This window comes from Streptomyces sp. NPDC005141, from assembly GCF_053599975.1.
Genome location: NZ_JBSFYW010000009.1, coordinates 112791 through 169972 on the forward strand (window position 1 = coordinate 112791; position 57182 = coordinate 169972).

General features: G+C 71.8%; 48 protein-coding genes (1 of these 48 only partly in view). 17 read left to right on the plus strand and 31 right to left on the minus strand.

Annotated features, from left to right (window positions below; translation table 11 throughout):
* Positions 1-164: 164 nt before the first annotated feature.
* The 8 genes from ACWD68_RS09940 to infC form a co-directional block, all read right to left on the minus strand.
* A complete protein-coding gene (locus ACWD68_RS09940) occupies positions 165-1412 on the minus strand; it encodes a PP2C family protein-serine/threonine phosphatase (RefSeq protein WP_451805961.1) in 1248 nt (415 codons plus the stop codon).
* 267 nt (positions 1413-1679) lie between these two features.
* A complete protein-coding gene (gene pheT, locus ACWD68_RS09945; RefSeq protein WP_451805962.1) occupies positions 1680-4262 on the minus strand; it encodes a phenylalanine--tRNA ligase subunit beta in 2583 nt (860 codons plus the stop codon).
* Complete coding sequence (gene pheS / locus ACWD68_RS09950) at positions 4262-5389, minus strand: phenylalanine--tRNA ligase subunit alpha (protein WP_451805963.1); 1128 nt, start codon at positions 5387-5389, stop codon at positions 4262-4264. Before pheS ends, pheT begins: the two co-directional genes overlap by 1 nt.
* A 182-nt stretch (positions 5390-5571) precedes the next feature.
* Positions 5572-6753, minus strand: coding sequence for an ATP-binding protein (locus tag ACWD68_RS09955; RefSeq protein ID WP_451805964.1), 1182 nt, complete (start codon positions 6751-6753; stop codon positions 5572-5574).
* 53 nt (positions 6754-6806) lie between these two features.
* Positions 6807-7667 (minus strand): TrmH family RNA methyltransferase, encoded by an 861-nt coding sequence (locus ACWD68_RS09960; RefSeq protein ID WP_451805965.1) that lies wholly within the window; start codon positions 7665-7667, stop codon positions 6807-6809.
* A gap of 224 nt (positions 7668-7891) precedes the next feature.
* Complete coding sequence (rplT, locus tag ACWD68_RS09965) at positions 7892-8275, minus strand: 50S ribosomal protein L20 (protein WP_024494113.1); 384 nt, start codon at positions 8273-8275, stop codon at positions 7892-7894.
* 92 nt (positions 8276-8367) lie between these two features.
* A complete protein-coding gene (gene rpmI, locus ACWD68_RS09970) occupies positions 8368-8562 on the minus strand; it encodes a 50S ribosomal protein L35 (protein ID WP_073499621.1) in 195 nt (64 codons plus the stop codon).
* 106 nt (positions 8563-8668) lie between these two features.
* Positions 8669-9382, minus strand: a complete 714-nt coding sequence (gene infC / locus ACWD68_RS09975) for a translation initiation factor IF-3 (protein WP_451806023.1) — start codon at positions 9380-9382, stop codon at positions 8669-8671.
* Between the two features lie 390 nt (positions 9383-9772).
* Between infC and ACWD68_RS09980 the strand changes: the two genes are divergently transcribed.
* On the plus strand, positions 9773-10129 hold the full coding sequence (locus ACWD68_RS09980) for a DUF1844 domain-containing protein (protein ID WP_451805966.1): 357 nt from the start codon (positions 9773-9775) through the stop codon (positions 10127-10129).
* 30 nt (positions 10130-10159) lie between these two features.
* Here ACWD68_RS09980 and ACWD68_RS09985 read toward each other — a convergent pair whose 3' ends face one another.
* Positions 10160-10891 (minus strand): SseB family protein, encoded by a 732-nt coding sequence (locus ACWD68_RS09985; protein WP_451805967.1) that lies wholly within the window; start codon positions 10889-10891, stop codon positions 10160-10162.
* Between the two features lie 149 nt (positions 10892-11040).
* Between ACWD68_RS09985 and ACWD68_RS09990 the strand changes: the two genes are divergently transcribed.
* A complete protein-coding gene (locus ACWD68_RS09990; protein ID WP_451805968.1) occupies positions 11041-12006 on the plus strand; it encodes a serine hydrolase in 966 nt (321 codons plus the stop codon).
* A 148-nt stretch (positions 12007-12154) separates the two neighbouring features.
* Here ACWD68_RS09990 and mycP read toward each other — a convergent pair whose 3' ends face one another.
* Together mycP and ACWD68_RS10000 are read right to left on the minus strand one after the other, a co-directional pair.
* Entirely contained in the window at positions 12155-13375 is a 1221-nt protein-coding gene (gene mycP / locus ACWD68_RS09995; protein WP_451806024.1) for a type VII secretion-associated serine protease mycosin, read from the minus strand.
* Between the two features lie 86 nt (positions 13376-13461).
* Positions 13462-14412 carry a hypothetical protein gene (locus tag ACWD68_RS10000; RefSeq protein WP_451805969.1) on the minus strand — a complete coding sequence of 317 codons (951 nt, stop codon included), beginning with the start codon at positions 14410-14412 and terminating at the stop codon, positions 13462-13464.
* Positions 14413-16537: 2125 nt separating this feature from the next.
* On the opposite strand from ACWD68_RS10000, the gene ACWD68_RS10005 reads away from it, so the two are divergent.
* The gene (locus tag ACWD68_RS10005) at positions 16538-17740 is read left to right on the plus strand and encodes an amino acid deaminase/aldolase (protein ID WP_451805970.1); all 1203 of its coding nucleotides are present in this window, start codon (positions 16538-16540) and stop codon (positions 17738-17740) included.
* Between the two features lie 18 nt (positions 17741-17758).
* Here the strand turns inward: ACWD68_RS10005 and ACWD68_RS10010 are convergent, their stop codons facing one another.
* From ACWD68_RS10010 to ACWD68_RS10030, 5 genes are all read right to left on the minus strand, one after another.
* Complete coding sequence (locus tag ACWD68_RS10010; protein ID WP_451805971.1) at positions 17759-18676, minus strand: DUF2510 domain-containing protein; 918 nt, start codon at positions 18674-18676, stop codon at positions 17759-17761.
* A 100-nt stretch (positions 18677-18776) separates the two neighbouring features.
* Entirely contained in the window at positions 18777-20054 is a 1278-nt protein-coding gene (locus tag ACWD68_RS10015) for a haloacid dehalogenase-like hydrolase (protein ID WP_451805972.1), read from the minus strand.
* Between the two features lie 27 nt (positions 20055-20081).
* Positions 20082-20873: a 3-oxoacyl-ACP reductase gene (locus ACWD68_RS10020; RefSeq protein ID WP_451805973.1), complete on the minus strand. Its 792-nt coding sequence runs from the start codon at positions 20871-20873 to the stop codon at positions 20082-20084.
* Positions 20870-22261, minus strand: a complete 1392-nt coding sequence (locus ACWD68_RS10025; RefSeq protein ID WP_451805974.1) for an aldehyde dehydrogenase family protein — start codon at positions 22259-22261, stop codon at positions 20870-20872. Before ACWD68_RS10025 ends, ACWD68_RS10020 begins: the two co-directional genes overlap by 4 nt.
* 7 nt (positions 22262-22268) lie before the next feature.
* On the minus strand, positions 22269-23639 hold the full coding sequence (locus ACWD68_RS10030; protein WP_451805975.1) for a glutamine synthetase family protein: 1371 nt from the start codon (positions 23637-23639) through the stop codon (positions 22269-22271).
* Between the two features lie 77 nt (positions 23640-23716).
* Here ACWD68_RS10030 and ACWD68_RS10035 point away from each other — a divergent pair, with 77 nt between their 5' ends.
* A complete protein-coding gene (locus tag ACWD68_RS10035) occupies positions 23717-24454 on the plus strand; it encodes a FadR/GntR family transcriptional regulator (RefSeq protein ID WP_451805976.1) in 738 nt (245 codons plus the stop codon).
* Between the two features lie 114 nt (positions 24455-24568).
* Complete coding sequence (locus tag ACWD68_RS10040; protein WP_451805977.1) at positions 24569-25249, plus strand: gamma-glutamyl-gamma-aminobutyrate hydrolase family protein; 681 nt, start codon at positions 24569-24571, stop codon at positions 25247-25249.
* A 174-nt stretch (positions 25250-25423) separates the two neighbouring features.
* Here ACWD68_RS10040 and ACWD68_RS10045 read toward each other — a convergent pair whose 3' ends face one another.
* On the minus strand, positions 25424-26350 hold the full coding sequence (locus ACWD68_RS10045) for a LysR family transcriptional regulator (protein WP_451805978.1): 927 nt from the start codon (positions 26348-26350) through the stop codon (positions 25424-25426).
* 70 nt (positions 26351-26420) lie between these two features.
* Between ACWD68_RS10045 and ACWD68_RS10050 the strand changes: the two genes are divergently transcribed.
* From ACWD68_RS10050 to ACWD68_RS10065, 4 genes are all read left to right on the plus strand, one after another.
* Complete coding sequence (locus ACWD68_RS10050; RefSeq protein ID WP_451805979.1) at positions 26421-27569, plus strand: TDT family transporter; 1149 nt, start codon at positions 26421-26423, stop codon at positions 27567-27569.
* A gap of 346 nt (positions 27570-27915) precedes the next feature.
* Positions 27916-28785, plus strand: a complete 870-nt coding sequence (locus ACWD68_RS10055; RefSeq protein WP_451805980.1) for a HalD/BesD family halogenase — start codon at positions 27916-27918, stop codon at positions 28783-28785.
* 66 nt (positions 28786-28851) lie between these two features.
* Entirely contained in the window at positions 28852-29697 is an 846-nt protein-coding gene (locus ACWD68_RS10060; protein ID WP_451805981.1) for a class I SAM-dependent methyltransferase, read from the plus strand.
* 59 nt (positions 29698-29756) lie between these two features.
* A complete protein-coding gene (locus tag ACWD68_RS10065) occupies positions 29757-31517 on the plus strand; it encodes a choline/carnitine O-acyltransferase (protein ID WP_451805982.1) in 1761 nt (586 codons plus the stop codon).
* Between the two features lie 243 nt (positions 31518-31760).
* On the opposite strand, the gene ACWD68_RS10070 is transcribed toward ACWD68_RS10065, so the two are convergent.
* The 5 genes from ACWD68_RS10070 to ACWD68_RS10090 form a co-directional block, all read right to left on the minus strand.
* A complete protein-coding gene (locus tag ACWD68_RS10070; protein ID WP_451806025.1) occupies positions 31761-32498 on the minus strand; it encodes a helical backbone metal receptor in 738 nt (245 codons plus the stop codon).
* A gap of 53 nt (positions 32499-32551) precedes the next feature.
* Positions 32552-33133: a helix-turn-helix domain-containing protein gene (locus tag ACWD68_RS10075; protein WP_451805983.1), complete on the minus strand. Its 582-nt coding sequence runs from the start codon at positions 33131-33133 to the stop codon at positions 32552-32554.
* A 384-nt stretch (positions 33134-33517) separates the two neighbouring features.
* Complete coding sequence (locus tag ACWD68_RS10080; RefSeq protein ID WP_451805984.1) at positions 33518-33652, minus strand: hypothetical protein; 135 nt, start codon at positions 33650-33652, stop codon at positions 33518-33520.
* 541 nt (positions 33653-34193) lie between these two features.
* Entirely contained in the window at positions 34194-36809 is a 2616-nt protein-coding gene (locus ACWD68_RS10085; RefSeq protein WP_451805985.1) for an ABC transporter permease/substrate binding protein, read from the minus strand.
* Positions 36802-37881 carry a quaternary amine ABC transporter ATP-binding protein gene (locus ACWD68_RS10090; RefSeq protein WP_451805986.1) on the minus strand — a complete coding sequence of 360 codons (1080 nt, stop codon included), beginning with the start codon at positions 37879-37881 and terminating at the stop codon, positions 36802-36804. Before ACWD68_RS10090 ends, ACWD68_RS10085 begins: the two co-directional genes overlap by 8 nt.
* 171 nt (positions 37882-38052) lie before the next feature.
* Between ACWD68_RS10090 and ACWD68_RS10095 the strand changes: the two genes are divergently transcribed.
* The gene (locus ACWD68_RS10095) at positions 38053-38991 is read left to right on the plus strand and encodes a 5'-3' exonuclease (RefSeq protein ID WP_451806026.1); all 939 of its coding nucleotides are present in this window, start codon (positions 38053-38055) and stop codon (positions 38989-38991) included.
* A gap of 101 nt (positions 38992-39092) precedes the next feature.
* Positions 39093-39929: a siderophore-interacting protein gene (locus ACWD68_RS10100; protein WP_451805987.1), complete on the plus strand. Its 837-nt coding sequence runs from the start codon at positions 39093-39095 to the stop codon at positions 39927-39929.
* A 167-nt stretch (positions 39930-40096) separates the two neighbouring features.
* Here ACWD68_RS10100 and ACWD68_RS10105 read toward each other — a convergent pair whose 3' ends face one another.
* The 3 genes from ACWD68_RS10105 to ACWD68_RS10115 all read right to left on the minus strand — a co-directional run bounded on the left by ACWD68_RS10105 (position 40097) and on the right by ACWD68_RS10115 (position 42761).
* Positions 40097-40873 carry an ABC transporter permease gene (locus ACWD68_RS10105; protein ID WP_451805988.1) on the minus strand — a complete coding sequence of 259 codons (777 nt, stop codon included), beginning with the start codon at positions 40871-40873 and terminating at the stop codon, positions 40097-40099.
* Positions 40870-41886: an ATP-binding cassette domain-containing protein gene (locus tag ACWD68_RS10110; RefSeq protein WP_451805989.1), complete on the minus strand. Its 1017-nt coding sequence runs from the start codon at positions 41884-41886 to the stop codon at positions 40870-40872. The genes ACWD68_RS10105 and ACWD68_RS10110 overlap by 4 nt, the downstream gene beginning before the upstream one ends.
* A 227-nt stretch (positions 41887-42113) precedes the next feature.
* On the minus strand, positions 42114-42761 hold the full coding sequence (locus ACWD68_RS10115) for a PadR family transcriptional regulator (RefSeq protein WP_451805990.1): 648 nt from the start codon (positions 42759-42761) through the stop codon (positions 42114-42116).
* Positions 42762-42984: 223 nt separating this feature from the next.
* Here ACWD68_RS10115 and ACWD68_RS10120 point away from each other — a divergent pair, with 223 nt between their 5' ends.
* Entirely contained in the window at positions 42985-44535 is a 1551-nt protein-coding gene (locus ACWD68_RS10120) for an amino acid permease (protein WP_451805991.1), read from the plus strand.
* A gap of 4 nt (positions 44536-44539) precedes the next feature.
* Entirely contained in the window at positions 44540-45499 is a 960-nt protein-coding gene (locus ACWD68_RS10125) for an RluA family pseudouridine synthase (RefSeq protein ID WP_451805992.1), read from the plus strand.
* Here ACWD68_RS10125 and ACWD68_RS10130 read toward each other — a convergent pair.
* The 6 genes from ACWD68_RS10130 to ACWD68_RS10155 all read right to left on the minus strand — a co-directional run bounded on the left by ACWD68_RS10130 (position 45493) and on the right by ACWD68_RS10155 (position 51038).
* Positions 45493-46983 (minus strand): cytochrome P450, encoded by a 1491-nt coding sequence (locus ACWD68_RS10130; RefSeq protein ID WP_451805993.1) that lies wholly within the window; start codon positions 46981-46983, stop codon positions 45493-45495. The two genes, ACWD68_RS10125 and ACWD68_RS10130, sit on opposite strands and share 7 nt — an antisense overlap.
* A 74-nt stretch (positions 46984-47057) precedes the next feature.
* On the minus strand, positions 47058-47678 hold the full coding sequence (locus tag ACWD68_RS10135; RefSeq protein ID WP_451805994.1) for a GTP-binding protein: 621 nt from the start codon (positions 47676-47678) through the stop codon (positions 47058-47060).
* The gene (locus tag ACWD68_RS10140; RefSeq protein WP_451805995.1) at positions 47659-48108 is read right to left on the minus strand and encodes a DUF742 domain-containing protein; all 450 of its coding nucleotides are present in this window, start codon (positions 48106-48108) and stop codon (positions 47659-47661) included. Before ACWD68_RS10140 ends, ACWD68_RS10135 begins: the two co-directional genes overlap by 20 nt.
* The gene (locus ACWD68_RS10145; RefSeq protein ID WP_266756789.1) at positions 48105-48512 is read right to left on the minus strand and encodes a roadblock/LC7 domain-containing protein; all 408 of its coding nucleotides are present in this window, start codon (positions 48510-48512) and stop codon (positions 48105-48107) included. Before ACWD68_RS10145 ends, ACWD68_RS10140 begins: the two co-directional genes overlap by 4 nt.
* Positions 48509-50095: a sensor histidine kinase gene (locus ACWD68_RS10150; RefSeq protein ID WP_451805996.1), complete on the minus strand. Its 1587-nt coding sequence runs from the start codon at positions 50093-50095 to the stop codon at positions 48509-48511. Before ACWD68_RS10150 ends, ACWD68_RS10145 begins: the two co-directional genes overlap by 4 nt.
* Before the next feature lie 316 nt (positions 50096-50411).
* Positions 50412-51038 (minus strand): TetR/AcrR family transcriptional regulator, encoded by a 627-nt coding sequence (locus ACWD68_RS10155; protein ID WP_351547047.1) that lies wholly within the window; start codon positions 51036-51038, stop codon positions 50412-50414.
* 222 nt (positions 51039-51260) lie between these two features.
* On the opposite strand from ACWD68_RS10155, the gene ACWD68_RS10160 reads away from it, so the two are divergent.
* From ACWD68_RS10160 to atzF, 4 genes are all read left to right on the plus strand, one after another.
* Complete coding sequence (locus tag ACWD68_RS10160; protein ID WP_451805997.1) at positions 51261-52085, plus strand: urea amidolyase associated protein UAAP1; 825 nt, start codon at positions 51261-51263, stop codon at positions 52083-52085.
* A complete protein-coding gene (locus ACWD68_RS10165; RefSeq protein WP_451805998.1) occupies positions 52082-52681 on the plus strand; it encodes an urea amidolyase associated protein UAAP2 in 600 nt (199 codons plus the stop codon). The genes ACWD68_RS10160 and ACWD68_RS10165 overlap by 4 nt, the downstream gene beginning before the upstream one ends.
* The gene (locus ACWD68_RS10170; RefSeq protein WP_451805999.1) at positions 52678-56196 is read left to right on the plus strand and encodes a 5-oxoprolinase/urea amidolyase family protein; all 3519 of its coding nucleotides are present in this window, start codon (positions 52678-52680) and stop codon (positions 56194-56196) included. Before ACWD68_RS10165 ends, ACWD68_RS10170 begins: the two co-directional genes overlap by 4 nt.
* Positions 56197-56315: 119 nt before the next feature.
* Positions 56316-57182, plus strand: partial view of an allophanate hydrolase gene (gene atzF, locus ACWD68_RS10175; RefSeq protein ID WP_451806000.1) — the 5' portion only. Its footprint extends 798 nt past the window's final position; only the first 867 of its 1665 coding nucleotides appear in the window; the start codon lies at positions 56316-56318; the stop codon falls past the right edge of the window.

Genomic DNA, 57182 nt, shown 5'->3' on the forward strand with positions numbered 1-57182 from the left:
GCCGGGGCGACCGCGGGACTCCGGTCGTCCGGGCGGGTCCCGTGGCCGGTCGCGTCCGGGGCGGCGGAACCGCATGCCGCCGCCCCTAGACGCGGCCGTTCGGAGCGCGCCGCGGACGCGGGGTCCGGCACGCACGTCCGCGACCCGCATCCGGACAACAGCCCCTAGCGCGGCACATGATGGGACACGCGGCTCTGTTTCAGGGGAACGCGTCGACGGTCGTTGCGCAGCACCAGGAGGGCCACGTCGTCGGCGGGCCGGCCGCCGGTGTGGCGCAGCACTCCGGCGAAGACCGTGCGCAGCACGGCCTGCGGCACGACGGGCCGGTCACGGACGGCCTCCGCGAGCGCCGGGAGCAGCGGAAAGAACCGCCCCTGGGTGTCCCGGGCATCCTCGACACCGTCCGTGTGCAGGAAGAGTCCGTCGCCGGGCAGGAGTCGTCCGCAGGGCTCGGCCACGAGGGCGGCCGGGAGCGGGAACGGCCCGAGCGGGGGCAGTGGTTCGGCTCGGACGAGTGGGAGGACACGGCCCCTGCCGAGCAGATAGGGCCAGGGATGGCCGCAGTTGAGGGCGTGTACCTCGCCGTCGCGGCGGATCTCCAGCAGCAGGACGGTGACGAACTCCTCGGCGGCCGCACTGTCGGGGTCGAACCCGGTCGAGGCGTGATCGGCCCGGTCCCCCTGGCGCAGGTGCCGGGCCAGCGCCCGCTCGAGTCTTCTGAGAACGCCGCCGAGTTCGGGTTCGTCGTGCGCGGCCTCGCGGAAGCTGCCCAGGACGGCGGCGACGGTTCCGATGGCGCCGAGTCCGTGCCCACGGACATCGCCCATCACGACCCGCACTCCGTGTTCGGTGGCGATCGCCTCGTACAGATCGCCACCGACGCCCGCGCCCCGGTCCGCGGAGAGCTGGGCCGCGGCGATGTTCAGCCCGTCGATGGACGGCGGCAGCGGGCGGAGCAGGGCGTCCTGCGCGGCCCCCGCGACCTTGCGGACCTGCCGCAGCTCACGCAGCAGCGCCCCTCTGACGTGGAGTATCAGACCGGCACCGACCACGAAGAAGACGGCGCTGGTGACGATGCGGGCCCCGATGCCGTTCTGCTGCGCGAGCGGACAGGCCATCTTGTACGAGATCGCCAGCGCGCCCCAGACCGCGGGCAGCCCGAGGCTCAGCGCCCGGCGCAGTGGCGGCCGGTCGGCGGAGCGGCGGACCCGATGGCCTAGGTCGCCGCGTCGGTCGGGTCCGCAGTCCCCACGACCGACCCCGATCCGGGGCCTGCCGCCGCGCACCGCACGGGCGAATCCGGCTCTCAGCCGGCCACCCCGGTGCCGACGCCCGGGCACCGCCCCGGCCGGGTCCCGCGAATGCGTCCGGAGCGTCGCCCTGCGGGGAGCCCCGGCCTTGATACGGATCATGCCGATTGGCCCCCCAATAGGCACTGACTGCACTGACAGCGCGGACGGCCTCGGAGAGACCGGTCCGATTCTGTCGACCGCCCGGCCCGGCCGGGCGGGATCGCCCGGCCATGTCACCCGAATGAGTGAGGTGTCTTCGGACATGCGCATTTATGCAGGCAGGAGCCACGGAAGGCCTGGAAACGGGAGCGGGGAACTGCGCGCCCGGCCACGGACATCCGCGGCCACCCATCGGCGCACAGCTCCCCGGCACAACCGGTGGAGCCCCTAGGCTCCGCGCAGCACGGCCCCCGTGCGCTCGGCGGCCAGCGCCACCGCCGCGTCGCGCGCCGCGGACGCCTCGTCGACGGTCAGCGTGCGATCGGCGGCACGGAACCGCAGCGCGTAGGCGAGGGACTTCTTGTCCTCGCCGAGCTGCTCGCTCTCGTACTCGTCGAACAGCCGGATGGACTCGAGGAGTTCACCCGCGCCGTCGCGCAGCGCCGCCTCGACGTCCGTGTGCGGGACCGTCCTGGCGACGACCAGCGCGACATCCTGCGTGGCGACCGGGAAGGTCGAGATCTTCGGGCCCTTGGGGTGACCCGAGCTCGCCCGCTCCAGCACGTCCAGGTCCAGCTCCATCGCGCAGGTGCGCGCGGGCAGGCCCAGCGTCTTCAGTACACCGGGGTGCAGCTCACCGGCGTACCCGATGATCTGCTCCGCACCGTCCACGACGACCGCGAGCTCGGCGCAGCGGCCCGGGTGCCACGGCCCGTACTGGCCGGAGCGGACGAGGAGTTCGGTCCCCGACTCGCGGGCCAGGGTGCGCGCGGCCTCGACCGCGTCGGCCCAGTCGGCCGGACGGCCCTTGCCCCACCAGCCGGCCTGCTCGCGGGCGCCCGCGAGGACGACGGCGGCGTACCGGGGCTGGACGGGAAGCGCGGCGGTCAGGGACGCGACCTCCTCGTCGGTGGGACGGCGGTCGACGGGCAGCCGCCCGGCGACGCGCAGTTCCTCCTGCGGGTGGAAGACCAGGCCCGTCTCGAAGAGCGCCAGGTCGTGGCTGCCTCGGCCGTCGTTGCGGCGCAGGCTCTGGAGCAGACCCGGCAGCAGCGTCGTACGAAGCGCGGGCTCCTCGTCGGAGAGCGGGTTGACCAGCTTGACGACCTTGCGCTTCGGGTCGTCGTCGGCCAGGCCGAACTGGTCGAAGACGTGCTCGCCGATGAACGGGTAGTTCAGCGCCTCCACGTATCCGGCACCGGCCAGCGCGCGGCCGATCCGGCGGTGCAGCCGCTGCCGGCCGGTGAGGCCGAGGCCCGCCGGGGGCTTGGGCAGCGTGGAGGGCAGGTTCTCGTAGCCCTCGAGCCGGATGACCTCCTCCGCGAGGTCGTTCGGGTCCGTCAGGTCGGGCCGCCAGGACGGCACGGTGACGATCAGCTCGTCCTGCCCGCCCGCCGCCCGACCACCGCCCCCCAACGACGCGTTCCACGCGGCAGAATTTCCAAAGACGTCGCAGCCGACCTCCTGGAGGCGGCGGACGACGGTCTCGCGGCCGTAGTCGACTCCGGCCACCTTGTCCGGGTGGTTCGCCGGGATGGTGATGGTGTGCGGCGCGGAGGGCGCGATCACCTCGGTGACCCCGGCGTCGGCGGTGCCGCCCGCGAGGAGCACGAGCAGGTCGACGGTCCGCTGGGCCGCGGCGGACGCGGCCTGCGGGTCGACGCCGCGCTCGAAGCGCTTGGACGCCTCGGAGGCCAGCTTGTGACGGCGGGCCGTGCGCGCGATCGAGATCGCGTCGAAGTGCGCGGCCTCGATGACGACCTCGGTCGTGGTGCCCTCGGTGTCGTCGATCTCGGTGTGGGCGCCGCCCATGACGCCCGCGAGGCCGATGGGGCCGCGGTCGTCGGTGATCACCAGGTCTCCGGCGTCCAGCGTGCGCTTGACGCCGTCGAGGGTGGTGAGCTTCTCGCCCTGCTCGGCCCGGCGCACACCGATCGTGCCCTGGACACGGCCGCGGTCGTAGGCGTGCAGGGGCTGGCCGAGCTCCAGCATCACGTAGTTGGTGACGTCGACGGCCAGCGAGATCGGGCGCATCCCGGCCTTCTGCAGACGGCGCCGCAGCCAGATCGGAGAGTGCGCGTCGGGGTCGAGGCCGGTCACCGTACGCGCGGTGAAGCGGTCGCAGCCCATCGGGTCGGAGACCTGCACCGGGTAGCCGAACGCGTTCGGGGCCGGTACGTCGAGCAGCGCGGGGTCGCGCAGCGGCAGGCCGTACGCGATGGCGGCCTCGCGGGCCACGCCGCGCAGCGACAGGGCGTAGCCGCGGTCGGGCGTGACGGCGATGTCGAGGACCTCGTCGACGAGCTGGAGCAGCTCGATCGCGTCGGTCCCGACCTCGACCTCTGGCGGCAGCACGATGATGCCTCCCCCAGACTCCGTCCGGGGGGACCCCCAGCCGTCGTCGCCCATGCCCAGCTCGTCGCCGGAGCAGATCATGCCGTGCGAGGTCTTGCCGTACGTCTTGCGCGCGGCGATCGCGAAGTTGCCGGGCAGGACGGCGCCGGGCAGCACCACGACGACCTTGTCGCCGACGGCGAAGTTGCGGGCGCCGCAGACGATCTCCTGGGGCTCACCGGTGCCGTTGGCGGTGCCGACGTCGACGGTGCAGAAGCGGATGGGCTTCTTGAACTCCGTCAGTTCCTCGATGGTGAGCACCTGGCCGACGACCAGGGGACCCTTGAGGTCGGCGCCGAGCGGCTCGACGGTCTCGACCTCGAGCCCGGCCGAAATGAGCTTGGCCTGGACGTCGCGCCCGGTCTCCGTCGCCGGCAGGTCGACGTACTCCCGCAGCCAAGAAAGCGGGACCCGCATCAGATCTCCATCCCGAACGGCCGGGTGAACCGGACGTCACCCTCGACCATGTCTCGCATGTCTTCCACGTTGTGACGGAACATCAGCATCCGCTCGATGCCGAACCCGAACGCGAATCCGCTGTACTTCTCCGGGTCCACACCGCAGGCGACCAGCACCCGCGGGTTGACCATGCCGCAGCCGCCGAGCTCGATCCAGCCCTCGGAGGAGCAGGTCCGGCAGGGGCGGTCGGGGTTGCCGACGGACTCGCCCTTGCAGACGTAGCAGAGCATGTCCATCTCGGCGGACGGCTCGGTGAAGGGGAAGTAGTTCGGGCGCAGCCGGGTCTTCATGTCCGAGCCGAAGAGCGACTGGACCATGTGGTCCAGGGTGCCCTTGAGGTCGGCCATGGTCAGGCCCTCGTCGACGGCCAGCAGCTCGATCTGGTGGAAGACCGGGGTGTGCGTGGCGTCGAGTTCGTCCGTGCGGTAGACGCGGCCGGGGCACACGACGTAGACGGGCGGCTCCCGGTCGAGCAGGGCGCGGGCCTGCACCGGCGAGGTGTGGGTGCGCAGCACGACACCGGACTCGTCGCCCTCAGTGCCCTTGGGGCCCTGGACGAAGAAGGTGTCCTGCATCTGCCGGGCCGGGTGGTCGGGCGTGAAGTTGAGGGCGTCGAAGTTGAACCACTCCGCCTCGACCTCGGGGCCCTCGGCGACCTCGTATCCCATGGACACGAAGACGTCCGCGACCCGCTCCATCATGGTGGTCAGCGGATGCCGGGCGCCGGCCGGTACACGGTCGTACGGCAGCGTGACGTCCACCGCCTCCTCGACGAGTACGCGGGCGTCGCGCTCGGCCTCCAGCTCGGTCTGGCGGGCGGCGAGGGCCTTGTTCACGGCGCCGCGGGCCTGGCCGACGAGCTTTCCGGCCGCTGCCTTGGCCTGCGGGGGCAGTGCGCCGATCTCGCGGTTGGCGAGGGCCAGCGGCGAGGTGCCGCCGGTGTGGGCGACCTTGGCCTCCTGGAGCGCGTCGAGGTCACCGGCGGCCGCGAAGGCGGCGAGCGCCTCGTCCCGCATGCGCTCGATCTCTTCCGGTTTCAAGGCCTCGACCTCTACAGGGTCGTACGACTTATTAGGTGCCGACATCTCTTCCCGTGCTTCCGGTTGGCTGGCTGAGGGTCCCCGTCATCGACTCGGAGACGAATCGTCCGCAGATGAGAGGACGCAAAGGTGCCAAAGGCCGAGTCTAACGGGGGTGGGGGCCTGCCCAGGACTGGGCGTCCTCGCGATGCTCCCGTGCGGATGCGCCCGTGGGGGCCGCTGCGGCGTTACAGAAGGTACGCCGGGGTGCCCACGGGCAACGTAAATCGGAACTCCGCGCCCCCGCCGGGGGCGCGGCCGACCGTGATGGTGCCGCCGTGGACTTCGACGATGCCCTTGACGATGTAGAGCCCGAGGCCGGTGCCGCCGCGCTTGCTGCCCCGCCAGAAGCGGGTGAAGACGCGGTTCATGGACTCCTCCGGGATTCCGGTGCCCTCGTCGCTCACGGTGACCGACGTGGCGGCGTTCGCCGTGCCCTCGTCGTCCGGCCGCTCACGCGGGGAGACCGAGGGTGCCACGTCAATGGTGACGGTTCCCTCGCCGTGCCGCACCGCATTTTCGATCAGGTTGCTGAGCACCTGGTCGATCTTGTCGGGGTCGGCCCAGAGGGCGGGCAGGGGCTGTTCGATGCGCAGCAGGAAGCGGTCGGCGGGCTGGCCCGAGGCGACGTACGCCTGGATGTGCCGGCCGACGGCGGCGCCTATGTCGACGGGCTGGCGGCGCAATTCGAGGCGCCCCGAGTCGATGCGGGAGATGTCGAGGAGCTCGGCGATGAGCCGGGTGACACGGTTCGCGTCGGCGTCGACGGTCTCCAGCATCAGCTTCTTCTGGTCGTCGGTGAAGCGTTCCCACTTGGCGAGCAGGGTCGCCGTGAAGCCCTTGACGGAGGTGAGCGGCGAGCGCAGCTCGTGGGCGACCGTGGCGATCAGCTCGGCGTGGCTGCGCTCGGTGCGGCGGCGGGCCTCGGTGTCGCGCAGGGAGACGACGACCCGGCGGACCGGTCCGGTGGGCCGGGTCCGCACATAGCGCGCGGAGACGAGGACCTCACGGCCGCCGGGGAGCAGCAGATTGCGCTCGGGCTGGCCGTTGCGGATGGCGAGACCGCCGTACGGGTCGGTCATCTGCCACCATCGGCGGCCCTCCAGGTCCTCCAGGGGGAGCGCCGACTCGAGCCGCCGGCCGAGGGCCTCGGCCGCGGGGACCGCCGTGATCCGGGCCGCGGCGGCGTTGAAGCAGATCACCCGGCCCTGTTCGTCGGCGACGACGATTCCGTCGGGCAGGTCGTCGGGGTCGATGCCGAGCCCGGCTCCGGGGCCGTCTCCGGCGGGGTCATCGTGCCGGGACGCGGATGTGCCGCGCACGTCCCGTGCTCGTAGCGCGCTCTGCGCCCCGCCCGTGCCGACACTCATCCCCGTACCCCACCTCTCGTCTGGCGCAGAGGGCCCCCGAGCCCGTCACCCTACTAGCTGCCGGTCACGGAACGGCACCCTGTGGGGGCGCGCTGTGCACGGGCTGACGCGTAGAGACATACGGCCGCGGCCGTGGCGAGGTTCAGGCTCTCGGCCTTCCCGTGGATCGGAACGCGCACGACGGCATCGGCCAGCGCGCGGGTCTCCTCCGGAAGCCCCCAGGCCTCGTTGCCGAACACCCAGGCGGTGGGTCCGCCCATGGTCCCCTTGTCGAGTTCGTCGTCGAGATCGTCCTCGCCCGCGCCGTCGGCGGCGAGGATGCGGACGCCCGCGTCCTTGAGTCCGGCCACGGCCTGCTCGACGGGCACGCCGACGGCGACGGGCAGATGGAACAGGGAGCCGACGGAGGCGCGTACGGCCTTGGGGTTGTAGAGGTCGACGGAGGCGTCGGTGAGGACGACGGCCTCGGCGCCCGCGGCGTCCGCGCAGCGCAGCACGGTTCCGGCGTTCCCGGGGTCGCGGACGTGCGCGAGTACGGCGACGAGCCGGGGGCGGGCCTTGAGGATGTCCTCGAAGGGGGTGTCGAGGAAGCGGCAGATCCCGACGAGGCCCTGTGGGGTGACGGTGGTGGAGATGTCGGCGATGACCTGCTCTTCGGCGAGGTGCACCCGGGCGCCGGCACTTCGGGCGTCGCCGACGATGTCGGCGTACCGCTCGGCGGCCTCGACGGTGGCGAACAGTTCCACGAGCGTGGCGGAGCCGTCGGCGCGGTGCGCCGCGGCCTCCCGAACGGACTGGGGCCCCTCGGCGAGGAACAGCCGCTCCTTGCCCCGGAAGTTCCGCCGGGCGAGCCGCCGGGCGGCCTGGACACGCGGCGAGCGCGGGGAGATCAGCTCGGGGGCGGCGGGGGGCATGTTCTGGTTCACCTTCGGTATCTGTGCAGCTCACATGGCAGCGGGGGCGACTCCGACCCCCCAGGAGCGCGGGGCTCTGTCGATCTGCGGCTCCGCCGCGTGGGCGCGACCAGCCCCCGACGGCCCGCACCCGGACGACTGCCCGTGGGGTTCAGCGACAAAGGACCCGCAGGTCTGAAAACCTGCGGGTCCTTTCGTCACATCGGCTCAGAGCCAGCGCAGCGTCACGCGGCCTTCGGCGCGTTGACGTCCGACGGCAGCGCCTTCTGCGCGACCTCGACGAGGGCGGCGAACGCGTTGGCGTCGTTGACGGCCAGCTCCGCGAGGATCTTGCGGTCCACCTCGATGTTGGCGGCGTTCAGACCCTGGATGAGGCGGTTGTACGTCATGCCGTTCTGGCGGGCCGCAGCGTTGATGCGCTGGATCCACAGCCGACGGAAGTCGCCCTTGCGCTTCTTGCGGTCGTTGTAGTTGTAGACCAGCGAGTGGGTGACCTGCTCCTTGGCCTTGCGGTACAGGCGCGAACGCTGACCGCGGTAGCCGGAGGCCGCCTCGAGGATTGCCCGGCGCTTCTTGTGGGCGTTGACTGCCCGCTTGACGCGTGCCACTTTTTACTCCTTGTAGCGGGGCCGTGGTTGGACTCACACGACCCGAAATCGATGGGGTCCCGGTTCAGACGTGCGGCGCTGGGCGCCGTACGTCACTTGCCGAGAAGCTTCTTGATCTTCTTGGCGTCGCCCGGGGCCATCTCGGCGGTGCCGGTGAGACGACGCGTCACGCGGGACGACTTGTGCTCGAGCAGGTGGCGCTTGCCGGCGCGCTCACGGAGCACCTTGCCGGAGCCGGTGATCTTGAAGCGCTTGCTGGCACCGCTGTGCGACTTGTTCTTCGGCATAGCGCCGTTCTCTCCTCGTCAGTGGCGTTCCGGTGCCCGGTCGCTGGACCGGGCACGATGGAACGTCATATGTATGGATTGACATCCCGGGGCATCAGCCCTGGGATCAGGCCTCGGCGGATGCCTCGGCCGGAGCCTCGGCGGGCTCGGCCTCGGTGGTCTCGCCCTCGACGGCTTCACCCTCGATGTCGTCGTCGGCGGCGTTCTGCGAACGACCGGGGTTGGCCTTCGCTTCTGCCTTGCGAGCCGCCTGAGCCTCACGGGCCTCGGCCATCGCCTCGGTCTTCTTCTTGTGCGGACCGAGAACCATGATCATGTTTCGGCCGTCCTGCTTCGGGTTCGACTCGATGAACCCGAGGTCCTCGACGTCCGTGGCGAGACGCTGCAGCAGTCGGTAGCCGAGCTCCGGCCGGGACTGCTCGCGACCACGGAACATGATCGTGATCTTGACCTTGTCGCCCTGCTTGAGGAACCGGACGACGTGACCCTTCTTCGTGTCATAGTCGTGCGGGTCGATCTTCGGCCGGAGCTTCATCTCCTTGATGACCGTGTGCGCCTGGTTCTTGCGCGCCTCACGGGCCTTCATGGCCGACTCATACTTGAACTTGCCGTAGTCCATGAGCTTGCAGACGGGCGGGCGGGCTGTCGCCGCCACCTCGACCAGGTCGAGGTCGTACTCCTGAGCAAGCTCAAGGGCCTTGGCAAGCGGAACAATCCCGACCTGCTCGCCGCTGGGACCGACAAGTCGCACTTCGGGAACGCGAATCCGGTCGTTGATGCGGGGCTCGGCGCTGATGGATCCTCCTCGGTAGCACCACACGGCGGTCTGGCGGACAGCCGCGTATGTCTCTGATGACATGTGGACCAACCGCCGCAGGGCATGAAAAATGCCCCTGACGGGACACAGGCGGGGCTCCATGGTTAACCGGAGCACCGCCGCGGTCAGCCGCGGGGCGCACATCGGACGACTCCACCGTCCGTACGGAACGGTGGGGGCCGCCTGACCGGGTGACCCGCCGTCCCGGAGGACGGTCAGGTGGGAGATCGGAGCCTCCACTTGTGGGCCGAGCACATACGTGTCCGGCCGGTCGTTACACAAGGTTAGCAGTTCCGCCGGGTGCGCGCTAACCGGCGGCCTCCCCGCCGTCTCCCGCCCGGAGGAGGACTCCCGCGGCCGGGGGCGCGCGCGCCGGGGCCTATCGTGTGAGGCATGAGTGACACCCCTCCCCAGAACCCCGACTACGACACCATGGCCCGCGACATCGCCGAGGTCCCCGCGGTCGAGGTCATCGTGACGGTCGCCGTCAACCTGATGAGCGCCGCCGCCGTGAAGCTCGGTCTCACCGAGGAGGGCGACGAGCACAAGGACCTGGACGAGGCGCGCAAGCTGGTCACCGCGCTCGCAGGGCTCCTCGACGCGAGCACGACCGAGATCAGTTCCTTCCACGCGGCGCCGCTGCGCGACGGCCTGAAGTCGCTCCAGCTGGCCTTCCGCGAGGCGTCCCTCGTCCCGGACGAGCCGGGCCAGGGCCCGGGCGAGAAGTACACGGGCCCCGTCTACGGCTGACCCGCGTCCGTACGTCGCAGGGACGCGGACCTATCCGCGTACGTACAGGGGCTCGCCCGGTGGGGTCGCCTCGGCCGGCAGCAGCGCCAGGTCGAGGCCGCGCACCAGGCGGGCCCTCAGTGTTTCGTCGGCCGCGAGCCGCTCGGCCACCGCGCGAGCGGTCTCGGCGGGAGCGGCCGACGGGTCGAGCACGAGGGCGAGGGTGCCGTCCGCCCGGCCGGGGCCGAGATGGGCGCGGACGACCAGGGGCTCGGCGGCGACCGCGGCCCGTACCGCCTCGATCACGGCCGGATCGGCGAGCGGGTCGGCGGTCGTACGCCCCTCGGCGAGCGCCAGCAGGGCGGAGCCCGTCAGCTCGTAGGGCACGGGACCGGCCAGGTCCAGCACGATCGTGTCGGCCTTCTCGTGCGCCGCGGCCTCCAGGACCTGGATCAGGCGTACGGCGACGGGGCGGGCCTCGGAGTCCCAGCGGGCCAGCGCGTCGGTGGACGTGAAGGCGGGCAGGGCCGTGCGGTTCCCGGCCTTGAGCGTGGGCACCGCCATGTCGCTGGTCTTCTCGCGGCGCAGGCCGTTCTCGTCCTCCTCGACCTCTCCGAGGAGGGCCACGACGGGCACGAGCAGCCGGGCACCCCCGAGTGCCTCGAGGACCGGCGGCACGGCGGTGCGGTCCGCGGACCACGCGGCGAGCGCCGCGCTCAGCCGGGGGTCGGCGGAACCGTCGTCGTCGGAGAAGCCGGAGTCGGGAATGTTCTTGTTCGCCACGGTCCCCGACCCTATCGGGGGGATGCTGCTGCGCTTGTGCGGCCCCTGAAACCCGGCATTGACGGGATTCATCAGTTTCTCAGTCTTCCCTGACACACCTCTAACACGCGTCTAACCGCGGACACAGCCCGGCGGTCCAGCATCGCGGGATGGACCGTCACAGAGCACGCGGGCGCCGCGCCCGGCCCTCCCGACGCAAGCCACTCCTGTACACCGCCGTGGCCTCCGCCATCCTCGTCGGTGCCACGGCGACCGGGGCCGTGTACGTGAAGGCCCAGGCGCACGAGGGCCCGGGCGCCGTATCGTCGGCTGCGGCGTCGGCATCGCCCTCTTCGTCGCCGACCGTCGCCGAGGAGGCATCGGTGGAACCTGTCGCGGAGCCCGCCGTGGACCGGGACGCACTGCTCGCGAAGGCGATGAAGGCGGTGACGGTGGCGGACGGCGCGAAGACCTCGGTCGCCGTCCTCGACATCGACTCCGGTGAGAGCGCCGCGTACGGCGACGCCGCCTTCGACACCGCGAGCATCGTCAAGGTGGACATCCTGGCCACGCTGCTGCTCCAGGCACAGGACGCGGGCCGGCGTCTCACCGCGCGGGAGAAGACGTACGCCACCGCGATGATCGAGAACAGCGACAACGCGTCGGCGACCGCGCTGTGGAGGGCGATCGGCCGGGCCGACGGCCTGGACGAGGCGAACAAGCGCTTCGGTCTGACGGACACGGAGGGCGGCGACGGCGAGCTGTGGGGGCTGACCCAGACCACGGCGAGCGACCAACTGACGCTGCTGCGGCAGGTGTTCGGTGACGACTCCGAACTCAGCGAGAGCTCCCGGTCCTATCTCCAGGGGCTCATGGGCGAGATCGCGACCGACCAGCAGTGGGGGGTGTCGGCCGCTGCGGACGGTTCTCGATGGGCCCTGAAGAACGGATGGTTGGCGCGCAGCACCACCGGGCTGTGGGACATCAACAGCGTCGGGCGGGTCTCGGCCGACGGCCACACCTATCTGGTGGCGGCGCTGTCGAAAGGCAACTCCACTCAGGCGAAGGGCATTTCGCTGGTTGAAGCGGTGTCGAAGGCCGCGCTGGCCGCCTTCCAGGACACCGCTGAGGACTGACCAGGACACCGCTGTGGACTGACGGCGACGGGACCGGCGGGACGTGTGCGTCGGCCGGAGCGGCGCCGCGGGTCCGGGTCCGGTGCGGGCAGGGACCCGGGTCGGTGGACTTCCTGCTGCCCACCGGTGGTGCGCGGGTCCGGAAATCCTAGGAACGGCCGAACAGATGCGGGGCTCTGCGCCCGCGCCACAGGACCACCGAGGCACCCAGCAGGGCCAGGCCCAGGGCGCCCGCGAGGGGGCCGGCCCAGTCGGCGGAACTGCCGCCGTCGTCGGGGCTGTCGGGGCCAGGGCCGAAGAACTTCTGGCCGTACGCCGCCGACTTGAGGCCTTCCGGCTTGAGCCGGCCGCCCGCCTCGATGGCGGCGGCGGGGTCGATGAAGCCGAAGCCGCGGGAGTCGTCACGGCCCCCGGAGGGAACGTTGCGGGCGGTGTCCTCGAGAAGCTGCTTGATCTGGGCCGGGGACAGGCCCGGGTGGGCGGCCCTGATGAGCGCGACCGCGCCGGAGACGAACGCGGACGCCGCGCTGGTGCCCCAGCCCTCGTAGTAGCGGTCGTCCGGGTCGGCGATGACGACATCGACGCCCGGGGCGCTGACGGTCGCGTACCAGCGGCGGGTGGAGAAGGAGGCGCGGGTTCCGTAGCGGTCGACAGCGGTCGCCGCGATCACGCCGGGGTACGCGGCCGGGTAGGAGATGTGGTCACCCTTCTCACCGCCGTTGCCGGCCGAGGCGACGACGACGGCACCCTTCTTCAGCGCGTACTGGACGGCTTCGTCCTCGGCGGGCTCTGGGTGGGCGGACTTGGAGTCGTCACCGAGGGAGAGGTTGATGACGTCGGCGCCGTGGTCGGTGGCCCAGCGGATGCCCTCGGCGAGCGCGTTTCCCCGGGTGTTGCGGGCCTTGGAGCGGGCCGAGTCGCCGTCCTCGAGGATGACGCGGACGGGCAGGACCTTGGCCTCCGGGGCGATGCCCATGACGCCGTCGGCGTCACCCGCCCCGTGGCCGTGCCCGGCGATGATGCCCGCCATGGCGGTGCCGTGCCGGGCCCAGGCCCGGTCGCCGCGGCTCGCGCCGAAGCCGACCATGTCCTTGCCGGCGAGCACGTTGCCCGCGAGGTCCGGGTGCCGGGCGTCGACGCCGGTGTCGAGGACGGCGACGGTGATGCCCTTGCCCTTGGTGGTCCGCCACGCCTGCTGTGTGTGCATCGCGTCGAGGCCCCACTGCTGGGCGCGTATGCCGTCGGCGTGCGCGGCGGTCGAGGGCACCAGGGCGAGGGAGACGGCGAGGACGGCGCCGAGGACGCCGGACCTGCGGGAGAGGCGGGGCCGACGAGCTGTGAGGGCCGCGCGGACGCGCTTCCCCGACATCGGGCGCGGTCCGACCGCGGCGGTCGTGCCGACCGCGGCGGTCGTGCCGGTCTGCCGAATGCGGCCGGCGGGGTCGTCCGTGCGGGTCATGACGGCTTCTCCGTGGCCGAGGTGACGGTCTTGCGGAGGCCTCGCTCCACCCGGTCGGCGAGACCCCGCGCCTCATGGCCGAGGCCCGCCTGGGCCACGGCCGCGGTCGAGTCCGCCTTCATCGCCTCGGCGGCGGGCTGCGGAGTGGCGACCGCGCGCCCGTCCGCGAACCCGGAGACGGCGTACACGACGACGGGGGCGTCCGTGAGGACGGACTCGGTCCAGGAGGCGCGCTGGGCCTTGCCGAAGTCCTCGGCGGCGGTGCCCTTCGCCGCGTAGGGGCGGGGCATCAGGTCGGTGCGCCGGTCCAGGCCCTCCTTGCGGAAGCGGGCCTTCAGGGAGGTCATGGCCGCCGCGTCCGCCTTGGTGAACAGCAGGCCGACGGTGGTGACATGGCTCCGGGTCGCGTCCACGTAGGTGGCGCGCAGCAGCCGCAGGCAGCCGACGGGGGCGAGGGCCTGGCGCAGCAGCGGGTCGAAGGCGTCCTTGCAGCCGGTGTCCGGGGCGACGGCGATCCGCGTCCAGGTGCGGTCGGAGCCGCCGGGACCCGCCCCGTCGCCCCGCACGGTCGGCGGGAAGAGCTGGTCCACGGGCACGCTGTGCCAGAGTTCTCCGGACGCCGTGAAGGCGCCGCGCGAACCGAGTCCGTCCGCGTCGTCGCCGGTGAGCCAACTCCCCGTCACCGCACCGCCGATGAGCCCGAGCCCGAGGACGACACAGGCCGCGGCGACCAGGGTACGGGGCCGGGCCCGGCCGCGGAACGGACTCATCCGCGAGGTGCCCTCGCCGTACGTCTCGGGCTCCGCGAACGATACGAAGGGGCGCTCCACGCCCGGGGCGCCGTCGGCGGACGCCGCCCGGGGGGCCGGAGCGAACGGGGGTGTCGCCCCGGAAGGCACCGGGGGCTCCTCGTCCCGGACGGTCCGTGGCCGCCGCGGCGTCTCCATGAGCCGCTCCCCGGAAACAGGGGCGTGCCCAGCCGCTCCGGACGCCGATGCCACGGGCCGCGAGGGCTCGGAGAGGCGCGGGGGTTCGGAGGAACGCAGGCGCTCGGACGGGCGCGGGGGTTCCGAGGGATGCGGAGGCTCGGAGGGACGCAGGCGCTCGGACGGGCGCAAGGGCTCGGACGGACGCAGGGGCTCGGACGGACGCAGGGGCTCGGCCGGGCGCGGGGTTCCCAAGGGATGCGGAGGCTCGGAGGAGCGCAGACGCTCGGACGGACGCAAGGGCTCGGACGGGCGCGGGGTTCCCAAGGGATGCGGAGGCTCGGAGGAGCGCAGACGCTCGGACGGACGCAAGGGCTCGGCCGGGCGCGGGGTTCCCAAGGGATGCGGAGGCTCGGAGGAGCGCAGACGCTCGGACGGACGCAGGGGCCCGGACGGGCGCGGGGGGTCGGACGGATGCGGGGGGTCGGATGGACGCAGGGGCCCGGAGCCGCGTGCCGGACCGGACTCGCGCTCCGGCGCAGCGGGGTGCGACAACCGGGCGGGGCGCTGCGCGGGGCGGGGTGCTCCGCCGGGCTGCGACGACCCGGCGGTGTGCGGTGCCCCACCGGGACGCACCGGCTCGGCGGAAGCGGGCGGCGCGTCCGGGAAGCGCGCGGAGGCCGCGGGCGGCGGCGGAACCGTCGAACCCGGCCGCCCCTCGGGACGGAGATGGGGGAAGCGTCGGGGCTCCGGCCGGGAAGCGGATGAGGAACCCCGCGGAGCGGCGTCCGAAGCGGGGCGCTCCGAGGCCGCCGACGGCGAGGCCGGGCGCTCAGAGGGGGATCCCGTGGAGCCCCGCCGCTCGGCTTCCGACGGGGGGCGCTGCGCGGTGAACGGTGCCGGCGGGCGCTGTGCGGCGGACGGCGAGGTGCCGGCCGGGGCGGACCTCGGCCCACCGGGCGCGGCGGCACCCGGGGCACCGGACGAGGCAGACCCCGGCCTGCCGGGCGAGCCGGACGTCGACGCACCGGGCGCAGCGGATCTCTGCACTCCGGGTGAGACAGCACCCGGAGCGCCGGACGAGGCAGACCCCGGCGCACCGGGTGAACCGGACGTCGGCGCACCGCGCGAGCCGGACGTCGGCCTGCCCGGTGCGGCAGACGGGAGTCGGCCGGGCGCAGCGGACGCGGGTGCGCCGGACGGGGCCGACGTCGGAGCGCCGGACGAGGCCGCCGCAGGACTGCCGGACGGCGGGGTGTACGCCGTGCCGGATGCCTCGTCCGTTTCCGCCGAGGTGTCGAAGAAGTCGAAGGAACGCGGCGGCGACGGCACCCGCGAGGCCCGCACGGTTCCCGACGCGGAACCCGGCGGAGAGGTCTGCGCGGCGGCGGAAGCCGGTGGGGAACCGCCGTCGGACGATCGGGACCCGCCACCGCCCACGGACCGTCCGCTCGCCGAACCGGGCCACTCCCGCGTCGACGGTGGTCCGACGGGCTGGGGCGGCACCGACGGGGCCTCCGGACGAGGCGGGCTCACGGGGCGCGGCGGGACCAGCGGAGGGCGGTTCGGCGCGCCGTGCCCGGAGGACCGGGACGGAGTTTCCCGCCCGGGGGACGCGGCGGACTCGAAGGGGGACTCGTCGGACCAGTCCTCCCCTCCTGACGGACGCTGCTCGGGCGACCGGGCCGGTATCGACGGAGCCGGTTCGTCGGGCGGAGTCGTCCGAGCGGAACGGTTCGCCGGAGCCGGTGGCGTCGACGGAGCCGGCGGGTTCGCGGGAAGCGGCGGGTTCGCCGGAGGGGGCGGGGTCTGCGACGTCTCGGCGGGTGGGGTGCCGGGGCGCGGGGGAATCGAGGCGCGCCGCGCTTCCGTGCTCATGCACCCCCCGTTTCCTCGTACCGGGCTGTCGGCAGCCGCGGAACTCGGCGAGCCGTTTCGTGTGCGGAAGGGGCCCGCCACGGGCACGCATACCCGCACCGGTGGACCGTCACCCCGGGCAGGACCCGCCGGGGCAAGGTCGTTCCTCCCTGCGCCCGCGTCACTCTACGGGTTGACGCGCGTCAGGCGGGAACCAGTCCGAAGCCCGGGGGCATCTGCCCGGAACGTCCCCCTACCCTGCGGTAATCGAGTCTGGCAGGCTTCGGTCATGACTGCCCGTGCCGCCGACAGGGCCCGCTACGACCGGGCCACCGCTCACCTCGACGCCCCCGTCGCGATCGTGGACCTGGAGGCCTTCGACGCGAACGCGGACGATCTCGTCCGCAGGGCCGGCGGCAAGCCGATCCGTGTCGCCAGCAAGTCCGTCCGCTGCCGCGCCCTCCTGGAACGCGTCCTGGACCGGGACGGCTTCGCGGGGATCATGTCCTTCACCCTCGCCGAGTCGCTGTGGCTGGCCAGGTCGGGTTTCGACGATGTCCTGCTCGCCTATCCGTCGGCCGACCGCAAGGGCTACGCCGAGCTGACCGGCGACCCCAAGCTCGCCGCCGCGGTGACCGTCATGGTCGACGACCCGGCGCAGCTCCGTCTCATCGACGAGGCACGCCAGGGTGGCACCGAAGTCGTGCGTGTCTGCCTGGAGTTGGACACCTCGCTCAAGCTGTTCGGCGGCCGGGTCCGGGTCGGGGCGCTGCGTTCGCCGCTGCACTCCCCCGCCCAGGTGGCGGAGATGGCCCGCGCCGTCCGGCGCACCCCCGGGTTCAAGCTGGTGGGGATCATGGCGTACGAGGGTCACATCGCGGGCGTCGGCGACGCGATCGCGGGGCGGCCGCTGCGCTCGCGTGCCGTGCGGCTGATGCAGGCCACCGCCCGGAAGGAACTCATCCAGCGGCGGGCCGAGGTCGTCCGGGCGGTACGGGCCATCGAGCCGGACCTCGAATTCGTCAACGGCGGCGGCACCGGCAGTGTCCAGCACACGGCCGCCGAGGACGCCGTCACCGAGATCGCGGCCGGTTCGGGGCTCTATGTTCCGAGGCTCTTCGACAACTACACGTCGTTCAGCGGACGTCCGGCCGCACTGTTCGCCCAGCCCGTCGTGCGCCGGCCTGGCGTGGGTGTGGTGACCGTGCTGGGCGGCGGATACCCGGCGTCCGGCGCCGCGGGTCCCGACCGGCTGCCCGTCCCGTATCTGCCGGAGGGCCTGGCGTACGACCCCCAGGAAGGTCCCGGCGAGGTCCAGACCCCGCTGCTCGGCTCCCCGGCGGACGATCTGCTCATCGGCGACAAGGTGTGGTTCCGGCACGCCAAGGCCGGTGAGCTGTGCGAGCGGTTCGACACGCTGCACCTGGTCGAGGGCGACTCGGTCACGGCCACGGTCCCGACGTATCGCGGTGAGGGGCACACCTTCCTCTGATCCGGTGGGGGGCACGGCTCACTTCGACGGGCCGATGCTGCTGCCCACGCCGCCGTCCCCGTCCTCGTCGCCGGTCGACCGGATCCCCTTGGTGATCCGGTCCATGTCGGAGAGCGGCGGCCCGTCGGCCCCGGCGTCGAAGGCGAACCGGACGATGACCAGGGACTCCGAGCCCACGCTGGACGGGAACGCCAGCGACTCGACGTAACCCCCGGGCCCCACACCGGTCTTGACCTTCCAGCGCACGAAGTATCCCGCGCGCCCGGCGACGGCGACCGAGCCGGCCTTCACCAGCCGGTGGGAGGTGATGCCCCGGAAGGGGCGGCTGTCGACGAGGTCGTGTTCGTACGCGCTGTCGGCGGCGTCCTTGATGTCCCCCTCGGCGAGGGCCTTCGGAGACGTCTCGTCGGTCGCCGTGGCGGTGCGCGAGACGACCCGGCCGTGCCGGCACAGACCGGGGTCGCCCGGGCAGTCGTAGGTGCCCGGGGTCGTCATCACGGTGTCGTGGTCGGCGACGTATTTCGGTCGTTCCCAGCCGTCGAGCAGCGGGAAGGTGATGCCGTTGAGTTCGTCCACGACGACGGACGGGTCGCCGGCCGAGGGCGAGGGGCCGGAGGGGGAGGGCGACGGGCCGCCGGTGTCCGTGGGAGACGCGACGGCCGGTGTGGTCTGTGTCGCGGCCTCTTCGCCGCCGCCGTCGTCGCGCAGCAGCACGGCGCCGGTGACGATCGCGGCGACGAGGACCACGGCGGCGGTCACGAGCGCGACGGCCTTGGCCCGGCCGGAGCCGCCGTCCGCGGGCGACTCCGGCCGCGTCAGAGGCTGGGGGAGCTCGGGCTGGCGCCGGTGGTCGGTCCAGGCGGTCCCGTCCCACCAGCGCTCGACGAGCGGGTACGACGGGTCGGGGTACCAGCCGGGCGAAGGCGTCATGCTCATCCCGGCACTCTAGGGCGTGCCCGGAAAGTCTCGCCTGCCCCGCCCGCCCTTCGGGCGGTGACGGGACTGCGCGGACACGCCCCAGGATGTGCCGCGAAGGTCAGTACACGGTGTCCGCCAGGTCGGGCACGACCGATCCGTCCCGCCTGCGCACCGGCCCGGGGGTGCCGTCCGGTGCGGTGTACACGCTCGTGGAGCACGGGTAGAGCCCCTGTCTGCGGGGCAGCGGCTCGATGAACATCGGGTTGATCACCCAGCGGCCGTCGGCGCCGTCGTAGGCCCGGCACATGAGTTCGCCCTTGTTGCGGTTGAGGACGAGATGGGCGCCGGTGGCGTCGCCGACGAAGGTGACGTCGGTGTCGGCGTCTCCGGCCGCGATCGCGGTCCGATGGCGGGCGTCCTGCCGTTGCCAGGCGGCGGCGCCGCGCACGCCGTAGATCTCCTGGTTGATCCAGCAGCGCTTTCCGTCGATGTACGGGATGACCTCGCCACGGCTCGTGGGGACGTCGCCGCAGCCCTCGTTCCGGGTGGTGATCCGGCCGTGCCGGTCCAGGACGGAGCGGATCGCGATGGTGTGCGCCGCGTCGATGCCGATGCCGCGGGACCAGACCTCGGTGACGGGCTCGGAGCCGGCCGAGACGATGTACACGTCGAATCCGGCGACTCGGAGCGTCCGGATGAGATCGCGCTGCCGGTCGTAGTAGCGGACGTACGCCGGGACGGTGTGGGTGCCGAGCGTGCGGGTCGAGCCGACGGGCGCCGCGAGGGCTTCGGCGCGGGCGCGGCGGGCGTACGCCGACAGTTCGGCGACCGTGTGTCCGGCGAACAGCTGGGGCACCCAGGCGTACCGCGGGACGGTGCGCCGGTGGTTCCAGTCACCGGCGAACGCGGCGGCGCCGCTCATGGTCCTGCCGGTCTCGCGGATCTCCAGGATCTCGTCGGTGCAGCGCGGACCGGTGGCGGTCGGCAGGGGCGTGCCCACCGGCACCCGGGTGCCGCAGGCGGCGGTGAGGGCGGTGTCCGCCGCATCGGTGAGCCACTCGCTGGTGGCCTTCCAGCTCGCCGGGCGCAGGATCCTGTCGTGGCGCAGCGCCCAGGAGATGGTGGCGTCGGTGACGTCGTTCTTGGTGACCGTGTTGTCCCAGTCGAAGGCGGCGACCGGCCGCCCGCGGTGCCCGTGGTCGTCACCGGCGCAGGTACCGCGGGTGTCGATGACCTTTTGCAGGTGGGCTCGGTTGTCGCCGTACCAACCGGAGGACAGGCGTGGGCAGTTCGCGCGCGGGGCAGGAGCGGTGGGCGGCGCGGCCGCCAGGGTGGCGGCCGCGGCCAGGGTCCACGCGAACAGGTGCCGGAATGATCGGTTTCGTCCGTGTCGCATGACAGAGGGACCGTACCGGGAGAAGGTCTACAGAGGCGTGACGTACGCGCCCGAGATGCCTCCGTCCACCAGGAAGTCGGTGGCGTTCACGAAGGAGGAGTCGTCGCTGGCGAGGAACGCCACGGCCGCCGCGATCTCGTCCGCCTCGGCGAACCGCCCGACCGGGATGTGCACCAGCCGGCGTGCTGCCCGCTCGGGGTCCTTGGCGAACAGCTCCTGGAGGAGCGGGGTGTTGACGGGACCGGGGCACAGGGCGTTGACCCGGATGCCCTCCCGGGCGAACTGGACGCCCAGTTCGCGGGACATGGCCAGCACACCGCCCTTGGAGGCCGTGTACGAGATCTGCGAGGTCGCCGCGCCCATCCGGGCCACGAAGGACGCCGTGTTGATGATGGAGCCCCTGCCCTGGCGGCGCATGTAGGGGATGGCGGCCTTGCAGCACAGGTAGACGGAGGTGAGGTTGACCTCCTGGACGCGCTTCCAGGCCTCCAGGCCCGTGTCCAGGATGGAGTCGTCGTCCGGCGGCGAGATGCCCGCGTTGTTGAAGGCGATGTCGACGGAGCCGTAGGTGTCGTACGCCGTCCTGAAGAGCGTCTCGACCTGCTCGGGGTCGGTCACGTCGACCTTGACGAAGGTCCCGCCGACTTCCTCGGCCACGGCCTTGCCGCCCCGCTCGTCGACGTCACCGCAGACGACGTGCGCGCCCTCGGAGGCGAGCCGGCGCGCGGTGGCGAGGCCGATGCCGCTGGCGGCGCCGGTGATGACGGCGGTACGGCCGACCAGGCGGCGGCAGATGGTCTCTGGGGTGTCTGCGGTCACTGTGCGGGGCCCTCCGTGCTGATGAAGACGTTCTTGGTCTCGGTGAAGGCGGTAAGGGCGTCCGGGCCGAGTTCGCGGCCGATTCCCGACTGCTTGAAGCCGCCGAAGGGGGTCCAGTAGCGGACGCTGGAGTGGGAGTTGACGGACAGGTTGCCGGCGCGGACGGCCTGGGAGACGCGCAGGGCGCGGCCGACGTCGCGGGTCCAGATGGAGCCGGACAGGCCGTAGTCGGTGGCGTTGGCGAGCCGGACGGCGTCGGCCTCGTCCTCGAAGGGCAGCACGACGGCGACGGGGCCGAAGACCTCCTCGACGGCCACGCGTGCGTGGGGCTCGACGCCGGTCAGGACGGTGGGCGCGAACCAGAAGCCGGGGCCCTCGGGGGCCTTGCCCCGGATACCGGGCGTGTCGGCGTCGACGTAGGACCGTACGCGCTCCAGCTGGGCCCTGGAGATCAGCGGACCCATCTGGGTCCCCTCGTCGGACGGGTCGCCGACGACGACGGACTCGACGGCCGGGGCGAGGAGTTCGAGGAAGCGGTCGTGGACGGAGCGCTGGACGAGGATGCGGGTGCGGGCGCAGCAGTCCTGGCCGGAGTTGTCGAGGAACGACATCGGGGCGGCGGCCGCGGCGGCCTCGATGTCGGCGTCGGCGAAGACGATGTTGGGGCTCTTGCCGCCGAGTTCCAGGGTGACGCGCTTGAGGAGGGCGGAGCCCTTCGCCAGCACCTGTTTGCCGACGGCCGTCGAGCCGGTGAAGACGATCTTCGCGACGCCGGGGTGTTCGACGAGCGCGGCTCCCGCGACGGGGCCCGCGCCCGGCAGCACCTGGAAGAGGTGTTCCGGCAGGCCTGCCTCCAGGGCGAGTTCGGCCAGCCGCAGTGCCGTCAGCGGGGTCGTCTCGGCGGGTTTGAGGATGACGGCGTTGCCGGCGGCGAGGGCGGGCGCGGTGCCCCAGGCGGCGATGGGCAGGGGGAAGTTCCAGGGCGCGATGACCCCGACGACGCCGAGCGGTTCGAGGAGGGTGATGTCGAGGCCGCCCGGGACGGGGATCTGGCGGCCGGTCAGGCGCTCCACTCCCCCGGCCGCGTAGTCGAGCAGATCACGGACGTTGCCCGCCTCCCAGCGGGCGTTGCCGAGGGTGTGGCCGGCCTCGCGGACCTCCAGGCGGGCCAGTTCCTCAACGTGGTCGTCGACAGCGGCCGCGAAGCGGCGCAGCAGCCGGGCGCGGTCGGCCGGCGCGAGGGCGGCCCAGCCGGCCTGCGCCCTGGTGGCCCGCACGACGGCGTCCCCGACGTCCTGGGCGGTGGCGGCCGGGACGGTGGCGACGACCTCTTCGGTGGCGGGGTTCAGTACCCGGAGTTCATGGTCGTGCGGGTGCGGGTGCGGCAAGGGGGCCTCACATGCGTTCGAAGGAGCGGCGCAGCTCCCAGTCGGTCACCGCGGCGTCGAAGGCTTCCAGCTCGACACGCGCCATGTTGCGGTAGTGCGCGACCACCTCGTCACCGAAGGCGGCCCGGGCGATGGGGCTGTTCTCCCAGAGTTCGGCGGCCTCGCGCAGGGTGGTGGGGACGTGCGCGTAAGCGGAGGCGTAGGCGTTGCCGGCGCACGCCTCAGGCAGCTCCAGCTTCTGCTCGATGCCGTACAGACCGGCCGCGACGAGTCCGGCGACGGCCAGGTGCGGGTTGACGTCGCCGCCGGGCAGCCGGTTCTCGAAACGCATCGACCGGCCGTGGCCGACGACGCGGAGCGAGCAGGTGCGGTTGTCGTATCCCCAGGCGACGGCGGTCGGCGCGAAGGAGCCGGGCTGGAAGCGCTTGTACGAGTTGATGTTGGGCGCGTACAGGAGCGAGAAGTCGCGCAGGGCGGCCAGTTGTCCGGCGAGGAAGTGGCGCATGACCTCGGACATGCCGCCGGGATCCTTGGCGGAGCCGGCCATCACGTTCCTGCCGTCCGCGTCGGCGAGCGAGAGGTGGATGTGGCAGGAGTTGCCCTCGCGCTCGTTGTACTTGGCCATGAAGGTGAGCGAGACGCCTTCCTGGGAGGCGATCTCCTTGGCGCCGGTCTTGTACACGGTGTGCTGGTCACAGGTGACGAGGGCCTCGTCGTACTTGAAGGCGATCTCGTGCTGGCCGGGGTTGCACTCGCCCTTGGCTGACTCGACGGTGAGGCCCGCGGCCTGCATCTCGTTGCGGATGCGGCGCAGCAGGGGCTCGATGCGGCCTGTCCCGAGGACCGAGTAGTCGATGTTGTACTGGTTGGCCGGGGTGAGTCCCCGGTAGGCCGCGTCCCAGGCCTGCTCGTAGGTGTCCTTGAAGACGATGAACTCCAGCTCGGTGCCGACCTGGGCGGTGTAGCCGAGTTCGGCGAGGCGGTCGAGCTGGCGGCGCAGGATCTGACGGGGCGCGGCCACCACCGGGGAGCCGTCGTTCCAGGCGAGGTCGGCGATGAGCAGGGCGGTGCCCTCGTTCCAGGGGACGCGCCGCAGGGTGGCGAGGTCGGGGTGCATGGCGAAGTCGCCGTAGCCGCGGTCCCAGGAGGACATGGCGTATCCGTCGACGGTGTTCATGTCCGTGTCGACGGCTAGGAGGTAGTTGCAGCCTTCCGTGCCGTGCTCCAGGACCTCGTCGAGGAAGAAGGGCGCGGCGAACCGCTTGCCCTGGAGCCGCCCCTGCATGTCGGGGAAGGCCAGGACGACCGTGTCGATGGCCCCGGCCTCGACGAGACGGCGCAGTTCTTCGACAGAGAGCGGGGGTGTGCGGTCTGCCACCGGAAAAGCCTCCTTGGGTCAGCCGAGAGCCATAAGGTATTGCGGAGAACCATTGCTTGGGAAGGGGGCGCGACGGGATGACGCGGACGGAACCCGACCGCGGGACGGACGACCGGCTGACGCCGGTGCTGCGGCCGGTGCGGGCGGGCAACGGTTTCGAGGAGGCGCTGGAGCAGATCCTCCAGATCGTCCGGCTCGGCCTGGTGCCGGGCGGTGAACGGCTGCCCGCGGAGCGGGAGTTGGCGGAGCGGCTCGGGATCAGCCGGGTGACGCTGCGCGAGGTCCTGAAGGTGCTCCAGGACCAGGGTCTGGTCGAGTCGCGGCGTGGCCGCTACGGCGGCACCTTCGTGCTGGCACGTACCGACACACCGGGCGAGCACGAGCTGCGCCGCCGGGTCGCCGCGGTCGACATCGAGGACGTCCTGCGCTTCCGCGAGGTCCTGGAGGTGGGCGCGGCCGGGCTGTGCGCGACGCACGGGCTCGACGCGGAGCAGGCCGGCCGCCTGCGCGAGGCACTGGCCCGGACGAACGACGCCCGGCTGACCGACTACCGCCGGCTGGACACCATGCTCCACCTCACTCTCGCGGAACTGTGCGGCTCCCCCTCGCTCACCGCGCGGTACGCGGCGGTCCGCGCCTCGGTCAACGATCTCCTGGACTGCATCCCGCTCCTCGTCCGCAACCTGGAGCACTCGCAGCGCCAGCACAGCGCGCTCGTCGAGGCGGTGCTGGACGGGGACGCGGACGGGGCTCGGGAGATGATGCGCGAGCACTGCGCGGGCACGGCGGCGCTGCTGCGGGGGTTCCTGGCCTGAGCGGAGGGGGCGCGAGGGGCGCCTCGCGTTCCCCTCCCCCGTCCCGCAAAGGTATGAGACCTTTCCATTGAGTTCGCGTGGGCGTCGTGGCGACCGGATCCGAGGGAGAACAGCGTGGGCAGGCCGCTGATCGGTGTGAGTACGTATCTGGAGTCCCGCGTGCGCTGGGGGGTGTGGGAGCTGCCGGCGGCACTGCTGCCGGCCGGCTATCCGCGGCTCGTGCAGCGGGCGGGCGGACTCGCCGCGATGCTGCCGCCTGACGATCCCGCGCTGGCACCCGCGACCGTCGCCCGGCTCGACGGGGTCGTCGTCGCGGGCGGCCCCGATGTCGACCCCGCCCGCTACGGCGCCGAGCGCTCCCCGCGCACGGGACCGCCCGCTCCCGAGCGCGACGCCTGGGAACTCGCCCTGATCCGGGCCGCGTTGGAATCCGGCACCCCGCTCCTGGGCATCTGCCGGGGCCAGCAGCTCCTGAACGTGGCCCTGGGCGGCACGCTCGTCCAGCACCTCGACGGGCACGTGAAGGACGCCGGGGTCTTCGGACACCATGAGGTGACACCCGTACCGGGGACGCTGTACGCCGGTCTCGTACCGGAGCCGTGCGGTGTGCCGACCCACCACCATCAGGCGGTGGACCGCCTCGGTGACGGCCTCCTGGTCTCCGCGCACGCGGCGGACGGCACCGTCGAGGCGATCGAACTCCCCGGCCCGGCCTGGGCGCTGGGCGTCCAGTGGCACCCGGAGATGGACGACGACCTGCGGGTCGTACGGGGCCTGGTCGCGGCGGCGTCCTGATTGGACCGGGACCTGCACGGACGCCTTCTTCGCCCCCTACGCCCCTGCCCGCCGGAGGGGCTGAAATTCAGCCCCTCCTGCCATTGAGGAGCGGGGGTCCGGGGGCGGCGCCCCCGGGACGGGACGGGCAGGGGCGGAGGGGGCGAAACGACGCAGGTGCGGCCAGGACCTGTCCTAGGCGGAGCCTCGCGTCAGGGAGAGCAGGTCGCGGGCCGGGCCCGTGGGGCGGTGGCCCGTGGGCCAGACCGCCCTCAGGGCGCGGGCGAGCCGGACATCGGCGAGCGGGATACTCACCAGCCGGTGGGCGGAGAGCTCCTCACCGAGGGCGAGTTCACTGAGGACGGCGGGCCCGGCGCCGCTGACGGCGGAGGCCTTGACCGCCGTCGTCGAGGACAGCTCGATCAGCGGACGGGCGAGCCCGCCGAGCGCGGTGTCGAGGACCTGACGCGTGCCCGACCCCTCCTCCCGGAGGATGAGCGGCGTGGCGGCCAGCTCCGCCGCACCGAGCGGCGCACGACGGCGCGCCCAGGGATGTCCGGGCGCCGTCACCACGATCAGACGGTCGTGCGCGATGACCGTCGCGTCGAGACCGGACGGCACCGAGAGCCCCTCGACGAAGCCGAGGTCCGCCTCGCCGGACAGCAGCCGCTCGGCCACGGCGGCCGAGTTCCCGGCGAGCAGGGACACGGCGGTGTCGGGGCGCTGCGCGCGCAGGGCGATCAGCCAGCCGGGCAGCAGGTACTCGGCGATGGTCATGCTCGCGGCCACCCGCAGCCGCGAGTCGCGCCGGTCCCGAAGCGCCTGCGCCCCCGCGTCGAACGCCTCGGCCGCGTCCACCACCCGCCGCGCCCAGTCGGTGACGAGCGCTCCCTCACGGGTGAGTTGCGACCCGCGCGGCGAACGGTCGACGAGCGCCACCCCGAGCTGCCGCTCCATGGAACGGATCCGGCTGCTGGCCGCCGGCTGGGTGATCCCCAGCTCACGTGCGGCGCGCCCGAGACTCCCGAGGCGCGCCACCGCCAGCAGCAGTTCCAGCGCGCCGAGGTCGGGTACCCGGTGCGCGATCCCGGCGCCGGGCCGCTCCTCAGCACTGCTAGTCATAAACCCAGCTTATGCCCTCATAGGCGTGCGCTCCCTGGTGGGGAGCCGACGGGCCCGCGACCGTGGAGCCATGGTCACCGCAGCCCAGCCCTTCACCGCCCACAAGGCGGGAACCGTCCGCGACACGAAGACCCCCCGCGTGTCGCGGAACCGCGCCGTCGCCGCCGTCCGCCATCTCGGCCCGAACTGGTACGCCTCCGTGATGGGCACCGCGATCGTGGCCACGGCGGGAGCGGGACTGCCCGGGGACGTGCCGGGCCTGCGCACCGCCTGCGCCGTCGTGTGGGCCCTCTCGCTCACCCTGCTGGTGGCGCTGCTCGCCGCCCGCGCCCTGCACTGGAGGCACCACCGCGACCAGGCCCGCGCGCACCTCCTCGACCCGGCCGTGGCGCCCTTCTACGGCTGCCTGTCGATGGCCCTGCTCGCCGTGGGCGGCGGCACCCTGCTCGTCGGCCGGGACTGGATCGGGACACCGGCGGCGGTCGCCGTGGACGCCGTCCTGTTCACCGCCGGGACGGTGGTCGGACTCGCCGCGGCGGTGACCGTCCCGTACCTGATGGTCGTACGGCATCGCATAGAGCCCGGACAGGCGTCCCCGGTGTGGCTGCTGCCGATCGTCGCCCCCATGGTGTCGGCCGCCCTCGGCCCCCTCCTCGTTCCCCACCTGCCGCCCGGGCAGCCCCGGGAAACGCTGCTCCTCGCCTGTGTCGCGATGTTCGGGCTCAGCCTGCTGGGCACCTTCGTGATGCTGCCGGTGATCTTCGCCCGGCTGGTCACCTCGGGTCCCCTGCCGCTCGCGCTGACCCCGACGCTCTTCCTGGTGCTCGGCCCGCTGGGCCAGTCGACGACCGCGGTGGGCAAGTTCGCGGACGCGGCGCCCGGGGTGATGCCCGCCCCGTTCGACCAGGGCTTCGCGCTCCTCGCCGTGCTCTACGGCGTCCCCGTGCTGGGTTTCGCACTGCTGTGGCTCGCGCTGGCCGTCGCGATGGTCGTGCGGGCCCGCCGTCAGGGCATGGCCTTCGCGATGACCTGGTGGGCGTTCACCTTCCCCGTGGGCACCTGCGTGACCGGCGCGGAAGGCCTGGCCCGGCACACCGGTCTGGCCGCCTTCGACGCGCTCGCGGTCGCCCTGTACGTCCTGCTGCTGGCCGCGTGGTCGGTGGCCGCCGTCCGTACGGCCCACGGCCTGCTCAGCGGGAAGCTGCTCGCAGCGCCGTGACGCCCGGCTTCTCGGGCTGACCCTCGCACAGGTACACCGGCCCCTGCGGCCCCTGCGGCTCCTGCGGCTCCTGCGGCTCCTGCGGCTCCTGCGGCTCCTGCGCGACGGTCGGCCCGTGTCCACCCCATGAAGGCATGCTGGAGCACACAGTTGGGCAGTGTGACGTGTCACAGACAACACAGCGCCACTGTGGGAACTTCAAGTGCCCTTCTTGCCGGTCGAGTTACTGAAGAGCCGAGAGTGGGGTCCGGCCGACGGCACGGATCGCGTCGCTCGTCCCCTGTGTGCGTCAAGAGGCGGAACCGCGGGCCTGCAAGAGGGGCGGCCCGCATGTGGAGAGGATCGAATGCGCTCTTTGGAAGCCCTGACGCTTGATCAGGCGGTCGACACGGCTCGCTATCCCCTGTCGGAACTCGCGAGCGCCCGGGGACAGGCCGTGGTTGCCGACGCCCGGCGCGACCTGTCGACTCTCGGCTGCACCGTGCTGCCGGACTTCATCCGCCCGTCGCTGCGCGATGTGCTGCGGCAGGAGTGCTCGGCCATCGCCCCCCGGGCGCACCACGACGTCGAGACGGTGAACGTCTACAACATCGCAGTGGACTCGGCGCTGCCGGAGGACCATCCGGGCCGCAAGACCTTCGAGCGGGGCAACGCCTTCGTCGCGCGGGACCGCATCCCCGCGGACTCCCTCATCAGCCGGCTCTACTCCGACACGGTGTTCCGGCACTTCATCGCCCGCTGCTTCGAACTGCCGGAGCTGCACGAGCTGGCGGACCCGCTCTCCGGGCTGGTTCTCAACGTCGTCGCACCGGGCATGGAGCACCCCTGGCACTTCGACACCAACGAGTTCACCGTGAGCATGCTCACCCAGCAGGCGCAGGCCGGCGGCGTCTTCGAGTACTGCCCGAACATCCGGACCGCGCGGGACGAGAATTTCGACGACGTCCGGGACGTGGTGGACGGCCGGGGCGAGCGCTTGACCCGGCGCCTCCCCCTGCAACCGGGTGACCTGCAGTTGTTCAAAGGGCGCTTCTCGCTGCACCGAGTGAGTCCGGTGCGCGGCGAGGTCGCGCGCCACTCCGCGATATTCGCCTACAGCGAGCGCCCCGGCGTCATCGGGAGCGTGGAACGGACCCGGCAGCTCTTCGGCCGGGTGCTGCCCGAGCACCTGGCGGCCGAGGGGCGGGCGGTCCGCGGCGACCGGCTCCTGGACTAGCGGGCGGCGAGAACGCGTAGTCGCCGTACGCCGTTTCCCCTGCGCGATCCCACGGAGGTAAGCCCTGTGCGTTTCGACGTGACCGGAAAAGTCTCACTCGACCACATCTACGACCAGCCCGATCCGCGAACCTATTTCACGGCGCTGCGCCCGCTCGACTACGGCGTTCCGCAGCAGGCCAAGCCCTACTTCGCCAAGATCATCACGGAGTACCGGGAGTCCCAGCAGGTCGCGGTACCGAAGGTGCTGGACATCGGCTGCTCTTACGGAATCAACGCCGCCCTGCTGAAGTACGACGCGACCATGGACGAGCTGTATGCGCGCTACGGCGACGAGGAGCGTGCGGGTGAGAGCCGGGAGGCTCTGCTGGCCCGCGACCGGGAGCTGGCTCGGTCACGCCAACCCCCGCAAGCGGTCCGCTTCGTCGGCCTCGACACCTCCGGCAGCGCGCTGTCCTACGCTCTTGAGGCCGGGTTCCTCGACGACGTGGTGCACGCCGACCTGGAGGAGCACGAGCCCACACCGCGACAGCGCGCCCAGCTCTCGGGTGCGGACCTGGTGATCTCGACGGGCTGCGTCGGCTACGTCACCGAGCGGACGCTCACGCGAGTCGTCCGGGCACAGGGCACCCACCGGCCCTGGATGGCGCACTTCGTGCTGCGGATGTTCCCGTTCGACTCCGTCGAGCGCGCGTTGGCGGGTCTGGGCTACCGGACCGTCCGCGTCGACGAGGTGTTCAGACAGCGGCGGTTCGCCTCCCCGCAGGAGCAGGCGCTCGTGCTCGACAGCATGTCGGCCGCAGGGCTGGATCCACAGGGCCTGGAGGCGGAAGGCTGGCTGTACGCACAGCTCTACCTTTCCCGGCCGTACGACATCACAGGTACCGACGATCCGAATCGAGAACAGAGTTGAAGACCAGTCAGGATGCGTCAGGCAACGCGACCTTCGCCCGGGAGGACAGCCTCCCGCGCGTGCCGCTGCCTACGCTGGACGCGAGCTGCGAGAGGTTTCTCGCCTGGTGTACGCCGCTGCTGACCGCCGCCGAGCGGTCGGCGACCGAGGCGGAGGTTGCCGCCTTTCTCCGACCCGGTGGCCCCGGCCGGGTGCTGCATGCCGCGCTGGAGGAATACGACGCCACGGAGGGCGTGCACAGCTGGCTCGACACCTTCTGGCCGTACCGATACCTGGGCCGCCGGGACCGGATCGCCCTCAACGCCAACTTCTTCTTCCTGTTCCAGGACTCCGACCAGGCGCAGGTGGAGCGGGCGGCCGGGCTCGTCGCCGGGGCCCTCAACTACAAGCGGCAGCTCGATCAGGCGCTGATTCCGCCGGTGGTGCAGCGCGGGACACCTCAGTCGATGGTGCAGAACAAGTTTCTGTTCTCCACCACGCGTATCCCCGGCGCGCAGCAGGACACCGTCCGCGCCCCCTACACCGAGGAGTGGCCGGGCCCGTCCGAGGCCCGGCACGTCGTGGTGTTCTTCCGGGGCGGCATGTTCCGGCTGGACGTGCTGGGTCCGGACGGTGTCCCGCACAGCCTGGATGACATCGAGGCGGGGCTGCGCGCCGTGATGAAGGCCGACCCGGCCGACGCGGACACCTCGGTGGGCCACCTCACCACCATGGCCCGCGCGGAGTGGGCGGCAGCCCGGGAGTCCCTTCTCGCCTGCCACCCCCGCAACGCCGACGCCCTCGACGATGTCGAGACCGCGCTGTTCTGCGTCGCTCTGGAAGACTTCGCCCCCGCGGACGTCCAGGACGCCTGTGACCAGCTGCTGTACGGCGACCGCGGCAACCGCTGGTTCGACAAGGCCGTGTCCTTCGTCGTCTTCGCCGACGGACGGGCGGGCATCAACGTCGAGCACTGCGAGTTGGACGGGACCACGATCCTCACCTTCACCGACGCCCTGCTCAACACCCCGGCCGAGGAGCAGTCCCGGCAGTCCGGAGCCCGCTCCCAGGGGCTGCCGGCGCTGGAGCCGATCGTGTTCGAACTGGACGACGCGCTGCGGGACCAGGCGCGCTCCGCCGCCGACGCGTTCGCGGCGTACGGCGAGAACACCGCGACCAGCACGTTGTCGTTCGCGGACTTCGGCAGCGGCGCGGCCAAGGTGCTGGGGGTCTCGCCGGACGCGTTCGTCCAGGCCGCCTACCAGCTCGCCCACCAGCGCGCCAAGGGGCACCTGGGCGCCACGTACGAGTCGATCGCCACCCGGCAGTACCGGCACGGGCGGACCGAGGCGATGCGCGTCGTCACCACCGAGATGGTGGCTTTCGTGGCGGCGATGGAGGACCCGGCAGCGGACGCGGACGCCCGGCGCTCCGCGTTCCGGGCAGCCACGGAGGCCCATGTGGCGCGCGCGAAGGCGTGCCAGGCCGGGCAGGTGCCGGAGCAGCACCTGTGGGAGCTGGAGCTGATCCAGCGCCGGCGGGGGGCCGGGCTCGGGGTGACCGAGCAGCCCGCGCTGTACCGGACGCCGGGCTGGTCGATCATGCGGGACGACTACCTGAGCACGAGCTCCGCGCCGTCCGTCAATATCCAGCACTTCGGCTTCGGATCGACCAGCAGCCAGTGCATCGGTGTCGCCTATGTGCTGCTTCCCGATCGGTTCAACCTCTACCTGAGCACGCCGTCGGCGGTCGCCGCGCAGATGCGGACGTTCGCCGACCGGCTTCGGGAGGCGATGGACGAACTCCGGGAGCTGCTGGCGCCCGAGCGGCCCGTGGACTGAACGGACCCCGCCGCCGGACCGGAACTCCCGGTCGGGACCACGGTCCGGCGGCCCGGCCGGCTCCAGTGGCCGAGCCTGTCCTGAGCCGAGCCGAGAAAGCCCAGGGGAACAACGGTCGGTCACGCCGGCCACTGCCGCGTGGCAAGCGGTGTCCACGGTTCGAGGTGAAGCCCTGACGCCGTCCACGCCGGTGCTTGTGTTCGCCCACGTCGAGTTGGTGTCGCGCAGGTACCCGCACCTGAGTCACCGAGACCCGCCCGGCCGGCGGCCGGCGGCTCGCAGCGCCTCGCCGAGGCGGGCGGGTGCCTCGGACAGCGACGGTCCGTACCAGGTCAACAGGCGGCCGTCGACCAGGGCGCAGGGCACTCCCGCGAAGGACTCCGGCCCGTCGTCGGCGGTGAAGCGGTACGGCTCGTCGGGCAGCACCACGAGATCCGGGGCCGCCGCGGTCAGCTCGGCGAGCGGGATGCGGGGGTAGCGGTCCTCGTGGCGCGCGTAGACGTTGTCGACGCCCAGCCGGGCGAGGACGTCTCCGGCGAAGGTGTCGCGGCCCAGCACCATCCAGGGCCGCCGCCAGACCGGCACGATCGCGGTCGTACGGCGTGCCGGGGCGGGCAGCGCCGCCCACGCGGCCTCCGCTTCGTCCAGCCAGCGCGGACGGCCGGGGGCGCCGCACGCGCGGAGCACCCGGTCCAGTTCCCGAAGGGCCCCCGGAACGTCCCGCACCTCGGTGACCAGTACCTCGATGCCGGCCTCCCGCAGGGCGGTCAGGTCGGGCTCCCGGTTCTCCTCCTCGTTGGCGACGACGAGGTCGGGCGCGAGCCGCACGACGGCGTCGACGTCGGGGTTCTTGGTGCCCCCGATCCGCACGACGTCGAGGTCCGCGGGGTGGCTGCACCAGTCGGTCGCGCCGACCAGGGCTGCGGGCACCGTCACGGCCACCGCCTCCGTTAGCGAGGGCACGAGGGACGCCACCCGCATGCCCGTCGGCCTCTCCCGTGCCGTCATCGCCCGCCGTTTCCCGCCCGCGGCGCTCAGCGCCTGCCGACGTTGTGCCGGTCCTCGACCGCGTCGATGTGGTCGGCGACCTCGACCACGATCACCCTGGTGTCCGGCACGGTGGCGCGCCAGCGGTGCCGCACGCCGCCGGTCAGATACAGCGTGTCGCCCCGGCCGAGGCGATGGGCCCGCCCCTCCGCCTCGACCTCGACGGCACCGTCGGCGACGTACATCAACTTGTCATTGCGGTGCTGGAGTTCGCGTCCCTCTTCGTGGTCACCGGTGAACTCGGTGGCGTGCATCTGGTGGTGACCGCGCACCAGGGGGCGCATATGGGCCTCGGGCGTGAACTCGGCGCCCGCGTCGGCGCGCACGACGTCGACACTGCACGCCGGGTCGGCGGCGGCCAGCAGTTCGACGGCGGTGGTGCCGAGGGCGTCCGCGACTCTCTCCAGGGAGCTTTTGCTGGGCCGCGCCCGTTCGTTCTCCACCTGGCTGAGAAAGGGCACCGACAGGCCGCTGCGCTCGGCCACCACGGCGAGGGTGAGCCGTAGTGCCCGACGCCGTCGCCGTACGGCCGCACCCACCCGAAGTGGCTGTTCTTTGTGGTCGCCCATGGCTCCGGCTCCCTCCCTCGCGTCGTCGGTCCGCGAACCGTCCGGATTTCCGGCCCGCTCCTTCTGATGAGTTGTTTGCACCCTACGCATGTTCGGCAAACCGTTTCATGCACCCGTCACATCGCTGTCACATCGCGGGAGTGCGAGGGTTACAGTTCGCGCCACCGTGTGAGCCCGCCCGCCCCCGAGGGCGCGGCCGGCTCGCGCGGGACGAAAGGGCCGACCACCAGGGCGGGATGCCCGTTCGCCTCCGCCGGCGGCACCGCAGAGGCATGGGCCGGCCTCCGGCCGCTTCCGGCGTGCGCCGGGAGACCGGGCCGCGCGCCGGATCGTAGGCATACGTCCGCCGGCTCCCGAAGTCCCCGCGCCCGCGCCGTCCATCGGTCAACACCGTTCGTCCGCCGTCGAGTTCGGGGAGCGCAGCGCGGTCATCCGCGTCGCCGTCGGCCCCCCGGCCCGCGGGGTGCGCTCCAGCCGCTGGTCGGGCTCGGTGCGCCGGGTCCCGAAGTCGACGCGCACGAGGCGAGGTTGGCGGTCCGCGGGGTGTCCTGTCCGCCGGCGGCCGGTGCGTCGGACCGTGGCGCCGTACGGGGTGGCGGCGGCCGCCGCGTGCCTGGAGCGGCGCGCGGGGAGGGGCGGCGCGTCGGACGTGCGGTCGCGGCCGTCGGTCCGGCGGGCACCGGGACCGGGGCGACCCGTACCGCGACGCGGTTGTCCGGATCTCTCTCGTACGTGAGTACGTGGCCACGGGTGTCATCGGGCGTACGTACGGCCCGCCCTCCCAAGGAGGAGAGGGCCCGGACGGTGCGTGCGCACGGCGTCCCTCCGGGACGAACGGGGGCGTCGGCGGGGCACGCAGCGGCTGTGGACCAGGGCCGCCCGCGCGACTCCGGGCTCCGGCGAGGGAGCCGAGCCGCGGGCCCCGCCGACGCCGCGAGGGGTGGTCCTCGCCCCGCGGGTCAAAGAACCCGCGCGACGAGGACCACCCCTCGGAGTGAACCACTGACCACGCCTCGGCGTGGACCGCTCACCACCCCTCGGGGTGAACGGTCCGCACCGTCTACTGCGGAGTCATCCGCTGCACCATGTCCGGGTGCTCCTTGAGCCACGCGGCGACGGCGTCCTCCTCGTGCCCCTGCCCGCGCTGCTTGATCTCGCTCTCCAGGCTGCCGAGTTCGGCCTCGCTCATCCTGAAGTTCTTGATCCACTCGGTGAGCTCCGGGTACTGGCCGGGGAACTTCTCGCTGGAGATCGTCCGGATCGTGTTGCCCTCACCGAAGAGCTTCCTGTCGTCGGTGAGCTTGGTGAGCTTGTACTCGCTGTACGCCCAGTGCGGCGACCACAGGACGACCGCGACCGGCTCCTTCTTCGCGTACGCGCGCTTCAGCTCGGCCAGCATCGCGGGCGTCGAGCCGTCGACGACCTTGTACTCCTTGTCGAGCCCGTAGCCCGGAAGCACCTTCTTCTTGAGGAGGTTCATCTCACCGGTGCCCGGCTCGATACCGATGATCTTCCCGTCGAAGGTCTTGGCCTTGCCCTTGAGGTCGGCGAGGGACGTGACGTCCTTCACGTACGAAGGGACGGCGATCTCCAGAGAGGTCGGCTCGTACCAGGTCCCCAGGTCCTTCAGATCGTTCTTGTGCTGCTCCCAGTAGTTGGACTGGGCGTACGGCAGCCAGGCGTCGAAGTTGAGGTCGAGGTCGCCGGAGGCGAGACCGGTGTAGACCGGGCCGACGTCCATCTGCTTCAGGTTCAGCGTGTAGCCGCGCCGGGCCAGCACGTTCTTCCAGAGGTAGGTGACGGCGACGTCCTCGTCCCAGGGGAACCAGGCGACGTCCACCGCGCGCTTCGCCTCGGCCGGGGTGGCGGACGCGGAGCCCTCGACCGGGGCCAGCTTGTCGACGACACCGGGGTTCTTCTTGAGCCAGGCGCGCACCGCGTCCTGCTGCTTGCCCTTGCCGGCCTTGTTGATCTCCGCCTCGAGACCGGTCAGCTGCTTCTCGGTCATCCTGAAGTGCTTCAGCCACTCGCCGACGACCGGGTTGTCCTGAGCGAAGCCCTTGCGGGAGAGGGTGTGCACCCCGTCGCCCTTGCCCCAGGCGCCCTTCGGGTCCTTGAGCTTCTTCAGCTTGTAGTCGCTGTAGGCCCAGTGCGGCGACCAGAGGGTGGCGACGACCGGTGCCTTCTTGGCGTACGCGCGCTTCAGCTCGGCCAGCATCGCGGGCGTCGAGCTGTCGACGACCTTGTACTCCTTGTCGAGCCCGTACTCCTTGAGCACCTTGCTCTTGAGCAGGCCCATCATTCCGGCGCTGGACTCGATGCCGGTGATCCTGCCGCCGAACTTCGCGGCCTGCCCCTTGAGGTCCTCCAGGGAGTCGATGCCCTTCATGTAGGCGGGCACGGACAGTTCCAGGGACGTCGGGCCGTACCAGGAGCCCAGGTCGTCGAGCTGCTTCCCGTACTTCTTCCAGTACTGCTCGTGCGTGGTCGGCAGCCAGGAGTCGGTCTCGAAGTCGATGTCCCCCTGGGCCAGCGAGGTGTACAGCGGACCCGCGTCGAACTGCTTGGTCTCCACCTGGAAGCCGCGCTGCTCCAGGATCTCCTGCCAGAGGAAGGTGGAGGCGACGCCCTCGTCCCAGGGGATGTAGCCGATGGTGACCTTCTTGCCCTGGCCGACGTTCTCGCCGTCGGCCGCGGTGGAGGTCGATCCGGCACCGCTGAAGACGCCCATGCCGCCCGCGACCAGGGCGAGGACGACGACGCCCACCATGGCCACGACGGGACGGGGGCGGTACGACCAGATCTTCAGGCCCTGTGCGGCGCGCGCCTTGGCGGCGGCGCGGCGGCCGAGCGGGGAGACCTGGGTACCCAGCGCGCCGGTCATGCGGTCGAGGTAGATGGCGAGGATGACGATGGCGACGCCCGCTTCGGAGCCGAGGCCGACGTTCAGCTGGCCGATGGCCTCGTTGACGTCGCCGCCGAGGCCTCCGGTGCCGACCATGCCCGCGATGGCGGCCATGGACAGGCCCAGCATGATGATCTGGTTGACGCCCGCCATGACGGTGGGCAGCGCCAGCGGCAGCTGGATGCGCAGCAGGGTGTCGCGGGGGGTGGTGCCGAACGCGTCGGCGGCCTCGACGAGGTCCTTGTCGACCTGGCGGATGCCCAGTTCGGTCATGCGGACGCCGGGGGCCAGCGCGAAGATCAGAGTGGCGACGATGCCGGCGGGGGCACCGGTGCCGAAGAACAGGATCGCCGGGATGAGGTAGATCATCGCCGGCAGCGTCTGCATGAAGTCGAGCACCGGCCGGACGATCCCGCTGACCCGGTCGGAGCGGGCCGCCCAGATACCCACGGGCACCGAGACGACGAGCGCGATGAGGGTCGCGACGAGGACGAGCGACAGGGTCACCATCGCGTCCTCCCACAGTTCGAGGGAGTCGATGAAGGTGAACCCCGCGAAGGTGAGCACACCGGCGGAGGTGCCGCGCAGCCAGAAGGCGATGACGGCGAAGATACCGGCGAGAAGCAGTGGTTGGGGCGCCTGGAGGACGGCGTTGATGCCGTCGTAGGTGCCCGAGAAGACGGTCTTGAGGAAGTCGAAGAGCCACGCCATGTGGTTCAGCAGCCAGTCGACCGCGTCGTTGACCCAGTCGCCGAAGGGGATCCTAGGCACCGGCCTTCACCGCCTCGTCACGCGACGTCGAGCACCGGACCGGGGCGCCCTGCTCGTCCCCGAGGAAGCCGACGAGCCGCTGTCGCGGGACGACTCCGACGAGAACGCGTTCCTTGTCGAGGACGGCGACCGGATGGGACAGCCTGGCACTGATCGCGCAGAGGTCCACGAAGGAGGTGTCCGGCGTGGCGGTCTCGCAGGCGCAGTCCGCCTCGTCGCCGCGTATCGCGGAGTCCATGACGGCGCCCGCGGTCAGCACCCGCGAGCGGTCGACGTCCTGGGTGAAGGAGGCGACGTAGTCGTCGGCGGGCCGGACGAGGATGTCCTCGGCGGTGCCGATCTGGACGATGCGGCCGTCGCGCATGACGGCGATCCGGTCGCCGAGGCGCATCGCCTCGTTGAGGTCGTGCGTGATGAAGACGATGGTCTTCTTGAGCTTCTTCTGGAGCTCGATCAGCTGGTCCTGCATGTCCCGGCGGATCAGCGGGTCGAGCGCGCTGAACGACTCGTCCATGAGCAGCAGGTCGGCGTCGGTGGCGAGCGCGCGGGCGAGCCCCACGCGCTGCTGCATACCGCCGGACAGTTCGTCGGGCCAGGACTTCTCCCAGCCGGCGAGTCCGGCCAGTTCGAGGGCCGTGGTCGCGCGTTCCTTGCGCTCGGCGGCCGGTACGCCCTGGACCTCCAGGCCGTAGGCGGCGTTCTCCAGCACGCTGCGGTGCGGGAACAGCGCGAAGTGCTGGAAGACCATGCTGATCTTCCGGGAGCGGACCTCGCGCAGTTCGCGCGCGCTGAGCGCGGTGAGGTCCTGGCCGTCGAAGCGCACGTGCCCCGCGGTGGGCTCCAGCAGTCCGTTGAGCATGCGCAGCAGCGTGGACTTGCCGGATCCGGACAGGCCCATGACGACGAAGATCTGCCCCGGCTCCACCGTGAAGGACGCGTCGATCACGGCGGCGGTGGTGCCGTCGGCGCGCAGTTCCTCACGGTCGGCCCCTTGACGGAGCCGCTCCACGGCCGCTTCCGATCGTCTTCCGAACACCTTGTACAGATGGTCGGCCTCAAGCCTGGATGACACGGGTGCCTCTCGTTCGGACATGGGGAACGGGCTGAACGAACGCTTTCGACGTTCCCGACGACTGGTGACGGTTGAATGCACAACCGGGTCCGTTCAGAGGCGGCGCCTGCCCCCGCTTACACGGAGCAAACACGGGAGTGGTCCAGGTCACTGTCCGTGGCGTACGGCATGATGCGGATCGTGACCCTGCAGACGCGACGACTCATGCTTCTCGACACCGCCTCGCTGTACTTCCGCGCCTATTTCGGGATGCCGGAATCCGTGCGGGCCCCGGACGGCACACCGGTGAACGCCGTGCGCGGGCTGCTGGAATTCATCGACCGCCTGGTCAAGGACCACCGCCCCGACGATCTCGTGGCGTGCATGGACGCGGACTGGCGCCCGCAGTGGCGGGTCGACCTGATCCCGTCGTACAAGGCGCACCGGGTCGCGGTGGAGACCGAGACCGGTCCGGACGAGGAGGAGGTGCCGGACACGCTCTCCCCGCAGGTGCCCGTGATCGAGGACGTCCTGGACGCGCTGGGCATCGCGCGCGTGGGGGTCGAGGGGTACGAGGCGGACGACGTGATCGGCACGTTCACGGGACGCGCCACCGGTCCGGTCGACATCGTCACCGGCGACCGTGACCTGTATCAGCTCGTCGACGACAAGCGGGGGGTGCGCGTCCTGTATCCCCTCAAGGGTGTCGGCACGCTCCAGCTCACCGACGAGGCCTGGCTGCGCGAGAAGTACGGCGTGGACGGCCCGGGGTACGCGGATCTGGCGCTGCTGCGCGGCGACCCGAGCGACGGACTGCCCGGGGTGCCCGGCATCGGGGAGAAGACGGCCGCCAAACTGCTCGCCGAGTTCGGCGACCTGGCCGGGATCATGGCCGCGGTCGACGACCCGAAGGCCAGGCTGACCCCTTCCCAGCGCAAGCGTCTCGACGAGTCGCGGCCGTACGTCGCCGTGGCGCCGACGGTCGTCAAGGTCGCCGGTGACGTGCCGCTGCCCGAGGTGGACACGGCGCTGCCGCACGCGCCGCGCGATCCGGCCGGGCTGGACGAACTCGCCGCGCGCTGGGGTCTGGGCGGTTCGCTGCACCGCCTGCTCACGACTCTGCAGGCATAGTTGAACGCTTCTGACATGACTGGTACCGGTTCATACATAGGTGCCACAGAGGAAGAGGTGCTAACTTAGGTAAGCCTAACCATGTGAATCAGGAGGCAGCCATGGCAGAGCGCCCGGAACGCAAGCCCCGGAAACCCCACTCCGCGAAGGTGGTGCGGACCGAGCGGCTGACCCCTCACATGCAACGGGTCGTGCTGGGAGGCGACACCCTGGCGGAGTTCGCCACGGGTACCAGCACCGACCACTATGTGAAGCTGCTGTTCGGCGCCCTGGGCGTCAGCTATCCCGAACCCTTCGACATGGACCGCATCCGCGAGGAGTTCCCGCGCGAACAGTGGCCGGTGACACGGACGTACACCGTGCGTGCCTGGGACCCCGAAGTGCGCGAGCTGACACTGGACTTCGTGGTGCACGGCGACGAGGGACTGGCCGGGCCGTGGGCCCTGCGGGTGCAACCGGGCGAGGTCGTCCGGTTCATGGGCCCCGGTGGCGCCTACGCGCCCGACACGGGTGCCGACTGGCATCTGCTCGCCGGTGACGAGAGCGCCCTGCCCGCGATCGCCGCCGCCCTGGAGTCGCTGCCCGACGGCGCCGTCGTCCGCGCCTTCGTCGAGGTCTCCGGACCCGAGGAGGAGCAGAAGATCGACTCCGACGCGGAGGTCGTCTGGCTGCACCGCGGCGACCGGCCCGTCGGCACGGCCCTGGTGGAGGCCGTGCGCGGCCTGGACTTCCCGGAGGGCCGGGTGCACGCGTTCGTGCACGGCGAGGCCGGCTTCGTGAAGGAGCTGCGCAAACTGCTGCGGGTCGAGCGGGAGATCGCCCGCGAGGACCTGTCCATCTCCGGCTACTGGCGCCGCGGCCACAACGAGGACGGCTGGCAGGCGTCGAAGCGTGCGTGGAACGCCCAGGTGGAGGCGGAGCAGGAGGCGTCGGCCTGACGCCCGCTCACACCCCGTACATACGTCAGGAGGCGGCCACGCGCGACGGGCCGCCTCCTGACGTATGTACGGTCGGCCGGGCGGGGGCCGACCGCGGGCCGGACCGACCGCCGCCCGTGGGCCGACCGGCCACCTCCCGTGGGCGAGACCGGCCGACCGCCCGCGGACTAGACCGACCGCTGGTACGACCGGAACGTGCGGATCGACCACCAGACCGCCACCACCGCGAGCGCGAGCAGCGCGCCCGACCGGACGAGCACGGCACCCCAGTCGGGGTGCTCGGACATCGCCGAACGGCCCGCGACCATGGCCCAGTCGAGCGGGTTGAAGTCGGCGATGTGCCGCATCCAGCCGGGCATCCGGGACGGCGCCATGAAGGCGCTGGAGAGGAACGTCAGCGGCAGCAGCAGGAAGGTGTTGATGCCGATGATCGACTCCCGCTCCCGCACCAGCATGCCGAGCGCGTTGGAAAGCGCGCCGAAGATCGTGCCGAGCAGGACCGAGGCGAGGACCAGGATCGCCACACCGCCGATGCCGCCCGGGTAGTCGGCGCCCCCGGCGAGCCCGAGCAGCACGATCACCACCGACTGCAGGGCGGTGATCAGGCCGTTGTTGACGACGTTGCCGTTCATCAGCGCGGCCCGGCTGACCGGCGTGGTCAGGAAGCGGTCGAGCGTGCCCCGCTGGATCTCCTCCAACGTGCCCATCCCGGCCCACATGTTGGAGCTGAGGGCGCTCATCACGACCACACCCGGCACCAGGTAGTCCAGGTACGAGGTGGTGCCGAAGCCGCCGAGTTCGACGACATTCCTGAAGAGGCTGCCGAACAGGAAGAGCCAGATCACCGGCTGGATCAGGGTGATGACCGCGTACGCGGGCTGGCGGGCGAACACCATGAGTTGACGCTGCGTCATGTACCAGGTCTGCGAGACGGCCGTGCTCATCGGGCACCTCCGGCGAGGACGAACGGGCGGGTGCCTTCCGCCTCGGCCTCCGAGTAACGGCGGCCCGCGTAGCGGAAATAGACGTCGTCGAGCGAGGGACGGGCGACGGTCGCGGCGGCGACCCCGACCCCGGCCCGCTCCAGCGCCCCGAGGAGCGCGGGCACCGCGGCCCCGCCGTCGTCGGCGCGGACGCTGATCCGCCGCCCGTCGAGCAGCACCTGATGCACGCCCGGCAGTCCGCCGAGACTGCCCTCCAGCAGCGTACGGCCGGCCTCGCCGACCGCCTCGCGCAGTTCCACGTGAACGGCGTCGCCCCGCAGTTCGCCCTTCAGCTCGTCCGGGGTGCCCTCGACGACGACACGGCCGCGGTCGACGATGGCGACGCGCTCGGCGAGCCGGTCGGCCTCTTCGAGGTGGTGCGTGGTGAGCAGGATGGTCAGGCCCTCGTCGCCGGCGAGCCGGGCGATCTCGTCCCACATCGCGGTGCGCGCCTCGGGGTCGAGTCCGGTGGTGGGCTCGTCGAGGAAGAGCACCTCGGGGCGGTGGACCAGACCGAGCGCCACGTCCAGGCGCCGTCGCATGCCGCCCGAGTAGCCCTTCACCGGGCGCCGCGCGGCGTCGGCGAGGGTGAATCGCTCCAGGAGTTCGTCGACCCGGCGGTCCAGGCTCGCGCCCTTCAGTCCGTAGAGCCTGCCCTGGAGCCGGAGGTTGTCCCTCCCGGTCGCCGCCGGGTCGGTGCCCGAGCTCTGGGCGACCACCCCGATCGCGCGCCGGACGCGGTCCGGGTGGCGCAGTACGTCGTGGCCCGCGACGGTGGCGGTGCCCGAGTCGGGGCGGGCCAGGGTGGTGAGGATCTTGACGGTGGTGGACTTGCCGGCGCCGTTCGGGCCGAGGAGGCCGAGGACGGTGCCCTGCTCGACGGTGAGGTCCATGCCGCTGAGGGCGGTGACGTCACCGGGATAGGTCTTGATGAGCTGACGCGCCTCTACCGCGGGCGCACGAGTACTACTCATGGCGGTTGCTCTCCAGAGTGAGCGGATGTCCGGCATGAAGCCGGGTGATCTCGGATTCCCGAGTGATCTCGGGTGACTGCCGAGCCGATCCGCGTGAAGAGCGCCGGGCTATCCTGGGTGTGCCGCACCTCGATCGCCTGGAACTGCCGCACGGCGGATTCAGTTCGGGGTTCGAGACCCTGGCGGGACTGGTGCAACAGTCCCGCCGGGGTCTGTTCTTCTTCGGGTCACTGCTCGAAGTGGCGTTCCTCCAAGTCCTGGAACTCGGGCGGGATCTCCCCCGTCTCGTGGAAGCTCCGCCACTCCTCGACGCCGGGCAGGGTGCCTTCCCTGAGCTCCTTGAGGAGACCCCGGACCCACTCCGCCTGCGCCTCGGCCATGTGCAGCTGGTACTCGGACTCCACGAGGAAGATCCGCGGCAGCGTCTCGTACAGCTTCTCCAGGCCGCCGCGGGCGCTCGCGGCCTGCACCTCCAGGGAGTTGAGCCGCTCCGTGAGCAGCCGCTCGACCTCGTCGGGAGGCAGCACCCCCATGAGCGAGAGCGCGGTCTCGAAGATCGGATACTCGCGCGCCGGGACGGCCATCAGGTCGGAGAGCCACTCGGTCATCTCCTCGCGCCCGGCCTCGGTGATGCCGTAGATCGTGCGCTCCGGACGGTTGCCCTGCCGCTCCACATCGGTGACTTCGACGAAGCCGTGCTTCTCCAGGTTCTGCACGACCGTGTACAGCGAGCCGTAAGCGATCTTCGTGCTGGTGTCCTTGCCCTGACGGCGCAACGTCTGGGCGATCTCGTAGGGATGCATCGGCCGCTGCCAGAGCGTCGTCATGACGGCGAGCGCCAGCGGGTTGCTCAGCTTGCGCCGCTTCATCGCCATCACGCCTCTCGACTCGTCTCCGAATATCCGTAGCCGAACATATCGCGTATCCGGAACACGCGTCAAGACACACGATGTATCGCGTCGGAGCGGTCCGCGGGCGCGTGAGGACTTCGGCCCGCCGCCGACACGGCCGCGTCACGCGGGCGAAACAGGGTCTCCCTAATTTCTGTCACCCGACAGGAATCCCGTTCACCCTTCCGCGCCGAAGGCAGGTGTCGCCGTGACCACCACCGCCCCCTCCGACGTACGCCCCGATCCGCCCCAGTCCCCCGACGACCGCTCCCTGACCGAGTTCGGCTACCGCCAGGAGCTGCACCGCAGCCTCGGCCGGTACGCCTCGTTCGCCGCCGGGTTCTCCTTCATCTCCGTCCTCACGACGGTCTTCCAGTTCTTCGCCTTCGGGTACGCCTTCGGCGGCCCGGTCTTCTTCTGGACCTGGCCGGCCGTGCTGATCGGCCAGCTCGCGGTCGCCGCGTGCTTCGCGGAACTGGCCGCGCGCTATCCGATCTCCGGCGCGATCTACCAGTGGTCCTCGCGTCTGTCGAACCTCTCCTTCGGCTGGTTCGCCGGCTGGATCATGGTCATCGGACAGATCGTGGTGGTCGCCGCGGCGGCACTCGCCCTGCAGATGGTCCTGCCCGCGATCTGGTCGGGCTTCCAGCTGATCGGCGACGACCCGGCCCCGACCAGCCCCGACGGCGCGGCCAACGCGGCCGTCCTCGGCGTGGTCCTGCTCGTCCTGACCACGCTGGTGAACATCCTCGACAACCGCGTGATGTCCGCGGTCAACCGGATCGGCGTCACCGCGGAGATCATCGGCGCGGTCCTGATCGTCGTGCTGCTGTTCACCCACTCCGAGCGCTCCCCCGGCATCACCTTCCACACCGGCGAGGGCGGCACGGGTCTGCTCGGCGCCCTGATGGTGGGCTCGTTCATGGCCGCGTACGTGATGATCGGCTTCGACAGCGCCGGCGAGATGAGCGAGGAGACCCGCGACCCGCGGCGCACCGCGCCCCGTACGATCCTCACCGCGCTCGGCGCGGCCGGCCTGCTCGGCGGGCTGATCGTGCTCGGCGGACTGCTCGCCGCCCCCAGTCTCACGAACGGCCGCCTGGGTGTCGACGGCCTGAGCTACGTCCTGACCAGCAGCCTCGGCGACGGGGTCGGCCGGGCGCTGCTCGCCGATGTGGTGGTGGCCGTCGCGGTGGCCACCCTGGCGATCCAGACCGCCGCCTGCCGCATGCTCTTCTCGATGGCCCGCGACAACCAGCTCCCCTTCTCCGGCCGTCTCGCGAAGGTCGACCCGCGCACCGGCATGCCGAGCGCTCCCGCCCTGGTCGTCGGTGTCCTCGCGGCCGCCCTGCTGCTCCTGAACTTCGCCTCCCCTGACGCGTTCCTGGCGATCGGCACCACCTGCATCGTGATGCTGTACCTCGCGTACGCGATGGTCACCGGACCGCTGCTGGTACGCCGACTCCGCGGGGAGTTCACCGCGGACGGCACCGACGAGACGGGCGCCCCGCTCTTCTCCCTCGGCCGCTGGGGCGTCCCCGTCAACGCGCTCGCCCTCGTCTACGGCCTCTTCATGACGGTCAACCTGGCCTGGCCGCGTGCCGCGGTGTACGACCCGGCGGGCGGGCACTGGTACTTCCAGTGGTTCACCCTGCTGTTCCTCGCCGTGACGCTGGTCGCCGGAGCCGGGTACCGGGCGTACAGGGCGCGGGCGACGGCGCCGGAGTCTCCCGAGGTGGTCCCGGCCTCGTACGCTTGACCAGGTGAGACGCAAGCCCAGGATCCCGCCCTCTCCCCTCCCGCAGCGCCACGGGGTCGACCCCGTGCGGCTCAGACTGCCGCAGGAGGGGAGCTGGGCCACCGTGCGGGAGCATCTGGTGGAGCGGCTCGCGGCGGGAGACGGGGTCATCGACGCGATGATCGACGAGGGGCTGATCGTCGGGGAGGGCGGACGGCCGCTGACGGCCGAAGCGGCCTACGCACCGGGGATGTTCCTCTGGTTCCACCGGGAGCTGCCGGACGAGGAGCGGGTGCCGTTCCCGCTGGACGTGGTCTACCGCGACGAGCACATCGTCGTCGCCGACAAGCCGCACTTCCTCGCCACCACGCCGCGCGGCAGCCATGTGACCGAGACGGCCCTCGCCCGGCTGCGCCGGGAGCTCGGCCTGCCGGCGCTGGGCGCCGCGCACCGCCTCGACCGGTTGACCGCCGGGCTCGTGCTGTTCACCGTACGGCCCGGGGAACGCGGCGCCTACCAGTCGCTGTTCCGCGATCGGCTGGTCGGCAAGGAGTACGAGGCCCTGGCCCCGTACGACCCCGCTCTCGGTCTGCCGCGCACGGTCCGCAGCCGCATCCTCAAGGAACGCGGGGTGATGGCCGCGCAAGAGGTGGCGGGCGAGGCGAACGCGGTCAGCTGGATCGAGCTGGTGGAGCACCGGGACGGGCTGGCGCGCTACCGGCTGACTCCCCGTACCGGACAGACCCATCAACTCCGGGTGCACATGAGCGCGTTGGGGGTCCCCATCCTCGGCGATCCGCTGTACCCGGTGGTGACCGGCCCGGTGCCGGCCGGTGACTTCCGGCGTCCGCTGCAACTGCTGGCACGGGCACTGGAGTTCACCGATCCGGTCACCGGGCTGGCCCATCGGTTCGTGAGTGGACGGATGCTGGAGGCCTGGACCTCGTACGACGTGTGGTCGGCCGGGCCCCCCGGGGATCAGTAGCCGCGCCACCACCGAAGGAGGCGCTGCCAGGCTCCGAGCCGGTGGGCGGGCTCGGGGGCCGGAGCGACCGGCGGGGCCGGCGGGGCCACCGGCTCGGGTGCGGGCGCGGCCTGCGCCGGACCGTCCGTCATGACCTGCCAGTGGGACCGCTGGGCGGGCAGCGCGCGGACGGAGGGCCGCTGCGTGACGTCCTGGGTCGGCCTGGGCTCGAACCGCACGGGCAGATCCACGAGGTGGCGCGACGACATGGATCCCCGCCAGCGCAGGTCGTTCTCGTCGCAGTCGAGTTCGACGTCCGGCAGCCGCAGCAGCAGCGCGTCGACGCCGACATCGGCGATGGCACGGCCGATGTCCTGACCCGGGCACTCGTGGGGCCCGCCGCCGAAGGCGAGGTGCGAGCGGTTGCCCTGCATGCTGGCGGCCAGGTCGGGACGGATCCGGGGGTCGACGTTGCCCGGCGCGATCCCGAACAGCAGTCCGTCGCCCTTGCGGATGCGCTGACCGCCGAGCTCCGTCTCCTGCTTGGCGAAGTAGCCGAGGACGGCGCTGAAGGGCGGCTCGTTCCACAGGGACTGCTCGACCGCCTCGGGCACGGTCATCTGCCCGCCGTTCAGCTGGGCACGAAATCGCGGATCGGTGAGCAGCATGCGCAGCACATTGGCGATGAGGTTGGCGGTGGCCTCGTACGCGGCGAGCAGCACGAGCCGCAGGTGCTGGGCGACCTCGTCGTCGGTGAGCCGGGCCGGGTGGTTGATGAGATGGCTGGTGAAGTCGTCCTCGGGCTCGGCGCGGCGCCGGAGGGTGTGCTGCGTCAGCACGTTCATGACGTACTCGTTGCTGGCGATCGCGGTTTCGGTGCCCTTGAGCAGGTCGCGGGTGGCCTGCACCATGCGGTCGTTGTAGTCCTCGGGCATGCCGATGATCTCGCACAGCACGGACATCGGCAGATGCTCGGCGAACTGCCCGACCAGGTCGGCCTCGCCGAGTTCGCAGAACTCGTTGACCAGGCGCTGCGTCGCGCGGTTGATGTAGCGCCGCAGACTGCGGAAGTCGATGGTCGTCATGGCGCCGGTGACCGCTCCGCGCAGCCGCAGATGCTCGTCGCCCTCGGCGTGGGCGCAGATGGGCTGCCAGGCGATGTGGGGGGCGAGCGGGTGGTCGGCGCCCGCCGTGCCGTCCTGGACGGCGGTCCACAGCCGGCTGTCGCGCGCGTAGTGCGAGGGCGTGCTGACCATGTGCAGGTTCTCGGCGTGGCCGAGGACGACCCAGATCGGCAGGTCGTTGTGGAGTAACACGGGTGCGACGGCGCCGTGTTCGGCGCGGAGCTTCTCGTACAGGGCGCCCAGGTCCTCCGCCTCGGGCCCGTACAGACGGCGCAGCCCGCCCGGCCCGACACCGGCACCGGCACCGTGGGCGGGGCAGCCGGGCGGCGGACCGAACGGGGGTTCCTCCGTGCCGGTCGAAGAGTGGGATTCAGTCGTCACAATGATCGCTCCGAAGCTGAAGTACGTTCTATGGATAGGGAGTTGGCGTGCGGGTGCCGTTCACCGTACGGCGTTCAGACGCGCGCCGAAGTCATCGCCAGCGAATGCAGGAACCGCATCAGCGTCATCAAGGTGTCGCGGCTCGAGGCCCTGCGGCGCGCGTCGCATTTCACGATCGGGATCTCCTCGGCCAGGTCGAGCGCGACCCGCAGGTCCTCGACCGGGTACCGGGGCGCGTCGGGGAAGTCGTTTATCGCGACGACGAACGGAACACCGCGCTCCTCCAGGCGGCCGATCACGTCGAAGCTGACTTCCAGCCGGCGGGTGTCGATCAGGACGACCGCGCCGAGCGCTCCCTCGAACAGGCCGTTCCACAGGAACCAGAAGCGCTCCTGGCCCGGTGTGCCGAACAGGTAGAGCACCAGCTGGTCCGTGATGGAGATCCGGCCGAAGTCCATGGCCACGGTGGTGGCCGTCTTGGTCTCGGAACCGTAGTTGTCGTCGACTCCGATGCCGGCCTGCGTCATGGTCTCCTCGGTCGTCAGCGGCTTGATCTCGCTGACGGAGCCCACCATGGTCGTCTTGCCGACTCCGAAGCCGCCCACGATCACGATCTTCACCGCCGCCTGCGCGGTGTGCGGCAGGTGGTCCTCGGCACGAGGGCCCGTGACGGTGTCAGAGCTTTTGAAGTCCATGCATCACCGCTTCGAGGAGGGAACGGTCGGGGAGCGCCTGCCGGACGATCGGGGCGCGCGCCTGTACCAGTTCGGCCGTCAGCAGCTCGGTGAGCAGGACGGTCACCACGCTGTACGGCAGATTGAGATAGGCCGAGATCTCGGCCACGGACAAGGGGGCCTTGCACAGCCGCAGCAGCGCCGACTGCTCCGGTTGGGCGGCGGGCGGCGGCGTGGCGGCGCGCGCCACGACCAGGGTCACCAGGTCGAGGGCGGCCCGGTCGCCGCCCTCGCCGCCGCCCGTGAGCACGTACAAGCGCTCGGGGTTCTTCGGTTTGCCCTGGCCCTCCTCCCCCTCGTCGCCTTCCGGGCCGACGAGGGGGGAACCCGTTGCGGGGGGTTCCGGGGGCTGCTCCTTGGGTTGGCGCCGCCGGCGTTGCGGAGGAGTCATACGGTCTGCCCGTTGCGCCTCGGCGGACTCGTCAGATGGGCGCCGATCCGTACGACGAGGTCGCGCATGCGGTTGCTCATCAGTCCCGGTTCCGCGGTCTGGTTGGCGAGCACCGCGAGGTAGGCGTTGGCTCCGGCCGACATCAGGTAGAAGTAGCCGCCGTTGATCTCGATGATGACCATGCGCATCCGGCCGTCGCTCTTGGGGATCTCGCCCGCGACGGCTCCGGCCAGACTCTGCAGGCCCGCGCAGGCCGCGGCGACCCGGTCGGCGGCGTCCGGGTCGCCGCCGTAGCGGGCGATGCGCAGACCGTCGGCGGAGAGCACCACGATCTGCTGGATGCCTGGCACCCCGTCGGCGAGATCCTTGAGCATCCAGTCGAAGTTGGCTCGCTGCTGGATCACTTGAGGTCCCCCTCGTCGTCGGCCTCGGCAGGTGCCGGCTGGTTGTCCGTGCTGAATGCGGTCGGGTCCGGGTCGCCCTTGAGTCCGTTCATGAACGCTTCGACCCACAGCCCGGGTTCGGGTTCCTTCTCCTCGGGTGTGGGCTCGGGCGACCATGCGGACGGGATGCCGGTGGCCTCGGCGGCCTCCTGCTCGGCCCGCGCCTCGGCGAACCGCTGGCTGAGCGGGACCTTGACGCGGCTGCGGCGCTGCGGCAGGCCGCCCGGCGTCCACTCCGTGACCACCGGGACGTCGTCCTCGCCGAGGTCGCCGCTCGACGAGGGGATACGCGGGCCGGTGGTCGGCCGGCGCTTCTTGGGCTTGCGCGCCGGTCCCTCGACCCCTCCGTTGTCGATGCCGGCCACGGAGGTGGCTCCGATGCCGTGCGCGAGACCGGGGGCGAAGTCGGTGGTGAGCATGTCGCGCGGTGCGACGAGGACGGCGCGGACACCGCCGTACGCGGACTGCCGCAACGAGATCTGCATGCTGTACATCTGCGCGAGTCGTCCGACGACGGCCATGCCGAGCCGGGGTGCCTGGCCCATCACGTTCGGGTCGACGCCCGCCGCGGCCAGCCGCAGCAGCTCCTCGATCTTGCCGCGGGCCTCGTCGCTGAGGCTGACGCCGCCGTCCTCGATCTCGATGGCGACGCCGGTCTGCACCTCGATGGCCGTGACGTGCACCTTGGTGTGCGGCGGCGAGTAGCGGGTGGCGTTGTCCAGGAGCTCGGCCAGGGCGTGGATGAGCGGTTCGACGGACACACCGGTGACGGCGACGTCGACAATGTTGTGCAGCTCGATGCGCCGGTACTCCAGGATGCGGGACATCGCACCGCGCAGAACGCTGAACAGCGGTACGGGCTCGGGCCACTGGCGTCCGGGGCGGCCGCCGCCGAGCACCGCGATGGAGTCGGCGAGCCGGCCGATCAGCGCGGTGCCGTGGTCGATGCGCAGCAGGTCGTCGAAGACCTCGGGGTTGCGCCCGTGGTCCTCCTCCATCTCGCGGAGTTCGTTGTTCTGCTGGTGGACGATGGCCTGGACGCGCCGGGCGATGTTGACGAAGGAGCGCTGCGCGGCGTCGCGCATCGACTCCTCGGCGTCGACGATCTTGAGCAGCTTCTTCAGCAAGTCCTGCTGGGACTTGGGAATTTCGCGGTGCTCCGGGGTGCCGCGACCCAGGGTGCGGACCACCTCCGGGGGTGAGTCTCCGTCGTGCAGTCGGTCGAGCGCGTACGGAAGGATCTCCCGGGTGAAGCGCACGATCTCCTGATCGTGCGCGGCGATGCGCTGTTCAAGGGAGGCGGTGCGGCTCGCGAAGTCGGCCCGCAGCTCACGGGCGACCCGGCCGCGGCGGACGGCTTCGCCGCCGATCGCGATGACCAGCAGTGTGGCGAAGCCACCGCACAGGGCGACCGCGGCCCGGGCCGGCTCCGTCACCGCGGCGACGGCGGCGCCGGTCGCCACGGCCATCAGTATGGCCGGCAGCAACAGCACACGCGCGTAGGGAAGTTCACGGCCACCGGGAGGCGATTGAACACTCACCATGTATGCCCTCTGAGACAAGTCGGCTGGGGTGGGGGAGGTTTGTGGGGGAAACGGCATGGATCGGAACGGATCAAACGCGATCTTCGGAACTTTTGGGAACAAGCGCACGAATACATCTCAACTCGGCGCGCTGCGGGCGAGCTTAGTCCGACCGGATCATCGCTGTGTCATATTCAGCAAGCACCTGAAATCGCCCAAGCGACTGGAGTACCCTCGGCCCCATTTGCACGCTGCGCCCCCACTCGCACACGGTGCGTGATGACGTCCGGGTAGGCGAAATCCACACCTCTCCGGGGTGAAGCGGCGGTGAAGACCCTCAGATTCCGGCGATGCGCAGCGCCGCGTCCGCCGTGGCCTCGGCGAAGGCCGACACCGGGCGCTGCGGATCGGAGCGGTGCACGAGGATGACTCCCTCGATCAGCCCGAACAGCAGATCCGTCCGCAGATCCAGCTCACTCTTGGCGAGCGCGCCGCCGGCCGCCGTGGCGGCGAGCAACTGGCGGTAGGTGTCCTTGAGCTCGGCCCGTACGGCATGGAAGCCGGCGAAGCGTTCGGCGCGTACCTCGGGCAGCAGATAGAGGCCGCCGAGGTTGTGCGGGCCCCCGCAGAGCACCTCCACGTCGGTGCGGCACAGCTCCCACAGCCGGCCCTCCGCCGGCGCCGCGTCATCCGCGAGGAGCTCGCGGGCGAACGCGAGCGAGGGCGTGACCGTGGACTCCAGGAGCTCGGCGAGCAGCTCCTCCTTGCCGGACACGTAGTGGTACATGGACGCCTGGCGCATACCCGCCCGCTCGGCGACGGCCCGGGTGGTGGTGGCCGCGTACCCCCGCGTGGTGAACAACTCGGCGGCGGCGTCGAGCAGTTCGGCCCGCGGGGTCAGCCCGCTGTCCGGCCGCTGCGCGGCCCGCGGCCTGCCGACCCGTCGCCCGCCACCTGTTCCCATGCGTTCGATCCTCGCACACGCACGGCGCGCCGCCGGGTGGCCGCGGCCCGTGCGGCGGACCCCGGGCGGCGGTGCGCGGGCGCGGACCCCGGCCGCCCCTCGGGGTGCGCCTTCCGTGAGGGACAGGTAACCGCGCGGCAACACCCGGGACACGGCCGCGACCCACCCCGCCCCTAATTTCTGTCGGGCGACAGAAATGACCCAGGAGCCGGAGGACCCGCGATGGCGACAGCGACCACACACGGAGCACGCGATCACGCCCGAGCCCAGGAGGGAACCCGCGCCGAGGCCATGCCCGTGGTCCCCGCGGGCGACTGGCCGGCGCCGCCCTGCGAGGCGGGCCATCTGGTGTGGGCGGAGACCGTGGCGGGCGGCAACTACACGCACAAGGTGCTGGCCCGGGGCACCGAACTGCGCCTGACCGACGTCACGGGCGACGCCTGCGCGCACCTCCTGCTGTACGTCGCGGACCGCCCGTGGGAGCGCCTGAACGTCGCCGACACGGTCAAGGTCCAGTGGAACGCCTACCTCGGCCAGGGGCAGTTGCTCCTCTCCGACCAGGGCCGGGTGCTCGCCTCCGTGGTCGCCGACTCCTCCGGCCGGCACGACGCGCTGTGCGGCACCTCCACGCTCGTACGCAACACCGGGCGGTACGGGGACGGAACTCCGCAGTCCGCGTCCCCGGCCGGACGTGAGCTGTTCAAGCTGGCCGCCGCCAAGAACGGGCTCGCGCCCCGCGATCTGCCGCCCTCGCTCTCCTTCTTCCAGGGCGTGGAGATACGCGACGACGGCTCACTGGACTTCACCGGCTCGGCCGGCCCCGGCGGCAGCGTCACCCTCCGCGCCGAGCAGGACGTCACCGTGCTGATCGCCAACGTGCCGCATCCGGCCGATCCGCGCCCGGACTACACGAGCACCTCCCTGGAGGTGCTGGCCTGGCGCGCACGGGCGACCGCGGCGGGCGACCCGCTGTGGGAGGCCACCCCCGAGGGCCGCCGCGCCTTCCTCAACACCTCCGAACACCTTGCCACGAGGGGGCTCGCATGACCCACGTCACCGTCCCGGCCCGCGCCGCCTGGTCCGCGGTCGTCCGCGCCGGCGAGACGCTCACCGTCACCGACCTGCACGGCAACCAGGCCGTCGACTTCCTGGTGTACGCCGCGGAGGACACCGCCGTCCGCTACAGCGCGCCCGACACGATCCAGGCGCAGGGGAACATCTACCTGACGACGGGCAGTGTGCTGATGTCGAACGAGCACACCCCGCTGATGACCGTCGTCCAGGACGAGGTCGGCCGGCACGACACGGTCGGCGGCGCCTGCTCCAAGGAGTCGAACACCCTGCGCTACGGGCACCACACCTGGTCCCAGCACGCCTGCGTGGACAACTTCCTGGCGGAGGGCGCCCGTCACGGCCTCGGCAAGCGCGACCTCGTCTCGAACATCAACTGGTACATGAACGTGCCGGTCGAGAAGGACGGCAGCCTCGGCATCGTCGACGGCATCTCCGCACCGGGGCTCAGGCTGGCGCTGCGCGCCGAGCGCGACGTGATCGTGCTGGTCTCCAACTGCCCCCAGATCAACAACCCGTGCAACGGCTTCGAACCGACGGCGGTCGCCATGACGATCGGGGCGTCCGCATGACCTTCGACACCCTGCTGATCACCAACCGCGGCGAGATCGCCGTCCGGATCATCCGCAGCGCCCGCGAACTCGGCCTGCGCACGGTCGCCGTGTACTCCGACGCCGACCGGTCGGCACCCCACGTCCGGCTCGCCGACGAGGCCGTACGCCTCGGCCCGGCCCCCGCGAAGGAGTCCTACCTCGACGGCGACCTGGTCCTGAAGGCCGCCAAGGACACCGGGGCCGGGGCGATCCACCCCGGCTACGGCTTCCTGTCCGAGGACGCGGCGTTCGCGCGGCGCTGCGAGGACGCCGGGATCGTGTTCGTCGGACCGACACCGGAACAGCTGGAGCTGTTCGGCGCCAAACACACGGCGCGGGCGGCGGCCCAGGCCGCGGGGGTGCCGCTGGCACCGGGAACAGGACTGCTCTCCGGCCTTCCCGAGGCCCTGGAGGCGGCCGGCCGCATCGGCTACCCCGTGATGCTCAAGGCCACCGGCGGTGGCGGCGGCATCGGTATGTCGGCATGTCGATCGGCTGATGAACTGACCGAGGCCTGGGACCGGGTGCAGCGCGTCGCCGCCGCCTCGTTCTCCTCCGCCGGGGTCTTCCTCGAGCGCCTGGTCGAGCACGCCCGCCATGTCGAGGTGCAGGTCTTCGGCGACGGCCGGGGCCGTGTCGTCACCTTCGGGGACCGCGACTGCTCGCTGCAGCGCCGCAACCAGAAGGTCCTGGAGGAGGCCCCCGCTCCGGGCCTGCCCTCCGCCGTGCGCGACCGACTCGCCTTCGCCGCCCGCGAGTTGTGCGCCTCGGTCGACTACCGCTCCGCCGGGACGGTCGAGTTCGTGTACGACGCCGCCCACGAGGAGGCGTACTTCCTGGAGGTCAACACCCGTCTCCAGGTGGAACATCCGGTCACCGAGGAGATCTACGGCGTCGACCTGGTCGGCTGGATGCTCCGCCTGGCCAGGGGCGAGTCCGAGGTCGTACGGGACCCCGGAGCGCCCCGCGGTCACGCTGTCGAGGCCCGGGTGTACGCCGAGGACCCCTCGCGCGAACACCGGCCGAGCGCGGGCCTGTTGACCCGGGTGGAGTTTCCCGGCGGCGTCCGCGTGGACGGCTGGGTCGAGACGGGCACCGAGGTGACCACGTCGTACGACCCGATGCTCGCGAAGATCATCGCGTACGGCCCGGACCGGGCGCACGCCCTGGAGCGGCTCGACGAGGCGCTGGCCAGAACCCGGGTGGACGGTATCGAGACCAACCTCGGTCTGATCCGGGCCGCGCTCGCCGAACCGTCCTTCCGGCGGGCGGCGCACTCGACGGCCACCCTGGCCCGCGTCGGCGATCCCACCCCGCGCATCGAGGTCGTGTCCGGCGGCACGCTCACCACCGTGCAGGACTGGCCCGGCCGCACCGGCTACTGGCAGGTCGGAGTCCCGCCGTGCGGCCCGATGGACGACCTCTCCTTCCGGCTCGGCAACCGGTCGCTCGGCAACTCCGAGGGCGCGCCCGGGCTCGAATGCACGCTGCAGGGACCGACGTTGAGGTTCACGCACGCGACGACGGTCTGTGTCACGGGAGCTCCCGCGCCGGTCACGGTGGACGGGGCCGCGGTCGCCCAGTGGGAGCCGGTGACCGTGCCGGCCGGGGCGGTGCTGGAGGTCGGCGCGCCCGCCGAACACGGTCTGCGCACCTATGTCCTGTTGGCGGGCGGGGGCCTGGACGTGCCCGCCTTCCTCGGCAGCGCCTCCACCTTCACGCTCGGCCGGTTCGGCGGCCACGGGGGCCGGACCCTGCGGACCGGAGACGTGCTGCACGGCGGCGCGGTCACGGCGCTCGGGACACCCGTGCCGTCCGGCGAACGTCCCGGCTTCACGGCCGAGTGGCGGGTCGGCGCCCTCGAAGGACCGCACGCCGCACCGGAGTTCTTCACCGAGGACGACATCCACGACTTCTACGCGGCCGACTGGAAGGTCCACTTCAACTCGGCCCGCACCGGCGTCCGGCTCATCGGCCCGAAGCCGCGCTGGGCCCGCACGGACGGCGGCGAGGCCGGACTGCACCCGTCCAACATCCATGACACGCCCTACTCGGTCGGAGCCGTCGACTACACCGGCGACATGCCGGTGCTGCTCGGCCCGGACGGCCCCTCCCTGGGCGGCTTCGTCTGTCCGGCGACCGTCGTCAGCACGGAGCGCTGGAAGCTCGGCCAGTTCCGCCCCGGCGACACGGTGCGCTTCGCGCCGCTGGCCGAGGACGGTTCGGAGCGGCCCGCGATCGTCGACGGCGGCGTGCTCGCCCGGGACGGCGATGTGACGTACCGCCGCAGCGGCGACGACAACCTGCTGGTCGAGTTCGGGCCCATGCAGCTGGACCTGGCCCTGCGCATGCGGGTGCACGCCCTGATGGAGGCGGTCACGGAGGCGGATCTCGACGGCGTCACGGATCTGACGCCGGGCATCCGCTCGCTCCAGATCCAGACGGACCCGCGCCGTCTGCCCCAACGCGAACTCCTGGACGCCGTACGGCGGACGGTCCGCGCCCTCCCCCCGAGCGACCGGCTCGTCGTCCCCTCCCGTACCGTCCATCTCCCGCTCTCCTGGGACGACCCGGCCACCCGCGAGGCGATCGCCCGCTACATGGCAGGTGTCCGCGACGACGCGCCCTGGTGCCCGTGGAACATCGAGTTCATCCGCCGCGTGAACGGCCTGGACTCGGTGGACGACGTCTACCGCACGGTCTTCGACGCGGAGTACCTCGTCCTCGGCCTGGGCGACGTGTACCTGGGCGCCCCGGTCGCCACTCCGCTCGACCCCCGCCACCGTCTGGTCACCACGAAGTACAACCCGGCCCGCACCTGGACCGCCGAGAACTCGGTCGGCATCGGAGGCGCCTACCTCTGCGTCTACGGCATGGAGGGCCCCGGCGGCTACCAGTTCGTCGGCCGGACGACCCAGGTGTGGTCGGGATGGCAGCAGCGCGGCGCGTTCGAGCCGGGCTCGCCCTGGCTGCTGCGCTTCTTCGACCGGATCAAGTGGTACCCGGTGGAGGCGGACGAACTCCTGGAGCTGCGGGCCGACATCATCTCCGGCCGCTTCGTGCCGCGCGTCGAGGAGGGCACCTTCTCGCTCGCCGCGTACGAGACCTTCCTCGCCGAGAACGCCGAGTCGATCGCGGAGTTCCGGGCCGGACAGGGCCGCGCGTTCTCCGCCGAACGGGATGCCTGGGAGGCGGCGGGCGAGTTCACCCGCGCGGAGGCGGCGGGGACCCCACCGGCTCCGGCCGCCGAGGTGAGCGTCCCGGAGGGCGGCCGGCTGATCGAGGCCGAGTTCGCCGCCTCGGTGTGGCAGCTGAACGTGGAGCAGGGCGAGACGGTGACGGCGGGGCAGCCCTTGCTCGCCCTGGAGGCGATGAAGATGGAGTCGCGCGTCCCCGCCCCGATCGACGGCGTGGTCCGGCAGATCCTCGCCAGACCGGGCGACCAGGTGGAGGCGGGCACGGCGCTGGTGGTACTGGCGCCCCTGGAACCGTAGGCACCGTCCGTGGAACCGCCGGCGCCCGCACCCGCCGCCGTCCACACCCGCCCGCCCGCACCCGCCCGCCCGCCCGCCCGCCCGCACCCGAGGGAACCACCCCAGCACAAGGAGTTCCGATGTCCGCCCTCACCCGAGTCCGCATGGCGTACGCCCGCATCGAGGCCGCGGACCGCCCCGAGATCTGGATCGACCTGCGCCCCCGGCGGGAGGTCGAGCAGGAGGCCCGGGCCATGGACGCCCGTGCCGCCGCCGGTGAACGCCTCCCGCTCGCCGGCACGCTGTTCGCCGCGAAGGGCAACATCGATGTGGCGGGCCTGCCCACCACCGCCGGCTGCCCGGCCTACGCGTACACCCCGGAGGCCGACGCCCCCGCGGTCGCCCGCCTCCGCGCGGCCGGATCCATCGTCCTCGGCACCACGAACCTCGACCAGTTCGCCACCGGACTGGTCGGCACCCGCTCTCCGCACGGCGCCGTCCGGTGCGCCCTGGACCCGGAAAGGATCAGCGGCGGCTCCAGCTCGGGATCGGCCGTGGCGGTGGCCCTCGGCATCGTCGACCTCGCCCTCGGCACGGACACCGCCGGCTCCGGCCGCGTCCCCGCCGCGTTCAACGGCATCGTCGGCCTCAAGCCGACCCGCGGTCTGGTGCCCACGACCGGTGTCGTCCCGGCCTGCGCCTCCCTGGACTGCGTGACCGTGTTCGCCCGCACACTCCCGGAGGCCGAACAGGCCCTCGCCCACCTGGCCTCCCCCTCCGGACGCGCACTGCCGCCCCTCGAGCAGCGCGCGCCGGGACCCTGGCGCATCGCCGTCCCGCCGACGGCACAGCTCGGTGAACTGGACGAGGGCTGGGCCGAGGCGTACGAGGCTGCCGTGCGTCGGCTCGTGGCGGCCGGGGCCGAGGTGCGCACCCTCGATCTCACCCCGTTCACCGAGGCCGCCGCGATGCTCTACGAGGGCGCCTTCGTCGCCGAGCGCTACACG

What these genes read in the sequence shown, in the direction of transcription:
- ACWD68_RS10035 (WP_451805976.1), top strand. Translation starts at nt 23,717, where the DNA reads ATGACGCGGACGGAACCCGACCGCGGGACGGACGACCGGCTGACGCCG.
- ACWD68_RS09960 (WP_451805965.1), bottom strand. Translation starts at nt 7,667, where the DNA reads ATGCCCCCCGCCGCCCCCGAGCTGATCTCCCCGCGCTCGCCGCGTGTC.
- mycP (WP_451806024.1), bottom strand. Translation starts at nt 13,375, where the DNA reads ATGTCGGGGAAGCGCGTCCGCGCGGCCCTCACAGCTCGTCGGCCCCGC.
- ACWD68_RS09940 (WP_451805961.1), bottom strand. Translation starts at nt 1,412, where the DNA reads ATGATCCGTATCAAGGCCGGGGCTCCCCGCAGGGCGACGCTCCGGACG.
- ACWD68_RS10170 (WP_451805999.1), top strand. Translation starts at nt 52,678, where the DNA reads ATGACCTTCGACACCCTGCTGATCACCAACCGCGGCGAGATCGCCGTC.
- rpmI (WP_073499621.1), bottom strand. Translation starts at nt 8,562, where the DNA reads ATGCCGAAGAACAAGTCGCACAGCGGTGCCAGCAAGCGCTTCAAGATC.
- ACWD68_RS10095 (WP_451806026.1), top strand. Translation starts at nt 38,053, where the DNA reads ATGCGGATCGTGACCCTGCAGACGCGACGACTCATGCTTCTCGACACC.
- ACWD68_RS09955 (WP_451805964.1), bottom strand. Translation starts at nt 6,753, where the DNA reads ATGAGTGTCGGCACGGGCGGGGCGCAGAGCGCGCTACGAGCACGGGAC.
- ACWD68_RS10110 (WP_451805989.1), bottom strand. Translation starts at nt 41,886, where the DNA reads ATGAGTAGTACTCGTGCGCCCGCGGTAGAGGCGCGTCAGCTCATCAAG.
- ACWD68_RS10155 (WP_351547047.1), bottom strand. Translation starts at nt 51,038, where the DNA reads ATGGGAACAGGTGGCGGGCGACGGGTCGGCAGGCCGCGGGCCGCGCAG.
- ACWD68_RS10045 (WP_451805978.1), bottom strand. Translation starts at nt 26,350, where the DNA reads ATGACTAGCAGTGCTGAGGAGCGGCCCGGCGCCGGGATCGCGCACCGG.
- ACWD68_RS10055 (WP_451805980.1), top strand. Translation starts at nt 27,916, where the DNA reads ATGCGCTCTTTGGAAGCCCTGACGCTTGATCAGGCGGTCGACACGGCT.
- ACWD68_RS10100 (WP_451805987.1), top strand. Translation starts at nt 39,093, where the DNA reads ATGGCAGAGCGCCCGGAACGCAAGCCCCGGAAACCCCACTCCGCGAAG.
- ACWD68_RS10165 (WP_451805998.1), top strand. Translation starts at nt 52,082, where the DNA reads ATGACCCACGTCACCGTCCCGGCCCGCGCCGCCTGGTCCGCGGTCGTC.
- ACWD68_RS10075 (WP_451805983.1), bottom strand. Translation starts at nt 33,133, where the DNA reads ATGGGCGACCACAAAGAACAGCCACTTCGGGTGGGTGCGGCCGTACGG.
- ACWD68_RS09980 (WP_451805966.1), top strand. Translation starts at nt 9,773, where the DNA reads ATGAGTGACACCCCTCCCCAGAACCCCGACTACGACACCATGGCCCGC.
- pheT (WP_451805962.1), bottom strand. Translation starts at nt 4,262, where the DNA reads ATGCGGGTCCCGCTTTCTTGGCTGCGGGAGTACGTCGACCTGCCGGCG.
- ACWD68_RS10150 (WP_451805996.1), bottom strand. Translation starts at nt 50,095, where the DNA reads ATGGTGAGTGTTCAATCGCCTCCCGGTGGCCGTGAACTTCCCTACGCG.
- ACWD68_RS10015 (WP_451805972.1), bottom strand. Translation starts at nt 20,054, where the DNA reads ATGCGACACGGACGAAACCGATCATTCCGGCACCTGTTCGCGTGGACC.
- ACWD68_RS10105 (WP_451805988.1), bottom strand. Translation starts at nt 40,873, where the DNA reads ATGAGCACGGCCGTCTCGCAGACCTGGTACATGACGCAGCGTCAACTC.
- ACWD68_RS10070 (WP_451806025.1), bottom strand. Translation starts at nt 32,498, where the DNA reads ATGCGGGTGGCGTCCCTCGTGCCCTCGCTAACGGAGGCGGTGGCCGTG.
- ACWD68_RS10115 (WP_451805990.1), bottom strand. Translation starts at nt 42,761, where the DNA reads ATGGCGATGAAGCGGCGCAAGCTGAGCAACCCGCTGGCGCTCGCCGTC.
- pheS (WP_451805963.1), bottom strand. Translation starts at nt 5,389, where the DNA reads ATGTCGGCACCTAATAAGTCGTACGACCCTGTAGAGGTCGAGGCCTTG.
- ACWD68_RS10135 (WP_451805994.1), bottom strand. Translation starts at nt 47,678, where the DNA reads ATGGACTTCAAAAGCTCTGACACCGTCACGGGCCCTCGTGCCGAGGAC.
- ACWD68_RS10160 (WP_451805997.1), top strand. Translation starts at nt 51,261, where the DNA reads ATGGCGACAGCGACCACACACGGAGCACGCGATCACGCCCGAGCCCAG.
- ACWD68_RS10005 (WP_451805970.1), top strand. Translation starts at nt 16,538, where the DNA reads ATGACTGCCCGTGCCGCCGACAGGGCCCGCTACGACCGGGCCACCGCT.
- ACWD68_RS10140 (WP_451805995.1), bottom strand. Translation starts at nt 48,108, where the DNA reads ATGACTCCTCCGCAACGCCGGCGGCGCCAACCCAAGGAGCAGCCCCCG.
- ACWD68_RS10010 (WP_451805971.1), bottom strand. Translation starts at nt 18,676, where the DNA reads ATGAGCATGACGCCTTCGCCCGGCTGGTACCCCGACCCGTCGTACCCG.
- ACWD68_RS09990 (WP_451805968.1), top strand. Translation starts at nt 11,041, where the DNA reads ATGGACCGTCACAGAGCACGCGGGCGCCGCGCCCGGCCCTCCCGACGC.
- ACWD68_RS10050 (WP_451805979.1), top strand. Translation starts at nt 26,421, where the DNA reads ATGGTCACCGCAGCCCAGCCCTTCACCGCCCACAAGGCGGGAACCGTC.
- ACWD68_RS10000 (WP_451805969.1), bottom strand. Translation starts at nt 14,412, where the DNA reads ATGGAGACGCCGCGGCGGCCACGGACCGTCCGGGACGAGGAGCCCCCG.